At 40.3% G+C, this 57671-nt stretch carries 49 protein-coding genes, 1 tRNA gene and 1 riboswitch (2 of these 51 cut by a window edge); of the genes, 8 read left to right on the top strand and 42 right to left on the bottom strand.

Features of this window, described 5'->3' with window-relative positions; all coding sequences use genetic code 11:
• The 6 genes from KQI91_RS13565 to KQI91_RS13540 all read right to left on the bottom strand — a co-directional run.
• Nucleotides 1-452 carry the 5' portion of a radical SAM protein gene (locus KQI91_RS13565; protein ID WP_216393308.1) on the bottom strand. The gene continues 841 nt to the left of window position 1, outside the view, so only the first 452 of its 1293 coding nucleotides appear in the window; it begins with the start codon at nucleotides 450-452; its stop codon lies beyond the left edge, outside the window.
• Nucleotides 453-468: 16 nt separating this feature from the next.
• Entirely contained in the window at nucleotides 469-1656 is a 1188-nt protein-coding gene (metK, locus tag KQI91_RS13560) for a methionine adenosyltransferase (protein WP_216393307.1), read from the bottom strand.
• Between the two features lie 295 nt (nucleotides 1657-1951).
• Entirely contained in the window at nucleotides 1952-4150 is a 2199-nt protein-coding gene (locus KQI91_RS13555; protein ID WP_216393306.1) for an alpha-galactosidase, read from the bottom strand.
• Nucleotides 4151-4214: 64 nt separating this feature from the next.
• Nucleotides 4215-5078 (bottom strand): carbohydrate ABC transporter permease, encoded by an 864-nt coding sequence (locus KQI91_RS13550; protein ID WP_216393305.1) that lies wholly within the window; start codon nucleotides 5076-5078, stop codon nucleotides 4215-4217.
• Complete coding sequence (locus tag KQI91_RS13545) at nucleotides 5078-5962, bottom strand: carbohydrate ABC transporter permease (RefSeq protein ID WP_117593136.1); 885 nt, start codon at nucleotides 5960-5962, stop codon at nucleotides 5078-5080. The genes KQI91_RS13550 and KQI91_RS13545 overlap by 1 nt, the downstream gene beginning before the upstream one ends.
• Nucleotides 5955-7247, bottom strand: coding sequence for an ABC transporter substrate-binding protein (locus KQI91_RS13540; protein ID WP_216393304.1), 1293 nt, complete (start codon nucleotides 7245-7247; stop codon nucleotides 5955-5957). The genes KQI91_RS13545 and KQI91_RS13540 overlap by 8 nt, the downstream gene beginning before the upstream one ends.
• A gap of 283 nt (nucleotides 7248-7530) precedes the next feature.
• Here KQI91_RS13540 and KQI91_RS13535 point away from each other — a divergent pair, with 283 nt between their 5' ends.
• Nucleotides 7531-8382, top strand: a complete 852-nt coding sequence (locus tag KQI91_RS13535; RefSeq protein ID WP_216393303.1) for an AraC family transcriptional regulator — start codon at nucleotides 7531-7533, stop codon at nucleotides 8380-8382.
• 46 nt (nucleotides 8383-8428) lie between these two features.
• Here KQI91_RS13535 and KQI91_RS13530 read toward each other — a convergent pair whose 3' ends face one another.
• The 5 genes from KQI91_RS13530 to udp form a co-directional block, all read right to left on the bottom strand.
• The gene (locus KQI91_RS13530) at nucleotides 8429-10963 is read right to left on the bottom strand and encodes a response regulator (protein WP_216393302.1); all 2535 of its coding nucleotides are present in this window, start codon (nucleotides 10961-10963) and stop codon (nucleotides 8429-8431) included.
• Between the two features lie 201 nt (nucleotides 10964-11164).
• Nucleotides 11165-11240: riboswitch (cyclic di-GMP riboswitch) on the bottom strand.
• A gap of 154 nt (nucleotides 11241-11394) precedes the next feature.
• Nucleotides 11395-11517 (bottom strand): hypothetical protein, encoded by a 123-nt coding sequence (locus KQI91_RS16195; RefSeq protein ID WP_256444110.1) that lies wholly within the window; start codon nucleotides 11515-11517, stop codon nucleotides 11395-11397.
• A 67-nt stretch (nucleotides 11518-11584) separates the two neighbouring features.
• A complete protein-coding gene (locus KQI91_RS13525; protein ID WP_216393301.1) occupies nucleotides 11585-12775 on the bottom strand; it encodes a phosphopentomutase in 1191 nt (396 codons plus the stop codon).
• Between the two features lie 46 nt (nucleotides 12776-12821).
• Nucleotides 12822-13241 (bottom strand): cytidine deaminase, encoded by a 420-nt coding sequence (locus tag KQI91_RS13520; RefSeq protein WP_216393300.1) that lies wholly within the window; start codon nucleotides 13239-13241, stop codon nucleotides 12822-12824.
• Nucleotides 13242-13298: 57 nt separating this feature from the next.
• Nucleotides 13299-14078 (bottom strand): uridine phosphorylase, encoded by a 780-nt coding sequence (udp, locus tag KQI91_RS13515; protein WP_216393299.1) that lies wholly within the window; start codon nucleotides 14076-14078, stop codon nucleotides 13299-13301.
• A 208-nt stretch (nucleotides 14079-14286) separates the two neighbouring features.
• Here udp and KQI91_RS13510 point away from each other — a divergent pair.
• The 4 genes from KQI91_RS13510 (at nucleotide 14287) to KQI91_RS16320 (ending at nucleotide 16643) form a co-directional block, all read left to right on the top strand.
• Nucleotides 14287-14358: transfer RNA gene (locus tag KQI91_RS13510), tRNA-Arg, on the top strand.
• A gap of 176 nt (nucleotides 14359-14534) precedes the next feature.
• A complete protein-coding gene (locus KQI91_RS13505; RefSeq protein ID WP_216393298.1) occupies nucleotides 14535-15593 on the top strand; it encodes a Fic family protein in 1059 nt (352 codons plus the stop codon).
• A 161-nt stretch (nucleotides 15594-15754) separates the two neighbouring features.
• Nucleotides 15755-16288, top strand: coding sequence for a BRO-N domain-containing protein (locus tag KQI91_RS16325; RefSeq protein WP_330654577.1), 534 nt, complete (start codon nucleotides 15755-15757; stop codon nucleotides 16286-16288).
• A 22-nt stretch (nucleotides 16289-16310) separates the two neighbouring features.
• Entirely contained in the window at nucleotides 16311-16643 is a 333-nt protein-coding gene (locus KQI91_RS16320; RefSeq protein WP_330654576.1) for a hypothetical protein, read from the top strand.
• A gap of 65 nt (nucleotides 16644-16708) precedes the next feature.
• Here KQI91_RS16320 and KQI91_RS13495 read toward each other — a convergent pair whose 3' ends face one another.
• From KQI91_RS13495 to KQI91_RS13370, 26 genes are all read right to left on the bottom strand, one after another.
• Complete coding sequence (locus KQI91_RS13495) at nucleotides 16709-17872, bottom strand: phosphopentomutase (RefSeq protein WP_216393297.1); 1164 nt, start codon at nucleotides 17870-17872, stop codon at nucleotides 16709-16711.
• A 36-nt stretch (nucleotides 17873-17908) separates the two neighbouring features.
• Nucleotides 17909-18610, bottom strand: coding sequence for a purine-nucleoside phosphorylase (gene deoD, locus KQI91_RS13490; RefSeq protein WP_216393296.1), 702 nt, complete (start codon nucleotides 18608-18610; stop codon nucleotides 17909-17911).
• Between the two features lie 24 nt (nucleotides 18611-18634).
• Nucleotides 18635-19756 carry a nucleoside 2-deoxyribosyltransferase gene (locus KQI91_RS13485; protein WP_216393295.1) on the bottom strand — a complete coding sequence of 374 codons (1122 nt, stop codon included), beginning with the start codon at nucleotides 19754-19756 and terminating at the stop codon, nucleotides 18635-18637.
• Between the two features lie 16 nt (nucleotides 19757-19772).
• Entirely contained in the window at nucleotides 19773-20720 is a 948-nt protein-coding gene (locus tag KQI91_RS13480) for a nucleoside hydrolase (protein WP_216393294.1), read from the bottom strand.
• Nucleotides 20721-20748: 28 nt separating this feature from the next.
• A complete protein-coding gene (locus KQI91_RS13475) occupies nucleotides 20749-21162 on the bottom strand; it encodes a secondary thiamine-phosphate synthase enzyme YjbQ (protein WP_216393293.1) in 414 nt (137 codons plus the stop codon).
• Nucleotides 21163-21183: 21 nt separating this feature from the next.
• Entirely contained in the window at nucleotides 21184-22323 is a 1140-nt protein-coding gene (locus KQI91_RS13470) for an SIS domain-containing protein (protein WP_216393292.1), read from the bottom strand.
• 92 nt (nucleotides 22324-22415) lie between these two features.
• Nucleotides 22416-23303, bottom strand: coding sequence for a carbohydrate kinase family protein (locus tag KQI91_RS13465; protein ID WP_216393291.1), 888 nt, complete (start codon nucleotides 23301-23303; stop codon nucleotides 22416-22418).
• 1 nt (nucleotide 23304) lies between these two features.
• Nucleotides 23305-25398, bottom strand: a complete 2094-nt coding sequence (locus tag KQI91_RS13460) for an ADP-ribosylglycohydrolase family protein (RefSeq protein ID WP_216393290.1) — start codon at nucleotides 25396-25398, stop codon at nucleotides 23305-23307.
• 25 nt (nucleotides 25399-25423) lie between these two features.
• Nucleotides 25424-27541: an ADP-ribosylglycohydrolase family protein gene (locus tag KQI91_RS13455; protein WP_216393289.1), complete on the bottom strand. Its 2118-nt coding sequence runs from the start codon at nucleotides 27539-27541 to the stop codon at nucleotides 25424-25426.
• An 18-nt stretch (nucleotides 27542-27559) separates the two neighbouring features.
• Nucleotides 27560-28402: a carbohydrate ABC transporter permease gene (locus KQI91_RS13450; protein ID WP_216393288.1), complete on the bottom strand. Its 843-nt coding sequence runs from the start codon at nucleotides 28400-28402 to the stop codon at nucleotides 27560-27562.
• A 15-nt stretch (nucleotides 28403-28417) separates the two neighbouring features.
• Nucleotides 28418-29293 carry a carbohydrate ABC transporter permease gene (locus tag KQI91_RS13445; protein ID WP_216393287.1) on the bottom strand — a complete coding sequence of 292 codons (876 nt, stop codon included), beginning with the start codon at nucleotides 29291-29293 and terminating at the stop codon, nucleotides 28418-28420.
• A gap of 103 nt (nucleotides 29294-29396) precedes the next feature.
• On the bottom strand, nucleotides 29397-30881 hold the full coding sequence (locus KQI91_RS13440; RefSeq protein WP_216393286.1) for an ABC transporter substrate-binding protein: 1485 nt from the start codon (nucleotides 30879-30881) through the stop codon (nucleotides 29397-29399).
• Between the two features lie 398 nt (nucleotides 30882-31279).
• Complete coding sequence (locus KQI91_RS13435) at nucleotides 31280-32329, bottom strand: LacI family DNA-binding transcriptional regulator (protein WP_216393285.1); 1050 nt, start codon at nucleotides 32327-32329, stop codon at nucleotides 31280-31282.
• A 32-nt stretch (nucleotides 32330-32361) separates the two neighbouring features.
• A complete protein-coding gene (ade, locus tag KQI91_RS13430; protein ID WP_216393284.1) occupies nucleotides 32362-34065 on the bottom strand; it encodes an adenine deaminase in 1704 nt (567 codons plus the stop codon).
• 182 nt (nucleotides 34066-34247) lie between these two features.
• The gene (locus tag KQI91_RS13425) at nucleotides 34248-35135 is read right to left on the bottom strand and encodes a prolyl oligopeptidase family serine peptidase (RefSeq protein WP_216393283.1); all 888 of its coding nucleotides are present in this window, start codon (nucleotides 35133-35135) and stop codon (nucleotides 34248-34250) included.
• Between the two features lie 86 nt (nucleotides 35136-35221).
• On the bottom strand, nucleotides 35222-36070 hold the full coding sequence (locus KQI91_RS13420; protein WP_216393282.1) for a DegV family protein: 849 nt from the start codon (nucleotides 36068-36070) through the stop codon (nucleotides 35222-35224).
• 17 nt (nucleotides 36071-36087) lie between these two features.
• On the bottom strand, nucleotides 36088-36363 hold the full coding sequence (locus KQI91_RS13415; RefSeq protein WP_216393281.1) for a hypothetical protein: 276 nt from the start codon (nucleotides 36361-36363) through the stop codon (nucleotides 36088-36090).
• Nucleotides 36364-36405: 42 nt separating this feature from the next.
• Nucleotides 36406-36618: a hypothetical protein gene (locus KQI91_RS13410; protein ID WP_216393280.1), complete on the bottom strand. Its 213-nt coding sequence runs from the start codon at nucleotides 36616-36618 to the stop codon at nucleotides 36406-36408.
• Between the two features lie 137 nt (nucleotides 36619-36755).
• The gene (locus KQI91_RS13405; protein ID WP_253288598.1) at nucleotides 36756-38453 is read right to left on the bottom strand and encodes an LTA synthase family protein; all 1698 of its coding nucleotides are present in this window, start codon (nucleotides 38451-38453) and stop codon (nucleotides 36756-36758) included.
• Nucleotides 38454-38802: 349 nt separating this feature from the next.
• Entirely contained in the window at nucleotides 38803-39672 is an 870-nt protein-coding gene (locus KQI91_RS13400) for a DUF3881 family protein (RefSeq protein ID WP_216393279.1), read from the bottom strand.
• A gap of 18 nt (nucleotides 39673-39690) precedes the next feature.
• A complete protein-coding gene (serS, locus tag KQI91_RS13395; protein ID WP_118252480.1) occupies nucleotides 39691-40986 on the bottom strand; it encodes a serine--tRNA ligase in 1296 nt (431 codons plus the stop codon).
• 34 nt (nucleotides 40987-41020) lie between these two features.
• On the bottom strand, nucleotides 41021-41560 hold the full coding sequence (locus KQI91_RS13390; RefSeq protein ID WP_216393278.1) for a DUF4446 family protein: 540 nt from the start codon (nucleotides 41558-41560) through the stop codon (nucleotides 41021-41023).
• Nucleotides 41561-41572: 12 nt separating this feature from the next.
• On the bottom strand, nucleotides 41573-42511 hold the full coding sequence (locus KQI91_RS13385; RefSeq protein WP_216393277.1) for a ParB/RepB/Spo0J family partition protein: 939 nt from the start codon (nucleotides 42509-42511) through the stop codon (nucleotides 41573-41575).
• Nucleotides 42511-43278: a ParA family protein gene (locus KQI91_RS13380; protein WP_216393276.1), complete on the bottom strand. Its 768-nt coding sequence runs from the start codon at nucleotides 43276-43278 to the stop codon at nucleotides 42511-42513. The genes KQI91_RS13385 and KQI91_RS13380 overlap by 1 nt, the downstream gene beginning before the upstream one ends.
• A gap of 2654 nt (nucleotides 43279-45932) precedes the next feature.
• Complete coding sequence (locus KQI91_RS13375) at nucleotides 45933-46565, bottom strand: response regulator transcription factor (protein ID WP_216393275.1); 633 nt, start codon at nucleotides 46563-46565, stop codon at nucleotides 45933-45935.
• A gap of 3 nt (nucleotides 46566-46568) precedes the next feature.
• Entirely contained in the window at nucleotides 46569-47354 is a 786-nt protein-coding gene (locus tag KQI91_RS13370) for a sensor histidine kinase (protein ID WP_253288596.1), read from the bottom strand.
• 574 nt (nucleotides 47355-47928) lie between these two features.
• Between KQI91_RS13370 and KQI91_RS13365 the strand changes: the two genes are divergently transcribed.
• The 3 genes from KQI91_RS13365 to KQI91_RS13355 all read left to right on the top strand — a co-directional run bounded on the left by KQI91_RS13365 (nucleotide 47929) and on the right by KQI91_RS13355 (nucleotide 51209).
• Entirely contained in the window at nucleotides 47929-48858 is a 930-nt protein-coding gene (locus KQI91_RS13365; RefSeq protein ID WP_216393273.1) for an ABC transporter ATP-binding protein, read from the top strand.
• A gap of 91 nt (nucleotides 48859-48949) precedes the next feature.
• Nucleotides 48950-50074: an ABC transporter permease gene (locus KQI91_RS13360; RefSeq protein ID WP_216393272.1), complete on the top strand. Its 1125-nt coding sequence runs from the start codon at nucleotides 48950-48952 to the stop codon at nucleotides 50072-50074.
• Nucleotides 50061-51209, top strand: coding sequence for an ABC transporter permease (locus KQI91_RS13355; RefSeq protein WP_216393271.1), 1149 nt, complete (start codon nucleotides 50061-50063; stop codon nucleotides 51207-51209). The genes KQI91_RS13360 and KQI91_RS13355 overlap by 14 nt, the downstream gene beginning before the upstream one ends.
• A 129-nt stretch (nucleotides 51210-51338) precedes the next feature.
• Here the strand turns inward: KQI91_RS13355 and KQI91_RS13350 are convergent, their stop codons facing one another.
• The 5 genes from KQI91_RS13350 to KQI91_RS13330 all read right to left on the bottom strand — a co-directional run.
• Complete coding sequence (locus KQI91_RS13350; RefSeq protein ID WP_216393270.1) at nucleotides 51339-52292, bottom strand: alpha/beta fold hydrolase; 954 nt, start codon at nucleotides 52290-52292, stop codon at nucleotides 51339-51341.
• A gap of 66 nt (nucleotides 52293-52358) precedes the next feature.
• A complete protein-coding gene (locus tag KQI91_RS13345) occupies nucleotides 52359-53384 on the bottom strand; it encodes a threonine aldolase family protein (RefSeq protein WP_216393269.1) in 1026 nt (341 codons plus the stop codon).
• Nucleotides 53385-53592: 208 nt separating this feature from the next.
• Nucleotides 53593-55290 carry a DUF4340 domain-containing protein gene (locus KQI91_RS13340; RefSeq protein WP_216393268.1) on the bottom strand — a complete coding sequence of 566 codons (1698 nt, stop codon included), beginning with the start codon at nucleotides 55288-55290 and terminating at the stop codon, nucleotides 53593-53595.
• Nucleotides 55291-56805 (bottom strand): GldG family protein, encoded by a 1515-nt coding sequence (locus KQI91_RS13335; RefSeq protein WP_216393267.1) that lies wholly within the window; start codon nucleotides 56803-56805, stop codon nucleotides 55291-55293. It abuts the gene before it with no gap.
• Between the two features lie 14 nt (nucleotides 56806-56819).
• Nucleotides 56820-57671, bottom strand: the 3' portion of a protein-coding gene (locus KQI91_RS13330; protein WP_216393266.1) for an ABC transporter permease. Its footprint extends 12 nt past the window's final position; the window shows 852 of its 864 coding nt (coding positions 13-864); its start codon lies beyond the right edge, outside the window; the stop codon is at nucleotides 56820-56822.

The raw sequence follows: 57671 nt of genomic DNA, 5'->3' as shown, positions 1-57671 counted from the left end.
GGACGGCATGCAATATATTTACTTAACGGTTCTCCATTTGATGCTTTTTTGTTAAAAAAATCCGGTTTTTCCCAATAGCCTGCAATCTCATCCAGAACTTCATCCTGATCTGTGACCACCAGTTTACCATCCACTACATCAATAAGATAAGGTGTTCTTTCAGCCTGAGACGATGCATAATCAAAATTTCCAATGACCAGATAAGAGCCATCTCTCATGATCAGTCCATTTGGAACCTGATCTGTATTCTGTCTGAATCGGTTTGCTCCCTCGGAATTCAGCAAATGTATCTCTGGATCAGCCAGTGCACTTGCCGCCTGTGAAAAAGTGATTCCTCTTCTCTGCATATCTGCTTTCAGAATCCAGCTTTTTGGAACATCTGTATATTTTTTCTGTACCTCTTTCAGGCTCAGTTCTTCTTCTCTCCAATGAGGATTTCTTACACTTACCATATCCGCTGCTCCATTTCTAATGTTCCTGCAGGTATTTTTTAATCTCATCTGCTTTATCAAGACGCTCCCATGGAAGATCCAGTTCTGTTCTTCCAAAATGTCCGTAGGCCGCTGTCTGCTTGTAAATTGGTCTCAGAAGATCCAGTTCTCTGATGATTGCACGTGGTCTGAGATTGAAAATTGCTTTGACTGTTTCCTCAATCTTTTCTTCTGTATATTTTCCTGTTCCAAATGTATCTACGCTGATGGATACCGGTTCTGCCACGCCAATCGCATATCCCAGTTCAATTTCTACTTTATCTGCCACACCTGCTGCAACAAGGTTTTTTGCTACCCATCTGGCCGCATATGCTGCGGAACGGTCTACCTTTGTCGGATCTTTTCCTGAAAAAGCACCGCCGCCATGATGTCCGGCGCCACCATAGGTATCTACAATTATTTTTCTTCCGGTAAGTCCGGCATCCCCCTGCGGACCTCCGATTACAAATCTTCCCGTCGGATTGATCAGATATTTTGTTGCCTCATCCAGTAATTCTTCCGGTATAACCGGCTGGATCACATATCTGATAAGATCCGCACGAATCTGTTCCTGTGTGACCTCTTCACTGTGCTGTGTAGATATAACAATCGTATCAATTCGTCTGACTTTTCCATCTTCACCAAACTCTACCGTAACCTGTGATTTACCATCTGGTCTCAGATATTTTAATGTGCCGTCTTTTCTTACTTTTGTCAGCTGTTTTGTTAATCTGTGTGCAAAAGTGATTGCCGGAGGCAAATATTCCGGAGTCTCATTTGTTGCATATCCAAATATGATTCCCTGATCACCGGCTCCTGTTTCATCATCCCCCGTTTCTTTATTTTCTCTTACTTCAAGTGCCTGATCTACACCCTGTGCAATGTCCGGCGACTGTTCATCAATAGATGTCAGCACTGCGATATTGTCCGCATCAAATCCGCCTGCATCTCCGGTGTAACCAATTTCCCTGATCGTATCTCGTGCGATTTTAGAAATATCTACATATGCTTTTGTTGAAATCTCTCCAACGATAAGTGCAAGCCCTGTCGCTACCGTCGTTTCTGCTGCCACTCTTGCATTAGGATCTTCTTTGATCAGTGCATCCAGAATTGCATCTGAAATCTGATCTGCTATTTTGTCCGGATGTCCTTCTGTTACTGATTCTGATGTAAAAAATTTTCCCATAATATTCTGCTCCTTTATCTCATATCTTTTTATCTTCTACTTCGTAAGATGTGATCACTTTTCTTTGACCAGAACAATACCACGTGATTTTGTATTTTTATATCCTGTTCTCTGAAATCGTTGTCTGATGCTTCGATTTTTGCATTGTTTTTCCTTATTATACAGATAGTTTTTTCTCAATTTTTCAGTTTCCGCGAAAACGTTATCTTTTAGATATTTCCTGGATTTGCACCAAAAAAAGGATCCGAAAAACAGAACTTTCTCTGTCTTTTCGGACCCTTTGTCTTTAATTTTCTCATTCCGCTTTCAGATAAATCTGGAATGCATCATAATTTTGCTGTGGTAATGGAAGGAGAGTTCCTGCATGCATCAGTGCTGCACCGGAAAAGTTTCCAACATATTCTCCATCTATCTGCATCTGATAAACCTTCTTCAGATCCAGGCCTTTCCACTTCACGATATCAGATGCCGCATTGGCATACATATCTGTATAAACCACTGACATGCAGGCTTCGCTGCCATCCTGTGCTGCATATTCCCATACGGTATAATCTCTGTTCTCAAATGGAGAAGTCAGTCTGTAATAATCTCCAAACTGGAACAGTCTTCCATGTTCTTTGAAGAACGCAATCTGTTCTCCTGCCATCTTCTTTTCTTCATCTGTCATCTTACTGAGATCCAGTTCATACCCGAAGGTTCCCTGCATTGCACAGATTCCTCTTGTCTTGAACGGTGTCACACGATGATTCTGATGGTTCGGACACACAGATACATGTGCGGAAACAGAAGACATCGGGTAACCAAAGGAGGTGCCATACTGGATACGAAGTCTCTCGATCGCATCCGTATTATCACTGCACCAGATCTGCGGACAGTAATACAGCATGCCGGCATCAAAGCGTCCGCCGCCGCCGCTGCATCCTTCCATCAGAAGTTCCGGAAATCTCTGTGTTACAGCCTCCAGTACTTTATAAAGACCAAGCACATAGCGATGTCTCAGTTCACCCTGACGGTCACGTGGAAATTTTGCACTGTACGCAGCCATAAGGGAGCGGTTCATATCCCATTTGATGTACTGGATATCCGCTTTCTCCACGATATCACAGATTCTCTCTGTCAGATAATCAGTCACATCTTCTCTCGACATATCCAGGATCAGCTGTGAACGACTTCTGATCGGCTGTCTTCCCGGCACGACCAGAGCCCAGTCCGGATGTTCACGGTACAGGTCACTGTCCTCAGAAATCATCTCCGGCTCAAACCAAAGCCCGAAAGAAAGTCCCATATCATGCACTTCTTTCACCAGCTCAGAAAGGGTGCCACACAGTTTTTTCTCATTTACAAACCAGTCACCAAGGCCGGAGAAATCATCATCCCTTTTTCCAAACCATCCATCATCCAGTACCAGCATATCCAGATTCAGTTCTGCCGCTTCTTTTGCAATTGCGATCAGATTGTCTTTGTTAAAATCAAAATAGGTTGCTTCCCAGTTATTTACCAGAATCGGACGCACACGGTCTTTCCAGCAGCTGCGGATCAGATTCGACACGATCGCCTGATGCAATGTCTGTGAAAGCTTTGAAAATCCATCTGCACTGTATGTCAGACATACCTCAGGTGTGCTGAAGCTTTCACCCTTTTTAAGCTTCCAGGAAAAATCATAGTCATCAATTCCAATGACCAGTCTTGTCTGATTAAACTGATCTACTTCTGCCTGTGCATGAAAACCGCCACTGTACAGAAAAGATGCACTGTAGCACTCACCTGTGCTCTCTGTAGTATCTTTATCCGCAAGAATCACAAACGGATTATGCTGGTGGCTGGAGGTTCCACGGGTACTTCGAAGCTCCGTGATACCGTGTGGCAGACTGCTTCTTTCCATCTGACGCTCACCGGCATGTTTTCCGTAAAAATGAATCAGATCATATTTTCCCATTCCAAGATCCAGACACGCACTCATAATTCTGGAAATCTGAATATCACTCTCACCACGGTTTTCAACTACTGCTGCTCTTGTAATGATATCCAACTCTTCGAAGACTCCATAAAAAAGATGTACATAGACTTCTTCAACAGTATCTTTCAGAACAATCTCCAGCGTCTCCCCTTCTGATTTCTCAGAAGAAAAGAATGCCGGAAGCCCCGGAATGTTATATTTTCCTTCTCTTACCTGATAACTGTCAAAGAAAAACATTCCATCCTGTACACCACTCCCAAGATCTGCCTTCAGACAGTCTACACGATAATCTCCATCACCATATACCGGAAACTCCTGCGGCAGGAAATCCAGAGAATATACACGCTCTCTGTCGGTTCCCGGGATATTTCCGCTGAATCCACGGTCTGCCATACGAATCAGATAGGAACAGTCCGTATCATCTGTACGGTTTCCGTAATAAGTGTGGATGAGCATATTCTGCTCGTCCACTTTCATCTGATAAGTACTGTTTTTTGTATGAAGAGTAAAAATCTGATTCTTTATATTGATAGCCATTGTGATTTTCCCTTTCTGTCTTTATATAATTTTACAAATCATTTTATAATGCATGTTTTCACAATTATTTTACTGCTCCGTTTACAACGCCATTGATAATCTGTTTCTGGCAGATGATATAAAAAATTAAAATTGGAAGTAATGCCAGAAGGTATGATGCAAATGCCAGGTTATAATTCGTTCCGAACTGTGTCTGGAAATTCAGCTGTGCCAGCGGCAGTGTGTTCTGATCTGTACCGGACATGATAACCAGTGGAGTCATTACATCATTCCAGGTACTCATTGCTGTGAGAACTGCTACTGTTGCATGCATCGGTTTCATATTTGGAAAAATGATCTTCCAGTATGTCTGCCATACTCCGGCCCCATCCACACAGGCAGCTTCCTCCAGTGCCATCGGGATATTGTTCAGATAGCCGGAATAAAGCAGTACATTCATCGGCATAAAAAATACAACATACAATACGATAACACCAAAGCGGTTCGCAATTCCCAACTGTGCAGTTTCCTTTACCAGTGGCATCATCAGGACCGCAAATGGTACAAACATACCACTTACAATATAATAATAAGCAACTTTAAATGCCTTACGCTGTTTCATTTTTCTTCCGATCAGATAACCGGCAAGCGAATGTATTAATATACATAATACCACAGTTACCCCGGTAATAAGAAGACTGTTTCCGAGTGAATGCCAGAAATCTGTTACCCGCATTGCTTCTGCAAAATTTTCAAAGCTCCATTTCTGTGGAAATGCCAGTGCTCCTGCTACATCGTTTGTCATTTCCGACGGCTTCTTAAATGCAATGATCACCGTCATATACAGTGGAAATAAGACCGTCAGACAGCCAAGTACCAGTAAAATATTAATGATCCTGTTTGTAGTCTTACCACGAACAGTGCCTTCTTTTTTCTTTGTTCTGCTCATTATAACTGCTCCTCCTTACTTCCCAGGAATTTCATCTGAAACAGTGATATCGCAACGATCACAATAAAGAATACAAATGCATTCGCACTCTGGAATCCAAACTGTCCACCACTCATACCATTGTTATAGATCAGGTAGGAAATGGACTCTGTGCTCTGTGACGGGCCGCCCTTTGTCAGAGACATGATCTGGTCAAATACCATCAGTGCATTTTTCATGCAAAGAACAAGATTGATTGTTACAAATGGCATGATCAATGGAAGTGTAATGCTCTTAAATTTTTTCCATCCGGATGCCCCATCCAACATACATGCCTCATAAACTTCCTCCGGTACTGTCTGCAGCCCGGAAATATAGATAATCGTATTCATTGCAATTCCCTGCCATGCTCCGACGATCACAATTGCAAGCCATGCCCATTTGGTGCTTCCAAGGAGACTTGTTTTTAAAAAGCCAATTCCTGTTACTTCTCCGATGGTCGGCAGAATATAGGTAAAAATGAAGCTGAAAATATAACCGACAACCAGACCACCCAGAATATTCGGTACAAAATAGATTCCCCTGAGTGCATTTTTTCCCCTGATCTTACTGTTCAGGCCCAGTGCCAGGATCAGGCTGAGAAGATTGACCACGATTGTCATAACCAGTGCATATTTAAATGTAAACAGGTATGAGTGGCCTACACGGGAATCCTGGAAAATTTCTGCAAAGTTCCGAAGTCCTACAAAATCATAACTTCCATATCCACGGAAGTTTGTAAGTCCGTAATAGAAGCCTTTTATCAGCGGTAATGTATTAAAGCAGAAGAAAAGAACCAGAATCGGCGCCAGAAGGCCAAGAAATATCTTTTCATTTTTGCTCCACGCACCATGCTTTTTATTCATGATCACTGCCCTCCTCATATGCTTTTACTTTTGCCACGACATCTCTGTTATAGCGGATCCATTCTTTATCAAATCGCTTCATAAATGTGTCTGTCGCATCAGCACTGTCGTCTATCAGATATGTCTGGATCATTGCATCTACCGACATCTCACTCGGATAATGATGATCCTGATAATCTGCCACAATGCCGTTTTCGATATAATCACGCATCTCTTCCAACTCCGGAGTAATCTCAAAATTGCCCTTTTTACATGGAACCGCACTCTGTGAACCCAGATATTTTTTAATACTTTCATCTTTGAGCATATAACTGAGCACTTCATAAGCTGCTTCTTTATTTTCGCAGTCCTTCATTACACAGAACATCAGGTCATTTCCTGAATTCAGCACATTTTTATCTGCTTCATCATTTGCCGGAAATACAAAAGAGCCAATATTCATATCCGGATTTACTGATTTAATCTGAGAGATTGCATAACTTCCAATTGTAAACATTGCAGATTCCCCTCTTGCAAATGCGGTGCAGGCATCATTGTATCCCTGCGCTACCGGATCTTTCTGTCCGTATGCAAGAAGCGCCTTTTCCTTTTCCGCCACTTCTCTGTAGTTCTCTGCAAATGTTGTCTTTCCACTGTTTACCTGATAAGTCAGGTCAGAATCACACAGACTTACTGCAATTGCATTCCACGGTGCCAGTGTCGTCCATGTATCTTTAAAACCAAAATATAACGGTCGAATTCCTTCAGACTGAATCTGGTCGCACAGGTCAGTAAATTCTGTCCATGTAGTCGGAACCTGCCATCCATGTTCCTCAAACATATCTCTGTTAAAAAGAATTCCGGATGCGTTTGCCATATACGGAACAGCATACACACCATCCTTCGGTATATATTCGAGATCTTTATTCATCTCCAGATATTTTTCTTTAATATCATTCAGTCCTTCAAAATCCGAAATATCCATCAGCATATCTGCATCCAGAAAATTGGAATAATTGATATCTCCTCCAATTCCGATGATATCCGGATTATCCTCACGGATAAATCTTGTTTTCAGAATCGTCATTGCATCGTTCGGAGAGTCAATCTTTAAATAAATATCATCATGTGTTGCATTGAACTCATCCTGAAACTGTTCAAAAATATCTACTGCTTCCGGTTTATACTGTACCATTTCAATTACAGTTTTGCCCTCTGTTTCGTCCTTTCCGGAGCATCCTGTCATAACTGTTCCCATTGTCAGTACCCCTGCAATAAAAACAGCACCCACTTTATGCTTTCCCATTTGTTTCTCCCTTCTTTACAGCTATTCACTGCCATCCAGCAGTTCAGATTCAGACCGGTCATCTCTGTTTGATCTGATTTTAGCACTAAAATAAAAGCTTCGTACATAGATGTATAACATCAAAATATACCATAATGCGTTATTTCAAGAATAATGTTGATGTTACTACGCATTATGATATATAATAGTCTTAAATAGCCATATTTCGTTAAATTTGCACGATTTTCATATCTCGTTTTTATGCATATTTTACTATATTTTATGGAAAGGAATGATAAAAACCATGTCAGATTCTATTTTTCATATATTTTCAGATGAACGTTTTCTTGACCTGACCGTATACCAGTACGGTTACGAGAAATGTGAACCCCTGCATTCTTATGGTCCATTTGTACGTAATCATTATCTTTTTCATTATATCATTTCCGGTAAAGGAATGCTGAGTGTTACAGAAGAAGATGGCAGTGCTGTTTACCATATGGAGGCACATTCCGGTTTTCTCATTGAACCGGGACGTATCAACCTTTACAGTGCTGACCAGAAATTCCCCTGGGAATATGTCTGGGTAGAGTTCGATGGACTTCGTGCCAGGGAGCTTATGGAAGAGGCCGGGCTCTCCAACGATCATCCGGTCTTCCATCCAACTTCTGTTGCTGCCGCTGACCAGCTTCGTGACGCAATGCTGCGTCTGACACAGTATCCGGATAATTCCCGTCCACTTGGCATCATCGGGCAACTGTATCTCATTATGGATGCCCTTATCCAGGGTTCTGCCAATAAAAAAAGGCTTCAGGGCGGAAAACTTTCAAGGTTTTACGCACAGGAAGCACTTTCTTTTATTGAACAGAATTATACATTGCCGATTACTGTCGAAGATATGGCTAACCGCTGCAATCTTGATCGCAGTTATTTTGGTAAAGTTTTCAAAGATATGATCGGGCAGTCTCCACAGGATTTCCTGATCCGCTATCGAATGAGCAAAGCAACATCTCTGCTCGTCAGTACCAGTCTGTCTATCGGGGATATCAGCGTTCAGGTCGGTTATCCGAATCAGCTCCATTTCTCCAGAGCTTTCCGTAATATCTACGGAATGTCTCCAAGACAATATCGTCAGCAGAATAAACTGTTACCCTGAATCATAGCGACGGAGTTTTGCATCGGTGAACTCCGTCGCCCCACATTTATTCTACTCGCAGTGAAAGCATCTTTGCTTTTCCACCATCCACCAGCTCTGTGTCTGCTGAATATGTAGTTGCGAGAACTATATCTCCGTTCTTTCTCCTCATTCGATACTGACGTTTCTTTCCTTTGTCGTAGAATTCTTCTATAAATCTCTGACGGTCATCCTCATGGATAAGATCAATAAAAAATCCTTCCGATGCATCCATCAGTTCTTCAAAAGAATAGCCAAGTGCAGTAAGAGCAAATCCGGATACACAATAGATTGGAAAATCCTTCTGCTCCAACAGGCCAAAGATACCAACCGCACCGTTTTTGTCCAGAACATTAATGCAGACACGCTCGTTCTCTTCTGACATATTAACAGAGCCATTTGCAAAATACAACTCCTCATAATATCTTGCCGGAGTCACCTGCAGATTTGCATTATCATCTACAAGTCTGAGGACCGATCTCTTGACGCGGCTTCCCAGATAGTCCTCCATGATTCCAAGCAATTTTGCAATATTCACCGGCTTTGAAATATGGCTGTTCATACCTGCAAGACGTGAATTTTCCACATCTTCGACAAAGGCATTTGCACTCATTGCAATGATCGGAACCGATACTGCATCGGGACGATTCATCCGGCGGATTATTTTTGTTGCCTCATGTCCGTTCATAACCGGCATCTGGATATCCATCAAAATCATATCGTAGTGTTTTTCCTCACTCTTTTCAAACATCTCCACTGCCTGTTTGCCATCTTCTGCCTCTTCTACCATGACATGTGTCATTTCAAGAATTTCCCGGGCAATCTCACGATTCAGATCATTATCATCTACCAGAAGAATTCTCTTGTCTTCATAATTCTTTTCTGTATATTTTTCAAGAATATTTTCTTTTTGCTCTTCCGGAATAGAGTCTGTGACCTCTTTTAATTTTCCAATCAGTTTTGACCGAAACAACGGCTTTGTCATAAAACTGTCCGCACCTGCAGCTCTTGCATTCATTTCAATCTCCGACCAGTCATAAGCAGAAATAATCACGATCGACATTTCCGCCCCACCATATCGTCGCACCTGCCGAACGATTTCCATACAATCCATATCCGGCATTTTCCAGTCAATCAGGCATACACGAAATGGCTTACCGTTTTTCACTGTATTTTTAACCATTTCTATTGCTTCCATTCCTGTTGCAGCATATTTATTACGAATTCCAAGGCTTTCCAGTGTCAGTGAAGTACTTTCTCCTGTTGCCTCATCATCGTCAACGATCAGAACCGACATATTTTCTGGCAGCTTATCATTTTCAAGCAGTTTATTTTGATTCTTAATTCGGAAATGTGCCGTAAAACGAGTACCTTTTCCATACTCACTCTCAACATTGATATTTCCATCCATCATCTCCAGAATATTCTTGGTTATCACCATACCAAGTCCGGTTCCCTGAATCCCCTTTAAGCGCTCATCATCTGCTCTTTCAAATGGAATAAACATCTTATTTACAAAATCCGGATGCATTCCGTATCCATTATCTTCACAGGAAAAAACATATTCTGAATAGAATACTGTATCTGAAGGAATTTCCTGCAGCCCCACTGTAATCTTTCCTCCATCCGGGGTATACTTGATCGCATTTCCCACAATATTCATAAATACCTGCTGCAGACGCAGGGAATCTCCTACCACAGCTTCATGAACCACATCACAGATATTAATATAAAGTTCATGATTTTTATTCATAATCTGCGGTGAAATCATATTGATCATATTTTCAAAGATATCCGGAATGCTGAATGCTTCTTCTGCCAGAAGTATTCGTCCTGATTCAATCCGTGACACATCCAAAACATCATTGATCAGAGAAAGCAGATGACTGCTGGCTCCCATAATTTTTTCCAGACATTCACGTACTCTCTCCCTGTCATCAAGGTGCGCCTCTGCAATCGTTGTCATGCCAATGATTCCGTTCATTGGAGTGCGAATGTCGTGTGACATATTACTCAGGAACGTTGTTTTTGCTCTGTTTGCATTCTCGGCTGCCATATATGCCTGCTCTGCCACTGCAACCGCTTTTGCCAGTGATTTCTGATGTTCTTTTTCACTCGCAACGATATCATCTACCAGACGAAAACCCATGAGAATATGTTTCTCATCATCCAGGCGAAAATATTTCATCTGGCAGACATGTTTTTTCTTTCCTTCCAGCATTTCAAACGTAAAGCTGTATTCCTGCTTATAGGAAAGGATCTCCAACACTCGTTCAAAGCGGATTTTTTTCATTATTTTTTCCCGCTTCTCTGCCGGAACCTTGTCTAAAACAGAATGTCTGCACACATCATCGTATGAATAGCTCTGTAATGTCGACACTGCCGGTCTGTTTTTGAGATATGTCTTTTCTTTTAATATTTTTACTGTTCTGCCTGCTATATTGATCAGACAGATATTTACATAATCCCTTCCCAGTGCCCGAAAAATAGTTCTGAACAAACTTTGTTCAACTTCCGGTGCATTCAGATCAGAAGGATCCAAATAGATATTTTTTTCTTTCATGCTCCTGTTATCTCTCCTGTTTTGTTTCATAGGGACTGCATCTGTAAATTCTGTCTTAAGACGAAAAAAGGGAAGCACCATAGGATATAGATACCTCTGGTGTTTCCCTGTAACTTCAAGTTGTTCTAGTCTTTCTCAGTTCTACCTTCCTGCCTTTCGGACAAGAAGTTATCCCTCGCTGTCAGCTCGGTCAATTCCTGTTTCTGCAACTGGCTACCATCTTACAGGCCCTATAGCTTTGCGTCACAGCCTTTCGACTGCTTTGCCCAATATTTATTTAACGCCTCAAAATGCAACGCTTTGTTAAAAGTATATCATCAAACTGTATGCTTTTCAACAAAAACTCCTGCACACTGCTTCCAGCAGACTCACACACACTGTTCAACAAATGCATTTGCCGCCTCATCCGCATGCTTCCGGCTGAAGTGCACTCAAATCAATGTCTTCTTTCGACAGATCCATGCACGCTGCATATATTCTACTGGAATCAAACGCAAAAGCAGATACGGGCGATCGTTACCATCAGCCTCTCGAATCTGTACTCCGGTACTCACTCATTTCCATCATAAAGCATAAAAAGTCAGGGGCGTGGAAGAAAGTCACAGCCCCTGACTTTTTTACTTACATTAAATCTTTCAAAATTGATTTTCCAATTGTGTCTTCCGGCATCTCTACACCAAAATTTTCTGCAATTGATGCACCGATCACAGCAAATGTATCCTGATTCTCGATTGCTCCGGTCTCTTTCATTTTCTTTGAATATGCAATAAATGGCACATATTCTCTCGTATGATCCGTTCCAGTGTAAGTCGGGTCATTTCCGTGATCCGCTGTCAGAATCAGAAGATCATCCTCTCTCAGCTCATTCATAAGAGTCCCAAGACCTTTGTCAAATTTCTCAATCTCATGTCCATATCCTTCCGGATTTCTTCTGTGTCCCCACAGTGCATCAAAATCCACCAGATTGACAAAACAGAGGCCGTGAAAGTCTTCTTTACAGATTTCAATCGTTTGCTGCATACCATGCACAGAACTGTCGGAATGATAGGTCTGTGTAATTCCTTCCCCACAGAAAATATCATTGATCTTGCCAACGCCAATTACATCAAGTCCTGCGTCTTTTAACGCATTCAAGGCTGTTCTGCCGGTTGGTTTAAGTGCATAGTCATGACGGTTGCTGGTTCTCTTGAACTCGCCTTTTTTCTTTCCGACATAAGGTCTCGCAATGACTCGCCCAACTCTCCACTCGTCTTTCATTGTCAACTCTCTGGCAATCTCACAACAACGATACAGATTTGCAAGATCAAACGTCTCTTCATTTCCACAGATCTGCATAACTGAATCCGCAGAAGTGTAAACAATCATCGCACCTGTATTGATTTCTTCTTCGCCAAGTTCTTCGATGATTTCTGTACCACTGGCACTCTTATTACCAATGACACGCTTACCACATCTCTTCTCCAGTTCATCGATCAATTCTTTTGGAAATCCTGTTTCTGTAAATGTAATAAACGGTTTCTGTGTGTAGATTCCCATCATTTCCCAGTGTCCGGTCATTGTATCTTTACCATTGCTGGTTTCACCGATTCTCATATAACGGCCAATCGGATTCTCTACACCTTCCATATTGCCACCTTTGTGCAGATTCAGCATTCCAAGCTTCTGAAGATTGGGAATATCCAAAGTTCCCATCTTATCCAGGATATGTCCAAATGTGTCTACACCCTTGTCACCAAATTTCTCAGAATCCGGCATTGCACCGATTCCAAGGGAATCCAGAACGATCACAAATACTCTCTTATACGTTTCCATAAGCCTTCCTTTCTACCTGTTCACATCAGGCGGATATTCTATTAGATTATGCCAGATTTGCCGGTCCAAATCCAAGTGGAAGAAGTTCTTTTAAAGTAAAGACATCGTATTTATCTTTGCTGACTGCCAGAATGATCTGGAATGTTTCCGGATCACAGAACTCCATCATGACCTGTCTGCACACGCCGCACGGTGCCGCATACTCCGTCAGAACACCATCTTTACCACCTACGATACAGATTGCCTTAAATTCCTTCACACCTTCACTGACTGCCTTAAAAAAAGCAGTTCTCTCGGCACAGTTTGTCGGTGTATAAGCAGCATTTTCAATGTTGCATCCAGTATAATATTTACCATTTTTTGCCAGAAGTGCCGCCCCCACATGAAAATGAGAATACGGTACATAAGAATAATCCATCTGTTTGATTGCCAGATCAATCATTTCTTCAATCTGTTTCTTGTCCATGATTCTGCCTGCCTTTCCAAGTCATGTACTATTGTTCTTTCTACACACCGGTTATGGTTACTTATTCTGATCTTTCTGAATCAGCTCACGAATTGCCTGTATCGCCACTTGAACAGCTTTATCTGTATCATGCACGACAGGATTTTCCAGCCCAAGTTTTTCTCTTTCCTGATTTGCAAGTACCAGAAAGCATGCCCCTACACGCACTCTTAAATAGTTTCCCACAACAAACAGTGCTGCTGATTCCATCTCTGAAGCAAGGCATCCCATTCGTTTCCATGCTTCCCATTTATTCATCAACTCATAGCTGACCGGCTTCACTTCCGGCTCATGCTGTCCGTAAAAAGAATCCTTACTCTGTACAACACCTGTATGAAATGCACAGCCTTCTTTCTTTGCTCCTTCTACAAGAGCATTAATCACATCTAATGTTGCAACTGCCGGAAACTCGATCGGTGCATATTCCCTGCTTGTTCCCTCCATGCGGATAGCACCTGTTGCGACTACAATGTCACCACTTTTGACTTCTGGCTGCATGCCACCGCAGGTTCCGATGCGAACAAAGGTGTCTGCCCCGCAGCGGTAAAGTTCTTCCAATGCAATTGATGCAGACGGTCCGCCAATACCGGTTGAAGTGACACTTACTTTTACCCCATCCAATGTTCCGGTATATGTTACAAATTCTCTGTTATCTGCTATCAACACGGGATCATCAAAATACTGTGCGATTTTCTTGCAACGCTTTGGATCTCCCGGTAAGATCACATAACGTCCTACTTCTCCTTTGCCTACCTGAATATGGTACTGCTTATTTGCATCTTCTGAATAGTTCTTCATGTAAATCCCTCCATTTCCGCCTTGTAGCTTCCTGGAAATATCCCCATTTATTATAACTGAATCATACCATATTCATGCCATAAAGAGTACTTATGTTTATATAAATTCTATAGTTTTTATTCTGCCGTTAAGGTCTTGTTTTTTTTATAAAGATATAGTACAATTCTACGTGGACTGATGCTGATGCACTGGTTCATATATAAGTTATGTCCTGTTAGTTTAATGGATAGAACGGGCGCCTCCTAAGCGTCTGATGTGGGTTCGATTCCCGCACGGGACGGTACTACAAAAGCGGAATGTATTAGAAGTTTCTAATATGATTTCCGCTTTTTGTTTTTTCAAGATATTAACTATGAAATTAGAACAACAATAATATTATCCCTAGCGCTTGTTTTTCTCCCAAAGTAGCGTTATTATTGGGAGAATAAAAAAGATTCTGGGAGAAAGGAATCCTAAATGAGAACATTTGATTATTCTAAACTCAAAGAAAGAACTTGGGATAACGAAATTTTAGCATATGTTGCACAAATCCATGAATATAAAGGAAAACAAGATTTGTATTTAAGGCAAAAGCCTGTTGAGCTTAGTCGCTTAATTGAGATTGCAAAAATACAAAGTACGGAAAGTTCAAACCAGATAGAAGGCATTGTGACGACAAACGCAAGATTAAAACAACTGGTGGATAATAAAACGACACCTAAGAATAGAGCTGAAGAAGAAATACTTGGTTATCGTAATGTTCTGAATATCGTCCATGAAGCTTATGAATCAATTCCGGTGAGAAGTAATTACATTTTACAGCTTCATGGTGAAATGTTAAAACATACTGCATTTTCTTATGGAGGTAAATATAAGACCACTCCAAATGAGATTGATATGATGCTTGAAAATGGTGAAAAGATGGTTTTGTTTAAACCATTAGAACCGTATGAGACTCCAGACGCAGTAGAACGGCTTTGCAGTGAATATAATAAAGCGATAGGCGATGGTATTGTAGATCCACTCATCCTGATACCAAACTTTATATTAGATTTTCTATGCATTCATCCATTCAATGACGGAAATGGACGAATGAGCAGATTATTAACCTTGTTACTCTTATATCGAAGCGGATATATTGTTGGTCAGTACATCAGTATAGAAAAAGCTATCGCAGATACAAAGGAAACATATTATGAAGTTCTGCAGAAAGCTGATCAAAATTGGTATGAGGGAGAAAATAATTCTAAGCCATTTATTAAATATATGTTGGGAATTATCCTGGCATGCTATAGAGAGTTTGAATCAAGAATCATGCTGGCTGAAAAAATTGGAAAAAAGAGCAATGCATATGACATTGTAAAAACGTATACAGAAAATACACTTGGAAAGTTTTCAAAACGAGATGCACTGATTGCCTGCCCTAGTCTTGGAAGTTCCTCAGTAGAATCTGCACTAAAAAAACTGGTCGATGAAGGCGCTATAATACGAACTGGAGCAGGACGCAAAACAATGTATATGAAAAAGAAAGCGTAATTATAGCTTTTTAATAATTGAAAGGAATTGTATCCGTACTCAAACAGATGCAATTCCCTTAGAAATTTCTAATATGATTTCCGCTTTTGTTTTTTCAAGGTATTCATTCGGCCATTTATAACTTGTTGATTAAAATCCATACTCCAAGGAGGTTGAAACACATGAGCGAAAATAATTCCATCCAGCTTTTTGAAAATAGGAAAATACGCACCGCATGGAACGAAGAAGAGGAAGAATGGTATTTCTCTGTTGTGGATGTTATCGCTGTCCTGACGGATAGCTCCAATCCAACAGACTACCTCAAAAAAATGCGCAAACGTGATGAACAGTTTGCAAGCTACCTGGGGACAAATTGTCCCCAGGTAGCAATGATTGGTGCAACCGGAAAAAAACGTAAAGTATTGGCGGCCACGGCTGAACAGCTTTTACGTATCATTCAGTCCATTCCATCACCAAAGGCCGAACCATTCAAGCTGTGGTTGGCTCAGGTCGGCCGGGAGCGTATTGAAGAAACTATTGACCCGGAACAGACAATCGACCGAGCATTAGAAACTTATCAGAAAAAAGGCTATGATACCGACTGGATTCACCAGCGGCTCCTCTCCATCCGTGTCCGTAATGAACATGAACTTACCCACCGAATGGCAGGAACGGGGCGTACGGCAAGGCAAAGAGTACGCCATTCTCACCGATGAAATCACAAAAGCATGGTCCGGCATGACTACTCAACAATATAAAAATTTGAAAGGTCTGAAAAAAGAAAATCTCCGCGATAATATGAGCACGATGGAAATTGTGCTGAATATGTTAGCAGAGGCAACAACAACAGAACTGTCAAAAGCACATCAGCCGGAAGGCTTTTCTGAAAATCAGAAGATTGCCCGACGTGGCGGCAGCTATGCCGGGCAGGTTCGACAGGATATTGAAAAAGATACCGGCCGTCCAGTCATTACATCGCAGAATGCCACACAACTTAATACCGTAGTCGTTGACATGATAGAAAATGTAGCAGAAACACAAAATCCTGATAACAACGAAAACAAATCATAACTAGAAAAAGGAATTACATTTGTACATAGACAGATGTAATTCCTCTTCGTTATTCATATCTGTATTCACTTCTCTTGTTTTACTTCATTCCAAAAACTTTCCCCTTGAACATTTTCATCGATTCCAAATATATCAAGGATCGTCTGACCAATATCGCCAAAACATAATCTTGTTCCAAGATTTACACCTGATTTTACATCTTTGCCATACATCAGCATCGGTGTATACTCTCGCGTGTGATCTGTTCCTTTAAATCCCGGATCACATCCATGGTCTGCTGTAATAATCAAAATGTCTTCGCTCCGCATCTGGCTCATAAATTTGCCTAGAGCTTCATCAAATTCTGTAGCTGCTTTTGCATATCCGTCAACATTATTTCTGTGTCCATACAGCATATCAAAATCAACAAGATTCAAGAAACAAATTCCATTGAAATCTTCTTTCTGTTCTTCAAACCAACGCCCAATACCATCTGTATTGCCCTTGGTTGATATGCTCTTTTTAATTCCCCTGCCTGCAAAAATATCATAAATCTTACCGATACTGATTGTGTCAAAACCATTTTTGTCAAGCACATCAAGCATCGTATCTTTCGGCGGAGTGAGGGAGAAATCATGACGGTTTGCTGTTCTCACATAATTCGGATACTCTCCGATAAATGGTCTGGCAATGACTCTGCCAACACCATGTTCTCCAACAAGAATCTTTCTTGCAATCCTACAATAGTTATATAATTCTTCCAACGGCACCACATCTTCATGCGCAGCAATCTGAAATACACTGTCTGCTGACGTATAAACAATCAGAGCACCTGTCTCCACCTGTTCTTTTCCATAATCCTTGATGACTTCTGTACCAGAATAGGGTTTATTACACAAAATCTTTCGTCCTGTCTGTGCAGAAAATTTATCCAGTACTTCCTTCGGAAATCCGTCCGGATATGTTGGTAATGGTTTTTCCGACACAACTCCCGCTATTTCCCAGTGTCCTACAGTTGTATCTTTTCCTCTGGACTTTTCACGCATTCTGCCATAGGCCCCTGCCACATTCTTTTCTTTTTCCCCAACTTCTACACCATCAATATTAAAAAAACCAAGCTTCTTCATATTTGGTGTATGATAAAATTCAGATTTTATAACAGATGCCAGGGTATTACTCCCACCATCTCCAAAATCAGCAGCATCGGGCTCATATCCAATACCAAAGCTATCCAAAACAACTAGAAACACGGCGTTTCATAAGTCTCTCCCTCTACTTGCACTACATTAAATTTCCAACGCTACACGTATCATCTCATTAAAAGTTGTCTGACGTTCTTCTGCGGAGCATTTCTCTCCCGTCAAAAGATTGTCACTGACTGTTAGCATTGTCAACGCATCTGCACCATTCTTCGCAGCCAATGTATAAAGTTCACAGGTTTCCATATCAACAGCCGCAATTCCATAGGATGCCAGGAGACTGTTTTTCTCTTTTCCACGGTCATCATAAAATTTATCACTGGTAAAAATATTGCTTACAACTGCCTTTACATTTAATTCTTTGGCCTTGTCATAAGCAGCTTTTAAAAGTTCAAAACTTGCAGTAGGCGCAAAAGAGATATTTCCAAAACGGTCCTTATTCATACCGGAGTCTGTAGTAGAAGCCATTGCAATGATTACATCTTTCAGATTAATTCCTTCTTTAAAGCTTCCGCAGGTTCCAATACGAATCAGTTTCTTTGCACCATATACCTGCATGAGTTCATTTGCATAAATATGCATAGATGGCATTCCCATTCCGGTTCCCTGAACGGAAACTTTTTCGCCATGATAAATTCCTGTAAATCCATACATTCCACGTACTTCATTGTAGCAGACAGCATTTTCAAGAAAATTCTCTGCAATAAATTTTGCTCTCATCGGATCTCCTGGAAGTAATACTTTCTCAGCAATATCTCCTACGCTGGCATTATTATGTGGTGTGCCCATACAATCTTCTCCTTTTTGAAATCTCTATTTGTTTTTACTTTCAAAGTCACTGATAATTTTTTCAATGATACTTTCAAACTTGCCTTCAAATATTGTCATAGAGCTTCCGAACATAAGATTTGCAGGATAATCAAAATCTTCTACATTGCTTCCTGTCTGGTCACGGTATTCTCTGTCCTCGCCCAGGCTTGGAATTCGATTAATCAATTTATCTGTATTGTCCATATAACCGTACAGTTTCTTTCCCAGTTCATACCCCATGCCACATTCAAAGGCAACATCATTATTAATCTCATATCCTCGATAATCGTTCAGATTTGCTATAATAATGTCGCAGTTTCTGACATGCTGCTGAAATCTGTCAAATAAGTTCATTGCTTTCATATATGGATTATCAGAATCCGTATTCTCAACTCCCGGTGCCCGGTCCAGTGGGGAAATTGCTTCATATCCATGTTTGGCACAGATTTCTTTCATCTTTTCAAAAACTTCCATTCCATCTGCATCATATCTTTCAAATCCGGCAAGATAAATCAGTGGCCGTTTCTTTTCATTTTCTGTTACATGGCAGGAATAATCTACCTGAATTGCACGTCCTGCTTTAAATTTATATTCTTCTTCAATATCAGTCATGAGCATATGCAGACAATCATCAAAATCACCTTCTACGATCTTTGTAGATCCTATGATCGTGGGAGAAAAAGGCAGTTCCGCATACGGCATCACATTTCCACGTTCGTCATATACCTTCCCGGCTTTCAGATAGGACTTCTGATTCTTAGTGGCAAGGCTTCTCTTATCTCTTGTATATCCATAACATCTGGCGCCTTTTGCATATGCCATTCCCAGTTCATATACAGTTCCGCTGTCAGGTTCCGCTCCACGATATGCTTCCAGATCTGCAATAATAACCGTTGTTTCTTTCATTACTTTATCAAGATCTGCAAAAATACTGTCAGCTCTTTTCTGTTTATCAGGATTTTCCATATCCAGCGGGTGATCATTCGGCAGGGTAACACCGAATCCCAGTGCATGGGCACGTGCCTTCATTGCTCCGAGCGCATCATATCCGTAAGTATAAAAACATTCCGGTCCTGCAATATAAATTGCTTCTTTCTTAAATAAATCATGCTGATATCTGTACATTTATATTTCTCTCTCCTTATTTCAAAACCAGTCCCAGAAGTAATTTCAAGAACCGTCCATAATCTGCATTACAGCCAATTTCAATTAACGGCAGATTTTCCCATACAAAATGATGTCTTCTGTCTACAACCGTCATTCCAAGAGTCAGTCCATCCTTTGTCTCTACACCAACTCTGACTTTCATTGTCTCTACCAGCGTCGGATCAATTGCATATGCAACTGCCATACAGTCAATAACGGTACAGTATGCATCAAACCCTCTGTTTCCATTATAACGAATTGCCTGACGGAGGAATTTGGCTTCTTTTTTATCACTCTCATCCAGAAGTCTGATATCATCATCTGTAAAATTAACATCAAAATATGTTGCTACATCAAGCCCCAGTGCCACAAGCGGAATTCCGGATTCATAAACAAGCTTTGCCGCTTCCGGATCTACATAGACATTCCATTCACTCTGTGGTGTATCACCTGTTGCATTAAAAAATGCATACTTATTTAAGCCAAATGCCCCTGAAATGGCAACGATTTCTTTAATCATAGGTTTAATTTCCGGAGCTTTTGTAATCGCCATCGCAATATTACTCATGGGACCGGTGGAAACCAGTGTGATTTCACCCGGGTTTTCTTTTACCAGATCAATGATAAGATCAACCGCATGTTTTTCACTTAAAGGAAGTTTTGGATCTGGAAGAAAATTCTCTGCCTGTCCATCTGCTCCATGTGTGAACGGATCTTTCGGTGCTTCTCTTACTATTGGTTTTTCCATTCCTCTTGCTACCGGAATATTTGTTATATCAAGAAGCTCCATGATTTTTCTGGCATTCGTACTTGTCACATCAACCGGATAATTTCCGTTTACTGCTGTTACCGCAAGCAGATTAAGTTCCGGAGATTTTGCAGCCATAATGATCGCCATAGAGTCATCCATACCCGGATCACAGTCAAGAATTATTTTCTTCATATTAACAGCCTCCTTTTTATTCTCTTTATTATTTGTCTTCCACTACTTTTACATAGAATTCACGATTTCTTGGTCCGTCAAATTCCAGGAAATAAATCCCCTGTGAACCGCCCAGAAGTAACTTTCCATTATGTACGATAAATGTCTCTGTTACTCCCAGTAATGCACATTTAATATGGCCTGCTGCGTCCTGCGGTGTATCATGCTGATGTTTAAAATCAATTCTTGTAGGAACAAGCCTTCTGATTTCCTCATCCAGATCCACAAATCCATCCGGATCCCATGGTGAAAATACGGCCAGACCCGCAGTAGAATGCATGTTATGAACAATGCAGATTCCTTCCTGAATTCTACTTTCCTCTACTACTTTTTTTACATCTGCTGTAATATCATGTACTTCATTATAGGTTGTTGAAATTTTTATATTTTTTAAAACTGCCATTATGTAATATTCTCCTTTTTCTTATTTCACAATGATCTCACTGTTTTTTACACAGTATCCACCATCACAGAATGACCAGTCTCCTTCACATCCTCTTCCATATTTCTCTCCGATCAGCACGGAAATATAGCTGGCCAACAGGCATACAGGTGCAAAATGTGTCAACGGCATCGTGATCGGATATTTAGCTGCAGGAACTTTTATATACTCCGCTGGTTCATTGTTAAAGTCTTCTGCACTTCCATCTGTGATAACCGCAAGCGGTCTGTGAAGCTCATTTGCATATTTCAGCAATTCACGGTTTCTGCTCATCGCCGGGTTTGTAGTGTTTGCAACTATAACGGTTCCCATATGTTTTGCATCTCTTGCAAAAAAGTTCAGATGGAACCACTCTTCAGAGTTGATATGCATTGCAAATTTTCCGGTTGCCTCAAGAATTTTCGCCTGTCCAAACCATGCTGTTGCATAGTCAAATCCTGCTCCAATAAAATCATAGCAAGGAAAATCTTTCCATTCTTCTGCAAGTTTTTCGCATTTTGTTTCCATTTCCGGAAGAAGTTTCCTCAGAAGTTCTCCCTGATTTCTGATATCCATACGATAATCCATTGCCTGATCCTGTGTCAGTTTACCGCGCACTTCTGCCCAACGAATTGCCAGCAGAAGAAGAGACATGACACTTACAAGATAGCTTCTGGTTCCAGGTGCACTTTCAAATCCCGGAATATCAAGTTTCAGAACCTTATCCGAATACTCTGCCAATGGAGAGTCCAGATTTCCTGTTACTCCAAGTACATAACATCCATATTTTCTCGCCCTCTGCACCGCTTCAGAAACTCTTGCACCGGTTCCTGAATTACTTACAGAAATAACCAATGGATTACGGCAGTCAATTCCCATATGTTTTTCACAATAAAAACGACTCAGTTCAATGGCAGGTACAACTTCCGTCGGAATAGAAGTCAGCATTTCAAATGCATGTTTTGTCGCCATTGCCGCTGCGTAGGAATCTCCACATCCTGTAAGAACAATTCTCTGAATATTAAAAATTTCCTGAAAAGAAAGCACCGTCCTTGTTTTTGGTTCCAGATCCTCATACTGCTGCTCAATAAGATCCGGAAGACTTTCTACCTGACGACTCATAGCATTATCATATTTACTCATTATCATTTTCCTCATTTCTCTATTTCATAATTTTGTATCTCATGGACATTATTTTATGAATCTCTTTTATCGATTCCTTCTGTCTGATCCTGTTACTCAACACGTCGCATTGCCTCCCGCCGCATCTCTTCGGTTATTCTTTCCGGTACACCATACTGTCCCAGACACATTGCTGCAGAAATACTTCCCATAATACCGCAGGTTTCCGGTGAAAAACCTTCACAAAATCCATAAAGTACCGCTCCTGATGAACTGTTCCCACCTCCTGTAGGATCTACCACATTTACATTTTTCTGGGAAGGGACGTAAGTTACTTCATCCGGTGTGATCATCACCGCTCCTTCAGCTCCTCTTCTCAGAAAAACCAACGGAATGCCAAAACTCTGATACTCCTTTATGATTTCTTCAAGATCATCTTTCCCCATCATATTTTTAGACTCTGTAAGATTGATAGAAAAGATATCCATATACCTTGCAATTTCTTTAACCTTCTGATAATTCTCCGGGTAAGTTGCATCGCATCCTATTTCCCACATCACCTTTACACTGGAAGTCTTTTTATATTCAATAATCTTTTTCCAGTATTCAGGGCTACTGTTCTTAAATATATAAATTCCCTTTGCAGTCTCAAAATATGGCTCCAGATCTTCCGGCACTGTCTCAATCTTTTTGTAATGATCCGGACCATAAAGAGGTATTTCCTCGCGTTCACCGTCCTCGAAATAATTAATTACTGTATGCGGTGTTTTTTCATCCTTTATGAGCAGACCGTCCATCGATATGTTGTTTTCTTCATACCATTTTCCATAAATTTCCTGAAAATCTGCCCCGACGCCGGTCGCCAGCATTACATCATCGCACCAGAGCTTTATCCCACATAATGCATAGATTCCTGCCCCGCCTGCTACAGTTTCCACTCTTTTTCCATCTGCAAAATGAATCTCATCTGTTACTGCTGTTGAAGCAATTATGTATTTCATCTCATTCTCCCTGTACGATAAAGCTGTCACAAGTCATAGTTCCTCTGGAAATGGTAAAGCCTGCACCGCCACATGAATAAGTTTCATCATTTGCTGTTAAAATCTTTTCCCCATTTACCATGAAACTTAACTGATCTCCATATGCAGCAAACTCCAGTTTATAAGGCTTGTCTTCCTCATATTTAAATTCCTTTTCTGCGAGTATTCTGCGCTCTTTATCTTTCTGAACAAAGATCTGTGCTTTATTATAGCCGGTAAGTACAGCACCATAATATCTCTTATGTCCGACGCTTCTGATCACCATTCCACCCGCCTTATGCAGATTGTAATAAACCGTAGATCCTATCTTATAATCTTTCCAGTCTCTTGTTCCAATCGTTACCAGTCCGTCGTTCTCCTGATGAGACACACAGTAAGTCTGGTTAAAATCAGCTGCAAACTGCGCCGCCGAACTTGCAAAACTTGCCAGCCACAGAGGATTTGTATTCCAGATAGAAGTCATCAGCATACCTCTCTGTGCAAAGTCAGTCGGTGCCCCCTTCCAGTCAATACCGTAAATAAATACGTTTCCACAAAATCTCTTAACTGAAGAAACCTGGTAACCCAGCTTGTAAATGGCCATACCCTTTGTATCCGGCACTTTCCAGGAAAATTCCTGTACTTCCTGAGTAAGTTTCCACGGTTCTCCATAAATAACCTGACTGTTATTATCAAGATCATAATAAAGAATATATGGTGTCAGAAATACTTCCTGATCTTTTCCCACACTCGCCTTTGTCTTCACTGTCTGAGAAGAATAAAGTGTAGGCGAAGCTACCGTAGAGAAATTCAGTGCAACTTTCGAAAAATCTATAAATGTCTGTGTGGAGACATTTGCAGTCACACCGTCTGCAACACAGTCACAGTCAATTACCAGTGCATTCTCCCGGCTGTTTTCATTCTTATTATGTACAGATACCGCACTCATGCATCCATGATCAAACTCACAGGGGGTAAATCCCTGTACAGCCCCCGGATATTCAAAAGTATATCTTTCATCAGATATCTCAACTTTTTCTCCTGCAAGATGAGCTGCTGTATTTACAATCCTTTTTGTTTCCAGTACAGCATCTGTCACAACAGAACCGCCATCTGCAGTTACCACATACATAAGGTCTGCAACTGGTGTCCGAAAATCTGCTCCCGCATTGATTCCATCAATTCCAAGTCGGATTCCATTAAATGCCCCCACATTACCTGCATTACAGTCTGTATCCCATGCCGCTGAAGCAGCGATACTGATAGACTTCTGAAAATCATCTCCGCCAAGCAAAATAGATGCAATCACCATCGCATGGTTCGGAACCATATGACAGCATCCTGGCCATACGCCATAACCATATTTAGGATCAAGATAAGCTCTTACTTTTCTCCAGTCCTTTTCCTTACTGCAGATATCTCTTACGTCAGCAATAATCTCCGTAAGAAGCGGATCTGTCACATATTTTGCAGCTCTGTCCAGAAGTATATCTACATTCTTCTCTGTAAATGCCATCGCTTCCAGTGCTGCCAGATGGCAGGCTGCCTGAACTGCGATTCCGTCATGACTTACACTCGCCGCTTTTCTCACAAGGTCTACTGCCAGATCCGGATCATCCGGACACGCCATTGCAATCGCATCAATAAAAATCTGTGCACCAATCTGCTCGGAAAGAGTTTTTCCATTCACTTTCATGGATCCGCTCTCTGGTGCATCCATTCCATTTTTCAGATTCAGAAATGCCGTATGCTCCGTAGAACGGCCAAGACCGCCCCACCAGAGAATCGTTCTGTTCTCGATAATATAGTTTAACCAGGTGTCACCAAATGCTCTCGCCGGCAGATTTCTGTCATATCCATTATCTTCGATTGCTCTGAAAAAGCCAAAAGTCCCGGAAATATCATCATCTGCCACAATAAGCGGAACCCCCACTTTATCATGTACATAATATTTTACTTCATCAAAAGTATCCTGGATTTTCTGGTAACTCCATCCCTCTACCGGACGTCCCAGATACACTCCCAGTATCTTTCCAAGGACACCTGCATAAATTTTATCTTCAAACTGTTTTATCATCTGTCCTTCCCTCCGGATTCACTTCCTACAGTCTGCGAATTTCAAATCCATCTCCAAGTATTGCTCCACTGTCAACCACAAATCCTGCCTGCCCTCTGTCATAAGCAGCATCTTTTCCCTCTACAGCTGCCTCACCATCAATAAGCATTGTCAGGGTGTCACCTTTTACTTTGAATTCAACATCATACGTATGGTCGATTTTATAATCATAAGGTTTTCTGGCAATTTCAGTTCTTTTTTCATCCTGCTGGCGATAGATCAGTGCACATCCTTCTGTAAGTACAGCCCCATAATATCTTCTGTGTCCCTTTGCCCTTGCAACAAGTCCTGCTGCATCCTGCTGAGAAAAAGTAATCGTGCTTTTTACAGAATAATCTGCCCAGTCTGCAGTTCCGGTTGTTACAACTCCGTTCTTTACTGCATGGCAGACAGAGAATGTAACTGTATAATCCGGATTGAAGTGATCTGCCGATGAAACAAAAGTTTTCAACCAGGAAGTTGTTGTTGTCCACGGTGTCAGCGAAGGCGTCATCTCCATGGATTTTCCCATTCTGTAAAGTGCCGGTGCATTGGACCAGTCAAGAGATTTAAGGATAATGCTTCCATCCAGTCTCTCCTCACTTGTAAGCCGAATACCAAGTCTGAAAATCGGATGGCCTTCTGTATCAGGTACTCTCATAGTGATTGTATTCATTCCCTGCTTCAGTTGATTTTTTCCACAGTACAAATTCTGCAGTTCATCATTCCCATCAAAATATTCAAGAAATAATTCCAGTTCAGGATTCTTTTCTGCCGGTGCATGAACTACCATTTTAATATCCTGTCCACTGTAAAGAGTCGGGCAGCACAGAACATCAAAATAACTGGTTCCTTCTTTTCCCTTTGGCTTCAGATCGATAAACGTATCTACTGCTGCCGAAGCATGAACCCCACTTGCAAGACCTTCATAAGAAATTCTGCATCCGTATTCTCCTGTCGTTTCATATGAATTCTCAATTTTTGTAAGTACCTGTTCTTCTTTATCGCCTTCATAAGGAATGATTCCCTGAACAGAACCAGGGTACTCAAATGCAAATCTCTCTTCCGGAAGATCAATCGTTTCACCATTTAATGCTGCCGCAGCTCTGAGAATCTTACGAGTCTCTATGACTGCATCAGAAATACAGGACCCACCGTCACTTGTAACTACATAAAGCCTGTCTGCCACCGGTTTTCGCAAATCTGCTCCTCTGTTAAAACCATCAAGGCCAAGTCTGATTCCGTTCAGGCATCCTACATTTCCACTGTTGCAGTCTGTGTCCCAGCCGGCTGAGCATGCGATCATGCAGGATTTCTGGAAATCGTCTCCTCCCATGATAAACGCCATAAGAAGTGTCAGATGATTTGTGATCATCGGGCAGTTTCCAGGATATTTATCATATCCATGTTCCTCTGCGATCCACTGTCTTACTTCATACCAGTCTGCTGCTTTTGCACATCTCTCTCTCAGTTCAGCGATCAGTTTCTTAAAATCATCATTATCAATATATTTCAGCCCCTCATCCAGAAGCTTATTGATATCTTTTTCTTCAAAAGCCATTGCCTCCATAACTGCCAGATATACTGCAGCATCAACGGCTACTCCATCATGGCTTACACTGGCCGCTTCTCTTGCCATCTTTGCAGCCCTTTCCGGATTTACCGGATTTACCATTGCCCAGGTATCGATAAAAATCTCAGCACCGATCTGCTCTGCCATACTTTGTCCATTTAACTTTATGGAGCCGCTTTCCGGTGCTTTAATGCCATTTTTCAGTCTCAGATACGCCGTATGTTCTGTGCTTCTGCACAGTCCTCCCCACCAGAGAATCGTCTCGTTTTCAACAATATAATTCAGCCATGCATTGCCAATCTCCTCTGCTGTAATGTCAGCCTTATATCCGGAATCCTCCAACGCTCTGAAAAATGCAAATGTTCCTGATATATCATCATCCGGAACAATCAGCGGTGCTCCTGTTTTATGGTTTTTGTAATAAGCAACTTTTCCAAAAGTATCTTTAATCTTTTCAAATGTCCATCCCTCTACAGGACGTCCCAGATAAACACCAAGGATTTTTCCAAGAACGCCTGCATATACGTCATTTCTATATTTCTGTAATCCCATTTTTCTTATTTCCTTTCTTTAACCTTTGACAGCCCCGCTTACCATACCGTCAATAAAATGTTTCTGTGTCAGCAGGAAGAAAATGATGATCGGTCCGATCAATATCATGGCAGATGCCATCAATATCGACATGTTGGAGCCATAGCTTCCGCTCATGGAAAGGAATCCCAGTGTTGCTGTAAAGTTTTTCTCTCCCTGCAGGAAAGTAGACGTGATCAGATATTCATTCCATGACTGAAGTCCAATCAGGATCGCCACTGTGATCATTCCCGGAGAAACTACAGGTCTCATTACAGACCAGATGACCTGCCTTGTGTTTGCACCATCAATTCTTGCCGCTTCCTCCAGTTCTTTTGGAACATTCAGGAAAAAAGTTCTCATAAGAAAGATTGCAAGTGGCATATAAGTTGCCGCCAGAATTACACTTGTTGCAGGAATATTTCCGATCAGATTCATTTTGGCATAAGCATAGTACAATGGAAAAAGGAACAACTGGATTGGAACTGTCATGGCTACCATAAAATACATTAAGATTGCTCCACTTCCTTTAATTCTTTTACCGGAAAGTACATAGCCGGCCAGAGTTGAACAAAACAATACTATGATCACGGTACAACCGGTAAGCTTTATACTGTTCAGAAAACCTTTTGCAAATTTACCTGTTGTCCATGCCTGAATGTAATTTTCCAAATGGAGAATATCCGGCAGACTTAAAGGGTTTCTTACAATCTCCGAATTTTCTTTAAAACTGTTAATAAATACCAAAACTATAGGAAAGAGACAGATAACAGCCAGCAATATCAAAATCAGATGAATGATCGTATTTACTGTTATCTTCTTTCTTAATGATGAAGCTCCCATAACTGACCGTTCCTCCTATTCCATAGATTCCTTTTGCGTCATACGTGCATAAATGATTGATGCGATCAGACCAAAAATGCTGATAAACATTCCAACTGCTGCCGCTTTGCCGACTTTCATTGAGCCAAATGCAAAAGAATATGCATAGGTACCAAGCACTTCTGTTGAATGAGCCGGACCGCCACCTGTAAGTAATTTGACATAATCAAAGGACAGGAAGGAACCGATGGTAATCATAATAAACATAAGTTTTATTGTAGGCATGATATTCGGAAGATACACGTATCTGAATAACTGCCATCCATTGCATCCTTCTACTCTCGCAGCTTCCACCTGATCTGTAGGAACCTGTCTCAGTGCTGCCAGATAGATAACTGTCAGGTAACTCCAGTAATGCCAGATATCAACACCGGCACAGGCATAGATTGCTGTTTTCATATTTGCAAGCGGCGAACTGATGTCCCAGCCAAATGTATTTCTAAGAAACGCCACTACGCCAACTACCGGACTGAACATGATATTCAGCCAGAGCATTGCATTAACTGACGGTGCTAATACATAGGGAATCAGAAATGCAACCTGATAAATGCTTCTTGTTTTCTTTCTGCTGAGAAGCAGCATTGCTGATAACATTCCCAGAAAAACAGGAATAGTAAGGAACATAATTGCCCAGATAAAATTATTTTTGATTGCTGTAAAAAAAATATTGTCATGAAATAGTTCCTGATAGTTTTGCAATCCGATAAAGTTAATGTCTGGTGACAGACCATTCCAATCTGTAAAAGAATAGACTACTGTCATAATTCCAGGAACCAGAATAACGCACACACTTATAAGCAGTGCCGGAGCAATCAGCAGATAGTTCCAGTTGATTTTTTTCTTCTTGCTCATTGAGCAACCAGCCTCCCTTATTTACAAAAGTGGCAGATGGCATCTGGGAACACCCAAAACCATCTGCCGGTTTTCTGTTAGTATTTCTTTAAATCACCTTTTCTTATTCAATTCCTGCCGGTTTCGGAATCGGAGGAACAAGTCCCTTGTCAAACTCTGCCTTAAATGCATTTTCAAGAGAATCTACATACTCATCAACAGTCGATGTGCCAAACCATACTTCATCAATATTTACGATTCTCTGCTGTGTATCAGCCGGGAAGAATACATTGTCATAGTATCCAAAGTTGCCTTTTTCTACTGCTGCAGACACGTTCTGAACTACATCCATAAAAGATTTTGAAAGGTATCCCATATCAGATGTGTCAACTGAAGACAGATCTTTCAGTGGAGTTCCCCAATATCCTGGCCATGCAGTTGTCATCTCCTGCGTAAACTCAGGTGACATCATAATGTCAATGATCTTGGCTGCTTCATCTTTGTGTTCCTGGCTCACATTTGCATTAATAGATAACGTGCAGGCTGCACCAAGTGTATACGTCTCATCCGGAACTTCTTCTGTTGCCGGGAATGGGATAAATGCAATATTCTCGGTCTTATCATCTGTAAAGAAGGAAGCTGCCCACTGAAATGCGATAGATGGTCCAATAAAGAACGGGGCTTTTTCATCCGCCAGAAGTTGTAAGGACTCGCTGAAGTTCAGGTTCACGTAATCGTCGCCTGCAAGATATCCTTTGTCCCACCATTCTTTGGATTTTTCAATTGCAGCTTTTACGTCATCGTTATTCCAGCTTTCTTCACCGGTAAGACATTTATAAACCGTATCCGGTGTTGCCACATGAGTCAGGAAAAGTGAACCATAGTTCTCATTTACAGGCTGCCATCCTTTATTTCCTGTAACGGAAGCATATAAGCCTTTTTCCATAGCTTCGTCCATGATCTTTTCCATTTCTTCGATTGTTGTCGGAACTTCCCATCCATTATCTTCAAGTACTTTCTTATTATAGAAAACACCCATTGTACTGATTCCGTTTGTCAGACTGTAAAGTTTACCATCAACTGTTCCGGACTCATAATATGGCTGCAGGATTCTGTCTTCCCATCCATATTCTTCAGAATAATCATCCATTGGTTCAAGTTTTCCTGCTTCTACCAGTGGCATTACAAAAGCAGGACCTGAGCCATAGACAATATCCGGCCCCTGATTAGCAGCAAGTGCTGTCGTCATATCAGAATCTACAGACGGTCTGAATTCAACAACCAGCTGATATTTGTCCTGAGAATTGTTGTATGCATCAACCAGATATTCCTTCATGGCTTCCTGTGCATAAGGCTCTGCACCCCAGAACCAGAGGTTGATCTCTTCTCTGTCTTTCATGGAATCATCAGATGCTTTTGCAACTTCTTCTGTATCTTCCGCTGTGTCTTCTGTTGCCGCTGCATCCGTTGTCGTATCACTTGTCTCCTCTTTTGCTTCTTCCTTCGTTTCTTCCTTTGAGGTATCACTTCCTGTCGAAACCCCGCAACCTGCCAGTGAGCTTACGACAACTGCTGTTGCCATAATTGCTGCTAATGCTTTTCTTTTCATTTAGTTTCCTCCTTTTGGTAAAATTGTGATTAACATTTTTTGTAGTCTTTTGTTTGTTTCACACGTTTCCCTTTGTTAACCTAATTATAACCAATTTATCAGGTTTGTCAATCTAATTTGTTAATCACATTTTGTTTGTATGGCCTTTATTTTCTTTATATTTTTTATTCATATTTGCATATTTTATATATTGTCAGAATTTTATTCTATTATATCCCTAATTTTTACTGGTTAACATTGATTAATATTCTATATGTTTTTGTTTTTTATGCATTATATCTAAATTTAAAATACAAATATTAGGCAAAAAAATTACTCCGCTTTATCATTTTGCGGAGTAATTTTTATATTATATTAACTTTTCAAACATTACTGTTTTTTCATTCACAACGATCTGATCATTTTTCCATTTTAACAGAATTTCTTTCTACCAGAATCGGAGAAAAATATGTATTTCTTACAGCTTCCTTGTCTTTGCCCGTAATACGGTTAATGATTGTCTCGCAGGCCTTTTTTCCCATCTGCTCTCCCGGTTGTGCTATCGTAGTCAGTGGCGGAGTCAGAACAGCCGATACATAAACATCATCAAAACCTACAACTGAAATATCTTTTCCAATCGTGAGTCCATTTTCCCCTGCATACTGATAAACCCCCAGTGCAATTTCATCATCATAAGCAAAAACAGCCTTCACGCCAAGATCATACAGATATTTCATTCCTTCATAACCAGTCTGCCGCTTATACTGACCATAATAAATGTATTCCTCTTTAATGGAAATATTATAAAATGCCAGCGCTTCTTTATATCCTTCAATTCTTTTACGACAGGTATATACTTCTCTGTTTCCTACTATCATGCCAATCTTATCATAGCCATTATGGATCAGATATTCTGTCGCCATATAACCACCGCTTTTGTTGTCCGCAGTGATAAAATCACAATATACTCTGTCAATCGCCTGATTCAGAAGCAGAAACGGAATCCCAGCGTCTTTCAGTGCACGACCTAATTTTTCATTATTCTTTTCTATGTTCATATCCATAGGCGGAATAACGATGAGTCCTGCTACTTTTAAACTTTTCAGAAACTGTATACTGTCCAGAGTCTGTTTTGTAGTATCATTTCCCGCACAGATTACCGTATGATATCCGTACACCCGACTATACTGATCAATTCCCTTCTGACAGGCATCCAGAAATTCATTGTAATAACGCGGACGTATGACACCTATTACCGCAGAGCTTTTTATAATTTCTTCCCGGTTTTCTTTTATCTGTTTTTCTTTTTTCTTTTTCTCTTCAAAATTATAGCCAAGTTCCCTTGCTGCTTCCAGTATTCTCTCTCTGGTTGCTTCTGTTATTCTTGAAGGTTTATCATTCAATACCAGAGATACACTGGCAGTAGAAACATTCGCTTTTTCGGCAATATTTCTTACAGTTGGCTTCATTCATGCTTCTCCTTCTTTAACCTTCTGTGTTTTTAATTCTGGTAAAAATCACCACTCAAAACATCATAAATTCCTCTTGGAGTAATACGGATTTCCGGTATTACAGGAAGCGCCATAAAGGATAACGTTATGAAAGGGTCAATTCCCTTTCTAACACCCATTTTATGAGCTTTGTCTATCATAATTTTCAGTTTATGATTACTGTACCGGTACCCGGCATCGCTCATAAGCCCCATCACCGGCAGTTCAAGTGTATCAAAAACCTTATGGTCTGATATGATCGTATATCCTCCCTGCACGCGGATAAGTTCTTCTACAGCCAGTTTCATATCCTCATCATTATCTCCAATTACAATGATATTATGAGAATCATGAGATACACTGGAAGCAATTGCCCCTCCCTGGATACCAAATCCACTGACAATACCTACTCCTGTTTTTCCAGTCGCCCGATGTCTCTCGATCACAGCAATTTTCTGGAATTCTTTGTCAGCTTTAAAGGAACACGGTTTATCAGAAAAAATTTTTTTCTGCTTTTTCGTAGTGATTTGCCCATCTTGCATTTTTATTACTGTAAAACATCCATCTGGTGATTCCAGTTTCAGATCATCCTCAGAAAATCTGCCTACATGAACTGTATTTTTCAATTCTGACGGACAGCTTCTGAGGGCAATCTCTTTATCTTTTTTTATTACTTTTCCCTTATAATAAACATCATTTATGGATACCTTTTCCAGATCATCAAGCACAAGCAGGTCAGCCTGATATCCAGGCGCCACTGCACCCATATTATGCAGGCCATAGCACTCTGCTGAATGAATCGTTGCCATTTTGATAGCATCAATCGGATTCATTCCCAGTTCTATAGCTCTCCGCACATTATGGTCAATATGCCCCTCTCGTTCAATATCCTCAATATGCTTATCATCTGTGCAAAAGCAGAATCCTTCCCCATTCATATGGTTTTGGACCAGTCCGGAAACAATGGCATCTATATTTCTGGCCGCACTTCCTTCACGAATCAGTATTGTCATACCATTTCTCCGTTCACTCATAGCATATTCAAAATCAGAACATTCATGATCCGTCTTTATTCCAGCCATCGCATATGCCTGTAAATCCTGCTCTGCCAAAAACGGTGCATGTCCATCACGAACTCTGCTCTCAAACAATGTTAATTTCTGATGCATATCAATATCACCATTTACCACAGAAATATAGTCCATGACTTCTCCAAGCCCCAGCACCCGTTGCTTTTCCAGATATGGTGCCATATCTTCTGCAGTCAGCGTACAGCCATTGTCATCAATAGAAGTTGCCGGAACGCAGGAAGGCATCATGACAAACACATTTGCACTGACATTTTCTGTCTGATCTATAATATAATCAATTCCCGCAAGACCAGAAACATTTGCCGATTCATGAGGATCTACAATAAATGTAGTTGTACCATGCTGGGATGCAACAGTTATCAGCTCACCCGGTGTTACCAATGTTGATTCCAGATGAAGATGACTGTCTATAAATCCCGGACAAATATACTTTCCGGTCACATCCCGTTCTGTCTCCCCTTCATAAGAACCAATTCCTACGATCATTCCATCCTCGATTGCTATATCGCCATTTACAAGCTCTCCGGTAAAGACATTCACAATCTTTGCATTTTTTAAAACCAGTTCAGCTTTTTTCAATCCACGTGTAATCTCTGAATATCTCCGATATTTTTTTAACTCCATAGATTTTCTCCTTTTGTCATATTAAGGAAACGTTAAAACATACAACAAAAGTACACTGAAAAAAGATATTTACTATCTCTGATATTAGCATGTATAAAAGCAAATATCAACTTTTTATCTGATCTTTTTACCAATTTTAGCACTGTTAATCGCACAGTCTCTGCCCGTTATTTTGAAAGTTCCTAGATTTGAAATTTTTCTCTTATAAACTGATCTACTATCTGAAGAATTTTTTCATTGGAAAATCCACCATTTCCATGGCCTGCATTTTTTACACAAATAAATCTTACGTCTTTATTTTTCTCTTTCATTTTTTTATACAACTTAAGCGATTGCGTAAATGGTACAATCTGATCCTTATCCCCATGCATGATCAGCATTGGTGGAATTTTATATTCTTCGTGAATATATTTTAATATATTTGTTTTTTGTGCAGTCTCTGTATTTTCACTTATTTTTTTATGTCCGATAAAATCACCTAACGGACTGTTCGGTTCATCGTAATAAGGATTACCAGATTCTTTTACCATTTCAATGATATTTACAGGCCCAAACCAGTCAATAATGCAGTTAACTTCTGAACTGATTTCTTTATTCTCCTCACCCTGCAGTTCTCTTTCCCCGGTAATTCCGGCCATTACCGCCGTATGTCCGCCACTTGAGTCTCCCCACAATGCAATTCTGTCAACATCTACATCATACGTATGTGCATGTTTTTTCATAAAACGTATTGCGTCTTTTACATCCTTAATCTGTGCCGGAAAAGGTGCAATATCACTTGAACGGTATTCTACGATTGCTACCGTATATCCCTTCTGGCACATGCGAATCATTTTCGGCAAATTAAAATAAATGGGCTGTTTTCTCCAGCCCGATCCCTGCACGAATACGATCAGAGGTCTCCGAAACTGTTCTTCATCCTGTCCAAAAGGTTTTGGCACAATGATCTGCAAATATAAAGCCTGATCATTCTTTTTCACATATTCTACATTCGGATAAAATTTTATCTCATATCCAAATGTATTTTCCACATTGATAGTTTCTATCTCTTCCTCCCACATTTTCCCCATAATTCTTATTTCTCCTCAAAAGAATTTGTAAAAAGAGGAATTGCATTTATATTTAACATATGGCAATTCCTCTTTTCATTCGTACACTATTTCGCAATAAACAGCACTCCCAGCGTCCCCGGGCCGCAGTGACTGGAAATTACGCCACCGGCACGGGTCTCAAGGATCTCCTGAAAAATCCCCAGTCCCTGCAGATATGCACGTACCTCTTCGACAACTTCTCTGTCACATCCGGAATGTGTGATAAATACACGCTCCGGGCATGCATTTTTAAGGTCTGTCTCCATATCTTTAACATAGGAGATAATAACTGATTTCAATTTTCCACGATACTTCTTAGCCGCATTCATAGCTCCGTTTTCTACGACAATTTTCGGGTGCAATTTCAACACGCTTCCTGCCATTGCAGAGACAGCATTGCATCGTCCGCCGCGATACAGATATAATAGTGTATCTACAATAAAACTTGCACGTACCTTTGGTTTCAGATGTTCAATCACTGCTGTAATTTCTGCGACACTTTTGCCTTCCTGTGCCATTACTGCGGCTTCGATAACCAGAAGGCCAATACCCGTAGAAAGATTTGCAGAATCAATGACTGTTACGAAATCTGCTGCCTCCAGGTCTTCTGCAGCGAGACGCATAACATTCCCGGAAGTTGACATACTTGATGATATTGAAAAACAGATAACTTCTCTTTTTTCTTCAACATAAGGACGCATTATCTCCACTGCATCTGCCAGAGACGGTGCAGATGTTTTTGGCGTAGTCTTATGTTCATCTGACCATGCAAAAATTTCTTCAGGAGTTATATTTTTACCATCTTCGTATTCCTTTTCACCAAGAAGAATATGAAGCGGCAATATATCAATATCGTATCTTTTTACCAATTCCGGCGAAAGATCACATGTGCTGTCTGAAATTATCTTAACCATATCAATTCCCCCATTCTCTAAAGGCCGTTCCGATACACTTCACTGATCGTGGCCTGCGCATGCTCCGATTCTTTTTTCTTTATAAGCTGATCCCTGTCACTCAAAATTGCAATCATTTCATCAACAATCACTTCTACCTTTGGTATTTCTGTCATCCGATACAGATACCCCAACATACGCGTTGCTGTATAATCTGTGTTCAGATACTTGTATGCGATCTCTGAACACAACTCCTTAGGATAGCCTTTTTCTATTAAAGCTTTGTAAAGTTCATCTGCTCTCTCTGACGCCATAATTGCCCCTGTTTTCCATTTCAATATACTTCATGCAATAATTTATTCCGCTGCATCATTCAGTGCATCATACGCGTCTTCCAGCGCGTCCAGTGCCTCTGTCAGAAGATCCAGTTTATCACTGTTCTCATCCTCTGTTTCATACTGGTCAATCACCTCTGCGAGTGCATCCTTCAGTTCTTCCAGAGAAGCCGTCACACTTTCCAATTTATCTTCCTTTGTGGAAACGCCCATAATATCTACCACCTTACTCATGTCAATACCTCCTGCGATTTTATAAAGAATATTTTACCATAAATGTCCGCAGGATACACCTGTATATTTATTTCTTAAACAGCAGTAAAAAAGCAACCAGAACTTAACATCCTGATTGCTTTTTACTGTTTCATTTTCTACTTCTTCAGTTCAAAAAAATCTTCTGCACGATTTTTATAATCTGTAAGATCATTATACTGCAGAATCGCATAATCTTTGATCCATTCATAATATGGAGATGTTTTGTCATCGGCACTATAGAACTTACCATCCGCACCCCAGTAGCCATTACCTGTCAGTACCGGAATCTCTTTCTGAATATCCTGCTGGAACTTCTGGAAACCGGTCAGCTCACTTCCTATCGAATCCATAAGGATCGTCTGCAGGTAGTTCATGCTTGTTTTTTCAACCGTTTTCTTTTCCAGTCCATAATTGGACCAGATAACAAATGGCACCGCATAACGCTTCATCATTTCTTCATCGTTCCAGTTTTCATACTCCCCATTTGTGATTGCAGCCATTGAAGCATCTTTAATTCTGGGCTGGTGATCACCGGTAAGAAGAATGACCGTCGGCTCATCTACGTTCTCATAATACTCAACCAGATTTTTGAATGCATCATCCGAGTATTTGATCAGACTCAGATAATAACCAACATCTGGTGCTTCTACATTATCTACCGTAATTCTCTTATCATCAAAATTATCAAATGGCACATCATAAGAGCTGTGATTCTGTATCGTCATGGTATATCCAAAATACGGAGCATCTGAATTCTCTCTGAATTTTTCATAATCATGCGTCATATTATCGTACGTACACTGGTCCGTTCCGTTATTTCGCATCTTTACAAAAGGAACTTCAATATTCAGATAATCATAGAACTTATCAAATCCCAGCATTGGATACACCTTATCACGATTATAATTTCGTGGCTTCTGCAAATGAATTGCTGTGTTTCCCGTGTAACCTTCGCTTTTCAGTTCTGTAACAATTGATGGCATTTCATGTTTTACAAACAGCTGAAAAGCTACTGCACCTTTTGGAAGAAATGCCATAGAGTTTCCGGTCAGAAATTCATACTCGGTATTTGCAGTCTGACCGCCGGCAACCGAAGCATACGTAGTTCCACTTACTGTATTGCCACTCTCCATCAATCCATGAATAAATGGCATATAATCTTCATTCGTTTCAATTTTCCCAAGCACCTGCGGATCAGAAAAGGCCTCATTGATTACCACAATAATATTGGGGTTCTTTTTACTGCTGTCTACTGTATCGGAAGTATAGCGAGAAGTAATTTCTTCTACCTTCTCCAGGCTGTATCCCTCTGGTTTTTCCGGCACAGACAGCTTAATACTTCTTGAAAAGCATGCAATGCTTCCATATTTCTCATAACTGGTCAATGGCTGAAACAGGCTCAGATAAAGGCCAAGATTTGTTACATAGTCTGTCATAACAACCTTTGTTGTTCCCAGTACACAAACAACTGCCATTACTGCAATGCCACAAAGACGCTGAACTCCTTTTTTGAAAAAGCGCTCGCATTTCAGGGTTCGTCCGATCAACATAAAATCAAACATCAAAATAACTGCGAGTGTTGTGTAAAAATTAAATGATATCTGATAGCCATCAGCGACTTCCATTGCAGTTCCAACAGTTGCAATGTCTGAAGCCATAACCGGTGTTCCCCTGAACTCATATACAAAATGATTTACAACATCAAATCCAACACAGATAAATGCACAGATATCCGCACCAAGACGTACATGATTTGTAAGAACAATAAATACAAGTTCGATTACAAAAATCAGTACCAGGTTAAATAGCAGCAACGGGATCTCCAGGCCTCGAAAACTGCTCTCTTTACTGAAAATCGCAATCTCCATATTTATAAATATGTAGCATGGTGCCAAAAATATGTATAAAATATTTAAAATTCGATTCCATTTTTCACCGAAATCTAATCTGATAAAAATAAGCGCAATCCCAATCACCCAGAATGCTGCAATACTTGCTATTTTAAATTTCGCACTGAATTCTGTATCATTTTCCAAAATCGTTGTCCGATTGCAAAAAACAAATAAAAGAAGCAGTAACGAAATGAACAGGCAGAAATAATTTGTCCATCTCTGCCTGCCTTTACTATTATCCAGTTTTATAAACACTTTCCAATCCTCTATTCTAAAAATGCAGTCTGCCCTGAAGCCATATCGTTCCTTTGAACCGTCTTCCTATTGCCGGATCACCCAGAAGGTCTGCCCGGTTAATGCAAACATCAAACTGCATATTGTTGCTCTCCAACGTCATCTGGATGAGTTCTTCATCTGTAATATCATTCTGTACAAAATGAAGATCCACAATTTCTCCCAGGATACTATATTGATCGCATTGAATACCATATGGCATAAAATAGGAATCTACTATAGATAAAATGTCTTCATGTACAATTCTGTTTGACAACATAGAGTACGTATCCATTTCTTCCATAGTAAGGCTCTCCATTGCTTCCTCATCACCATTTCTGGCAGCTGCAATCAGCGAACTTCTGTTTTTGGTACTTTCTTTTTCAACCTTGACAGCCTCTTTATCCTTTAAAACAGGGAAAAGAATTTTTCCTTCCCCTGCTAATCCAGATAACGTCAATGCCTGATTTCCTATTTCCTGTTTTTTTCGTTCCTTCATATACTCAGCAGCATTTTGAAGGTAAAAAATCAAAGTAATTCCAATTCTCAGATCATCACAGGCGCCAGAAAAAGCATCTTTGTCTGCATGCCTCTCTACTGTCACCGGCTCCTGGGTCGTTACCCCGGATCCTCTGAAAAAAGGATAATAATATTCCACGTGAAACCTGTTGTCATCATCATACTGACCACAGACAGTAATTCCACAGTCGCTTCCATAACATCTGGAAAATTCAGCAAAGACACCATCTGGATGATCTTCTACGATTTTTTTCTCATCGTAGTTTTTGATAACATCCAGAATGATCTCTTTCATCTCTTCCCGTCTGTTCACTTTAGAAAAGCCAACTGCTTTTAAAAAGCTGTGCAAAAGTACACCTCCATGCCCTTATGCGCGGGTCTTTTTCTCAATCTTCTTCATGCCGCCCATGTATGGCTGCAGAGCTTCCGGAATATTTACGGATCCATCAGCATTCAGGTTATTTTCCAGGAATGCGATCAGCATTCTCGGAGGTGCTACTACAGTATTGTTTAAGGTATGAGCAAGGTATTTTTTACCGTCTTTTCCATTTACACGGATTCTCAGACGACGAGCCTGTGCATCTCCCAGATTAGAGCAGCTTCCTACTTCGAAGTATTTCTTCTGTCTTGGAGACCATGCTTCTACGTCCAGAGATTTTACTTTGAGGTCTGCCAGGTCACCGGAGCAGCATTCCAGTGTACGAACCGGAATATCCAGAGAGCGGAACAGATCTACAGTGTTCTGCCACAGTTTATCAAACCACATCGGGCTTTCTTCTGGTTTGCAGACAACGATCATTTCCTGTTTTTCGAACTGATGAATACGATAAACGCCTCTCTCCTCCAGTCCATGCGCTCCTTTTTCTTTACGGAAACATGGAGAGTAGCTTGTCAGAGTCTTCGGAAGTTCTTCTTCCGGAACGATCTGATCGATGAATTTACCAATCATAGAATGTTCACTTGTTCCGATCAGGTACAGATCTTCACCTTCGATTTTGTACATCATGGCATCCATTTCTGCAAAACTCATAACTCCTGTTACAACATTGCTTCTGATCATGAAAGGTGGTACACAGTAGGTAAATCCACGATTAATCATAAAGTCACGTGCATATGCGATAACTGCAGAGTGAAGTCTTGCAATGTCACCCATAAGATAATAGAATCCGTTACCAGCAACACGTCTTGCACTGTCCAGATCAATTCCATCAAAGCTTTCCATAATATCTGTATGATATGGGATTTCATAATCCGGAACAACCGGCTCACCAAATTTTTCGATTTCTACGTTTTCACTGTCATCTTTACCAATCGGTACAGAAGGATCGATGATATTCGGGATAACCATCATATTTTTAAGAAGTTCTTCCTCTACTTCTTTTTCTCTTGCAGAAAGCTCATCAATTCTTGCTCCGGATGCAGCAACCTGTTTTTTAACCTCTTCTGCTTCTTCGCGTTTTCCCTGTCCCATCAGAGCACCAATCTGTTTGGAGATTTTGTTTCTTTCTGCTCTGAGAGCTTCTACTTCCTGTTTGATCTCACGGTTCTCTTTGTCCAGCTCAATAACTTTGTCTACCAGTTCCAGTTTGCTGTCCTGGAATTTGTTTCTGATATTCTGTTTTACAACTTCTGGATTTTCTCTTACAAATTTAATGTCTAACATGATTCTCCTCCTGACAGATGTTTGTCTGTCTTCTTTATTTTTCTATATTTTTTTCTTCTTCACTTATATCTGCCAATCCGAAATTCACAGCCTTACGAAGTGCTTCCACTTCTTCCTGGCTGAGCATTACATAGGATTCACCTTTTACAATTTCCTTCAGATAAAGGAAACAGTTATCTCTGCTGTGAACGGCATTAAGAATGATACCTGTGTTTTCTTTGTCCAGTAATGCCAGAGTAAAACTCAGCTTTCCTCCAACATCATCAAATGCATCATATTTTTCCACACCATATTTGCTGAAGATCACATTAAAATGCTGTTCCAATGCTTTTATCGCATGCTCATGGTCTTCTTTTGCTTCGTATAGTTTGTCAATCTGCGCAAATTTACGAACAAAAGTCTTTTCCAGCGACTGGGCATCGCTTCCCTTCATAAACATTTTATATTTACGTTCCAGTCGTGTTAATCGCATTCCATTACTGATCAGCACTCCAATCAATATGACAACAACGACAAGTAATATGATAATGATTATTCCAGGATCAATACCAATACTATCAAAAATTGTACTCATATCATACCCCTTTTAACCAATGGAATCAAATAAATCAATAATTCTCTCCAAATCATCTCTGGAATAATATTCTATTTCAATCTTTCCCTTGTTGTTTTTCTTTCTGTGAATAAAGACTCTGGTTCCCGTAATACCTTTCATTTTTTCTTCCAGGCTTTCATAAATTGCATCTTCTGTTGGATCAGAAGTAACTTTTTTCTTCTTAGCCGGTGCAAGAATGTTTTTTACCAACTTTTCTGTCTCGCGTACACTCAGTTTCTCATCAAACACTTTCATAGCTGCATTAAACTGTTTTTCCGGATCTGAAATCGCAAGAATTGCACGCGCATGTCCTGCTGAAATCATTTCATCCACCATCATCTGCTGTACACGAGAATCAAGTTTCAAAAGTCTCATAGAATTTGTAACCGCCGTACGGCTCTTTGAAACTCTCTCTGCAATTTCATCCTGTTTTAAATGAAATTCATCAATCAGACGTTTATATGCCATCGCTTCTTCAACCGGATTCAGATCTTCTCTCTGAATATTTTCAATAAGAGAAATTTCCACTATTTCCTGTGATGAAAACTCTTTGACAACTACCGGCACTTCTTTGAGTCCTGCCATCTTGGCTGCACGCCAGCGTCTCTCTCCTGCAACTATTTCATAGTAGTCCTTCTTATCGGACACGAGAAGTGGTTGCAAAATTCCATACTGTTTAATGGACTCAGATAATTCCAAAAGTGCATCTTCATCAAATTTCTTGCGTGGCTGTTCACGGTTCGGTTCAATCATGGATATTTTCATCATTCTCTCACCCGTTCCGTTTTCCTGTTGACTGGATTTGCTTTCTTCACTTATAACTGGTTTGGTCGGCTTTACAGTTTTTACTGTTTTCGGTTTATTTTGCACTGTTTTTTCCGGAAACAATGCATCCAGGCCTCTACCAAGTCCTGATTTCTTTCCAGCCATTATTCGCCCTCCCTGTTGATTACTTCTTCTGCAAGCAGACGATATGCCTCTGCTCCTGATGATCTGCTGTCATACAAGGTAATTGGCTGACCATAACTTGGTGCCTCTGCCAGTCTGACATTTCTCGGAATGATTGTTTTGTAGATATTCTGCTGAAGATTATCTTTTACATTTTCTACAACCTGCAGAGAAAGATTAGTTCTTGCATCATACATAGTAAAGACAACGCCTTCCATGACAAGTTTCTTATTCAAACGTTCCTTTACCAGATCAATTGTATGTATCAGCTGGGACAGACCTTCCAGTGCATAGTACTCGCACTGAATCGGAACCAATACAGAATTGGCAGCTGTCAGAGCATTGATTGTAAGCATATTCAAAGACGGCGGGCAGTCCATGATAATATAATCATATTTTCTACGAACCTTGTCTATGATTCGTTTCATGATGTATTCCTTATCATCCACACCAATCAGTTCAATCTCTGCTCCAGATAAATTTACATTAGAAGGAATCAGATCCACATTTTCAACCACATCTTTGACAATGGTGTTTTTTGCTTCTGCTTCCCCAAGGAGTAACTCATATAATGTATTCTCAACATTATTTTTATCTACTCCCAGTCCACTTGTAGTATTCCCCTGCGGATCAATATCTATCGCAAGAACTTTTTTACCTTTTTCGGCAAGACAAGCAGAAAGATTAATTGCGGTAGTTGATTTACCAACTCCACCTTTCTGATTTGCTACTGCTATTACTCTTCCCAAGATTCATCCTCCCTTCGGGATATCAAAACTATACATAGATTGTTTGAAGTATAGCGTACTGTTGATATTATAACACTTTTAATATTATTGTTCCACAAAATGTTTCACGTGAAACATTAAAAAAGGAGAAAGTTTTCGGTGGATTATTGTTTATATTTGACAAAGAGTGAATAGAAGGACTCGGGTATTGTTCACGCAATGTATAAAGAACTGTCTCTGTAACGGCTTCGTCGTTCGAAAGTTCTATGAGATAACCTGTCTGCCAGGAGCATACATAATAATCACAAACTCGCTTCGCTCACACAGTGTGATTATTATGTATTACGCAGTCAGAACATCTCTAAGAACTTCCATGAACTCCTGCAGAATGTTGCAGCACAGTTCTTTTTTATTGCTGTTTATACCCGTATCTAAGGGGAATCGCGGTGGTCAGAAGGAATCGCTTTTTTCAGATAACGAGCCACCGCTGGTAAATGTTTCACGTGAAACATTGCAAAAATTAGTAGCCAAAAGTCATAACCAGGCAATCACAATATCCAGCTTTTGTGCATAGTAAAGTGCCCAATACCGTAAGATATTTCACTTAAAGCATTACAATGATCAGCACTTAACGAACCCATAGCTACGTAAATCATGAAAGATTTATCAGGCATAACAAACAAACTTCTAATAATATAGGGTATTTCACATTCAACATCGAACATTGCGGAAATCAGCAATCCGAAAAATGTATCTGTACAAACAAGCATTTTACTCATAGCAAATTGTAATAACTCAGGATATTTACGTGAAATACTATAGACTCAAAAACAAAAAATCAGACTTACTCGGGTATTATTCACGCAATGTATAAAGAACTGTGATTGCAACGGCTTCGTCGTTCGGAAGTTCTATGAGATAACCTGTCTGCCAGGAACATACATAATAATCACAAACTCGCTTCGCTCACACAGTGTAATTATTATGTATTACGCAGTCAGAACATCTCTAAGAACTCCCATGAACTCCTGCAGAATGTTGCAGCACAGTTCTTTTTCATTGCTGTTTATACCCGTATCTAAGGAGAATCGCGGTGGCCAGAAGGAATCGCTTTTTTCAGATAACGAGCCACCGCTGGTAAATGTTTTACGTGAAACATTGCAAAAATTAGTAGTCAAAAGCCATAACCAGGCAATCACAATATCCAGCTTTTGCGCATAATAAAGCGCCCAATATCGTAAGGCATTTCATTTAAAGTATTACAATGATTAGCACTTAACGAACCCTATAACTACGCAAATCATGAAAGCATTTATCAGGCATAACAAACAATCTTCTAATAATATGGGGTATTTCACATTCAACATCGAGCATTACGGAAGTCGGCAATTCGAAAGGTATGTCTATGCAAACAAGCACTTTACTCATGGCAAGTTCCAACAACTCAGGATATTTACGTGAAATATTATAGACTCAAAAACAAAAAATCAGACTTACTCGGGTATTATTCACGCAATGTATAAAGAACTGTGATTGCAACGGCTTCGTCGTTCGGAAGTTCTATGAGATAACCTGTCTGCCAGGAACATACATAATAATCACAAACTCGCTTCGCTCACACAGTGTAATTATTATGTATTACGCAGTCAGAACATCTCTAAGAACTCCCATGAACTCCTGCAGAATGTTGCAGCACAGTTCTTTTTCATTGCTGTTTATACCCGTATCTAAGGAGAATCGCGGTGGCCAGAAGGAATCGCTTTTTTCAGACAACGAGCCACCTCTGGTAAATGTTTCACGTGAAACATTGCAAAAATTAGTAGTCAAAAGCCATAACCAGGCAATCACAATATCCAGCTTTTGTGCATAGTAAAGTGCCCAATACCGTAAGATATTTCACTTAAAGCATTACAATAATCAGTACTTAACAGCTCCATAGCTACGCAAATCATGAAATCATCTATCAGGCATAGCAAACAACCTTTTAATGATATGGGATATATTACATCAAACATCGAGCATTACGGAAATCAACAATTCGAAAAGTATGTCTATACAAACAAGCATTTTACTCATGGCAAATTGTAACAACTCAGGATATTTGCGTAAACATCTCATAGATTATCTGTGTAAAAGTCATGGCTACGCACGCAGATCCACAACATTAGACATTTCAAGCACATTAAATTGCCAATGCCATAGAACAAGCAATAGTCGAAAAGTATAACCAATAATTCATAATATCTGGCATTTAATCATCGTAAATTGCCAATGCCAAAAAACATTTTGCATAAACATTTTAGGAATCAGCCAGCTATTCTAATATCACGCCCTCGTAATTTATACACTTTTTATAATGTTTTCTGAATATTCCATTGTTTCATTTGAATTTTCTGTTTTATTTATTTTCAAAAAGGCATAAGTCGGAGTGTCTTTCTTTCAAGTACAAATGTCTTTTTATCCTCTCATTTTTAATTCATTTATTTACTCAACTATAGTATATTGTCTTCAAAATATCTTCATATCATCCGTCTTTCTTGTGCATCTGTGCATATTCGCATCCATCATCGTTTGTTTTCGTACCCTTTTATCGTCTCTTTTTACTCTGTTTTCTTATTCTTGTCCTTCTTGAGAATGCATATTTCATTTATAAATATACATTCTCGAGTTGTATATTATTCGTGCATATCACCGTGCTTATAGTAAAAAATCGCCACCTGTGTTCTATCGCGGAGCTGCAATTTATCCAAAATCGCACTCAAATAGTTCCGAACTGTTCCTTCGCTCAAATACATTTTCGCTGCGATTTCTTTGTTGCTGTACCCATTTGCAATCAGGCAGATAATCTCTTTCTCTCTTTCATTAATTTCGCAGGAATTATAGTCAAATCCTGCTTTTTCTTGTATTAAGTCCGGTATTTTGGACATTATTTCCTGCCCAAATACTGTCTGTCCCGAATATACCGCACGAATAGCCGGTAGAATATTTGCATAATCCTGCTTAAGTAAATAACCTTTTGCTCCAAGCCGAAGCGCTTTTACAATATACTCGTCATCCAGAAATGTAGTAAGAAGTAATATATTTGCCTCTGGATTTTCTTTTAATATTTTCCCGGAAGCTTCCAGGCCATTCATATTTTTCATTCGAATATCCATCAACAACACATCTGGTTTATGTATTTCAAACAGCTCTACCGCTTCCCTGCCATCTGTTCCAGTTGCAACCACCTGTATATCTTCATTAATACCCAGGATTGTTTTCAAAGCCTCTGTAACCAGGCAATCATCATCCACTATTACAATTTTCATGTTTTATAAACCCTCATTTTCCCTGAGATTCCATTTAGTCTGTTTAGGGATTATAATAAAAATCTGAAATCCTTTTTCTCCATCGATCTGTAACGTTCCATTTAATGCTGTAACACGTTCCTGCATATTTTTCAGTCCTATTCCCGTTGAATTTTCAGCATAATCCCGGCACCCTTTTCCGTTATCTTTAATGCAAAGCTGATACATCGCCGGATGCTCTCTCATTGTAATTTTTATTCGTGTCGCATTGCTATATTTATCAGCATTCGACAGTGCTTCCTTTGTAATGCTAATAAAGCAGTATTTTATATTACTGGGTATTATTTCGGACATATCATATTCCATTTCTACATTTTCTCTTTTAAAGTCCGAAATAATGTTCTTTATTGTTTCTTCAAGATTAATCGCATCATCATGAAGATCGTGTACACTGGAACGAATACTGTTCATCGCAGAATTAAGTGAACCGTCCAATCCTGTCAACAGATTATCCAGATTTGGATCCTTATTTATGGCCCTTATAGCACCTGTCAAAAGAATTGTTCTCGATAATACATGGCCTACATTATCATGTATTTCTCTTGCAATTCGGTTTCTTTCGCGAAGTGTTGCCGCATAAATTTCAGAATTTTGCTTCTCTGCCAATGCCCTGTTTTTTTCCGACAGAAGAATCGTTTTTTCTTCTCCCGTGTCCATAATTCGGCGTATTTCATTGTCCTTTTTATTGTACTTACGCGTTTTTTTCTCTAATATCGCCGCTGTCAGACTTCCGAGTAAAAAATCTGCCATTAAACCTTTCTGCGGACTTTTATAATTCAATAAAAAATATATACCAGCCATGATTCCCGTAAAAGCGATCTGCCAGTTTCCTTCTTTCAGCAATATATAGATCAGCACAGGATAAAAAAGGCTCACCTCCGGCACAAATGCTGCTGATACCAAAAACATTGCACAGGTAATGATCTTTATCTCTTTTCTTTGTAGAAAATAGATTTCGCATATCAGAATCAAAGTCCAGAGAAATGCAAAAATAAACGCTCTGTCCAGATCAATCCATAGCAATGCCGCCAGGCCATACAGAAATACTACACCTGTGTCTTGAAAATATCCCATATCTCTCCTATCTCATAACTTTTTATAAAGTTTTTTAATATCCATGCAAAAAGCTTTTATACTTCGTCCTGTTTTTCACTATAATATAATAATATAACACATTCCGAGCGCCTCAAAGTGACAAATGTCATATCTTTTCCATGACATCATGCACTTGGTATTTTGTACAATTTATTTTATAGTATAATCATGCAAACGCATACAAATGTCTGCATGTCAATCAAATCACTTACTACCGGGAGGAATTATTATGATTCATATAGAAAATCTGGTAAAACGATATGGCGATCTGGTTGCCTTAAATCATCTGAACCTGGATATCCACGAAGGTGAGATTTTTGGATTGCTCGGTCCTAACGGCTCCGGAAAGACCACCGCGATCAATTGCCTGCTCTCTCTTTTAAAATATGATAAAGGCACGATTGAAGTCTTCGGACAGTCCATGAGCCCTGATAATTACGAAGCCAAGAAACAGATTGGTATCGTTCTGCAAAATGTCGCTGTTTTTGACGAACTGACTGTATATGAAAACATTGATTATTTTTGCGGATTATACATATCGGATAAGAAAAAAAGGAAAGAACTGGTAGATGAGGCCATTCAGTTTGTCGGACTTGAAGATTACTGCAAAATGCGTCCAAAAAAACTTTCCGGTGGCCTTTTACGAAGACTGAATATCGCCTGTGGAATCGCCCACAAGCCACGCCTCATCATTCTGGACGAACCTACTGTAGCAGTTGACCCGCAAAGCCGCAATAAGATTCTTGAGGGTATCCAGAAACTGAACGAGCAGGGTTCCACGATTATTTATACTTCCCATTACATGGAAGAAGTCGAACAGATCTGTACACGCATTGCTATTATGGACCATGGACGCGTGATTGCTTCCGGAACCACCGAAGAATTGAAAAAAATGATCAAAACCGGTGAAACTATCACTGTGGAGGCAATTCCTCTGGAAGAAAAACATTTGCAGAATATCCGCAACCTTCCACATGTATTTGATATTCATTATGAAAACCAGATTCTCACGCTCCGCTGTACCGGTGCTCAACATAATCTGATACGACTCCTGAATTATCTCCAGAGTCAGGACATTACTTTCGGAAGAGTTTTTTCTGAGCTTCCGACTTTGAATGATGTTTTTCTGGAGATTACAGGAAAACAGCTTCGCGATTAATACTTTTTGACATTTTCATACAATATACTCCAGAAAGCATTTTGTATAATTATGCAAAAACGTGTATAAAAACTAGCAGAAAGGATTTTTTATGTTCCATTTAATAAAATATAATATTCTGGTCAAATTCCGGAATTTTAACATGACCTTCTGGCCGCTTGTCTTTCCTCTGATTCTCGGAACATTCTTCTTTTTCGCCTTTGGAAATCTGAATGACGCAGATTTCGAAACTGTTCAGGTCGCTATGGTACAGGAAACTGACAGCAATCCCCTGTTCAGTTTCTACATTGAACAGATTGAAAAAAGTGATCCCGATCTGTTAAATATCCGGGAAATGGACGAAGATACAGCTCTTGCTGCCTTAAAAGCTAAGAAAATATCCGGTATTTATTACAATAAAATGACACCGTCCCTGATGGTTAATGCACACGGCATACCGGAAAGTATCCTGCAGTCTGTTCTGGAAAGCTACAGCAACAGCCTGCACACCATCCAAAGTATCATGAAAAACCACCCTTCCGGAATTCTGGATGGTCTTTCACAGATGGCAGATACCCGTGAACTGGTACAGGAGATTTCTCTGGGTGGAAAAACAATTGATGGTAATTCGCAGTTTTTCTACGCTCTAATCGCCATGGCATGTCTGTATGGATGCTTTATCGGCTTTGGATCTGCAATCACGTTACAGGCCAATTTAACGGCTCTGGCGGCAAGGCGTTGTGTTACTCCTACCCATAAGCTCAAACTGATCCTGTCGGAACAGATTGCATCTTTCCTGCTTGGTTACATTGATGTAATCATCCTGCTTATCTATCTCCGCAATATTTTAAAGCTTGATTTCCAGGGGCAGATGGGAAAAATGCTTATCATCTCCCTGTTTGGAAGTCTGATCGGTGTTTCAATGGGAATTTTTGTCGGCAGTCTCGGAAAAATAAGCGAAGGCATTAAAGTTGCCATTATCCTTGCGCTTTCCATGGTATGCAGTTTCCTTTCCGGGCTTATGAACAGCTCCATGAAAGATCTTGTGGAAAAACATGCCCCGATCATCAACCGGATCAATCCCGCAGCTCTGATCTCAGATGCTTTTTACTGTATCAATGTTTACGATGATCCCGCTCGCTATTACCGGAATCTCATTACACTGGCTGGCATGAGCATCATTTTTGTACTTGCTTCATTTTTACTGATCAGGAGGAATCGCTATGACAGTATTTAAAGGCTATATGAAAATATTAAAAAAGAATCTTGGCCTGGTAAGCATCTATCTGGTTATCTTTTTCTCCGTTGCCATGGCTCTTCAGGCTGCCGCCCGTAAAGACCGTCTCGAAGACTTCCAGAAAACCAGCGTAAACGTTGCAGTTGCTGATCAGGATGACAGCATCCTTTCTCATGCACTCACCGATTATCTCGGAACCATACATAACGTATCCGAAATTTCCAGCGATCCTGCTGTGATGCAGGAAGAACTTTACTACCGAAACACAGAATATATTGTACAAATTCCGAAAAATTTTTATGAAACCTGCATTGTACAAGGCACCCCAATCTCTGTCACAAAGGTTCCAGGTTCTTACACTTCCTTCTATGTAGACCAGCAGATTAACGCATGGCTGAACAATATACGCACTTACATCTCAGCCGGCTTTTCTCAGGAAGAAGCATCAAAGGCGGCTCTTGTCCAGCCCACAGCCGAAGTTTCCATGTATCAGGATGCGACGACCATAACCGAAACTCCGGGATATACCTATTATTTCCGCTATGTCCCTTATCTGTTTCTGGCTGTACTTTGTTACTCCATGGGATATCTTCTGCTTGCCTTCCAGAAAGAAGACATCCAAAAACGTATGCAGGCTTCTGCCATATCCATACGCCGTCAGAATCTGGAAGGACTCCTCGCCATGTTTACACTCGGTTTCGGATTATGGCTGATTGCTATCATCGGTGCAGTTATCATGTATCAGAAAGATTTTCTGGCTTCCCGTGTTCTGCTCTACTATCTTCTGAACACATTCCTGATGATGACAGTCGCACTGTCGCTGTCCTACCTGCTCGGCCTTTTCATAAAAAACAGCAACATGCTCAGCGGAATTTCCAATATTGTTTCTCTTGGCATGTGCTTTTTATCCGGTGTTTTCGTGCCCATGAGTATTATGGACAAAAAAGTTCTGAAGATTGCACAGTTCCTGCCGGTTTACTGGTATGAAAGCATCAATGAAACACTTTCCCAATATCGCACAGTTTCCGTTGATATCGCTGTTGATATCTGGAAGTCTATGGGAATTGAAGTTATGTTCACACTGGCATTCCTTACCATAATCCTGGCCGTCTCAAAATATAAGCGTCAGCGCTGATTTTGAAAATATTTTCATAAAAAAGAACTCATATCCGTAACTATACTGCCTCAAAATCAATTTTCAAGAGGCTGCCGCTCGGATATGAGTTCTCTTTATTTGTGTTTATTTAATTAGCTTTTTCATTCTTTAAAAGAAGATTCCAACCTGCTCCAGAAACTGTTCCGGAACTTCCACATGTGGAAAATGCTTAGTTTCCTTAAGTATTACTGCTTCTACAGAAGGATTTACATTCTGGTACGCTTCTATAATAGCCTCACCGTTGTTCTCAGCTTCACCTTCTACAATATAAAGGCTGTTATCAATCTCTTTGAGTGCACGGGTAATGTCAATATTCATGTACTTAGAAGCCTTGTTTGCATAAACATTCTTCGCATAGCATCCACCTCTGTGTGCTGCTTCATAATAAGCATCCTGCAGATCTCTGTCCGGATGGAATGGATCGAATGCATAATTCTCGATGAATTCGTTATTGATTGCATCTCTTGATACGACCATATGGTAAACCAACGTTCCAAATACAGGAATTTCCAGGCATTTGCGAAGCAGTTTTTCTTTCTTTCCAGGCATTTGTTTCAGGCTGGAAAGACTTACCGGATTCACCATCATGATCTTATTAAAAAGCTGTTTTTCATTATGGCATGCCATTACAACAAATGAACCTGCATAGCCATTCACGATCACGTCTGTTTTCTCTCCGATCACATTCTTGATGAAATCACAGATTGCCTGTACATAAACAAAGTTTGTATAGGTCATACCTGGCTTCTCAGAACGTCCACATCCAGGAAGATCAATGTTATACACGGTATGTTCCAGTGCAAGATCATCCTCAATACGGCTCCATTCAAATCCGGATCCACCCGGAAGCATGTCATGGATCAGAAGGATCGGGCTGCCTTTGCCTTTTTTTGTATAATAGATATCACCAAATCGCCAGTGATAATAATTTCTCACATCAGTATCCAGCATTTCCTTCAGACAGGCGGATGCTGCGATCACTTTATTTATAATATGGATAGTGGCAGTTGTTGTCGTAACCAGTGCTGCTATAGTCAGCAGACGTTTGCTGTGTTTCTTCATGTTCTACCTCCCTTTTTTCATCACCTGAATAGTTTTATTATACGATAAAAAAAGTGTTTTTACAATCTATAACAGTGAAAGAAGTTTCTCCACATCTTCCATTCTGGTTGCCCAGCTTGTTGCAAATCTGACTACGGTATGTGTATCATCCGCTTTTTCCCAGAAGCTGAACTGAACCTCTTTTTTCAGCTCTTCCATACGGCTGTTCTCCAGGACTACAAACTGCTGATTAGTAGGGGAATCGATGTAAAACTGATAGTCTTTTTCCTTAAGTCCCTCCTTGAGAACTGCTGCCGTCTCAATCGCATTTCGTCCAACTTCCAGATAAAGATCATCTGTAAAAAGAGCATCAAACTGCACGCCTACAAGTCTGCCTTTTGCCAGGAGCGCGCCATGTTGTTTGACTCTTGTAAGAAAATGTTTCGGCATACTGTCTCCTGTAAATACAACAGCTTCACCGCACAGTGCCCCAGCCTTGGTTCCTCCGATATAAAACACATCACAAAGTTTTGCAATATCCTGCAATGTTACATCTGTCTCTTTGCTGACAAGGCCATAGATCAGTCTTGCTCCGTCCATGAAAAGAGGAAGTTTATATTCTCTGCATACGACTGAGAGAGCTGTCAGTTCTTCTTTTGTATACAGAGTTCCATACTCTGTCGGATGAGAGATATATACCATTCCCGGAAATACCATATGTTCATGATTCTCATCCCCATAGAATGTCTCAACCAGATTCTTCAGGTCTGCCGCACAGATTTTTCCATTCTTTTCCGGAAGTGTCAGCACTTTATGTCCGGTAAATTCAATCGCACCGGCCTCATGCGTACTCACATGCCCTGTCTGAGCCGCTACAACACCCTCATATGGCTGTAACATTGTGTCAATGACAATCTGATTGGTCTGCGTGCCACCGATCAGCAAAAAGACTTCTGCGTCCTCACAGCCACATGCCTTCTTAATCTTTTCTTTTGCTTCTTCACAGTAATGGTCGGTTCCATAGCCCGGAAGCTGCTCCATATTGGTATCGATCAGGTGCTGAAGCACTTTTTCATGTGCACCTTCGGAATAATCATTTAAAAAATATAACATCTCTGGTTCCTCGCTTATTTTTATTGTGCATTAGTCCATTTTGTAGTAATATATATTTGTTGCCACTCCTAGATCGGCACGGAATAAAAATCCCCACGAGGTTCCAGCTCGTGGGGATTTTGCTGTCCATACGGACACTTTACAACTTTTTGCCTACTGGCATTATAGCATATGCATTTTTACTTTGCAATATACACTCCTAAGATTTTCAACTTGCCTCATCTTCCGTATCCGGATTTACCATCTTCTGATAAGCTTCATCCAGATCTTTCACATTCATCTTATTTACAAGATAAACTTTATCCTCAACAACTGCTGCATAGAAGTTCGTATCATATTCATAATACTTCACAGTTGTTTCGGTTCCGTTTGTATCCTTGAAGATGAAGGTATATGCCGTATCACCTTCCGGTGTATATTCTTCAGTGAGGCGTTCCTGTGCAGTCATGTTGACAAGTTTATTGTAAAAGGTCGTGAATGTAGATTCATCAAGATCATTACCATCTAATTTGTAAGAAGTTGTTGTAGTCTCTTCCTCGTCATCAGAAGAACTTTCGTCAGCGGAATCTGTATCTGTGGAGTTTTCATCAGATGCATCTTCACTACTTTCATCTGTGCTGTCTGTATCTGTGTCTTCTGTTGACTCTTCATCCTCAGCTTTCACTGTTTCCGTTACAACACTTACAGTATGGTCTCCGTCTGCTGTCTGAATTTCCAGGGAGTCCAGATCATTGACAGAAACATAGCTTACTGTCATGCTGTAGAAATCAGACATTGTGCTGTCAAGGATTTCTGTCAGAGAATCGTTAGTAATCGTATACACTTCTTTACTGTCATCTACTTTGACATAACGGTCACCATCTGTTTCATCTCCCACATAGATCGTAAGAGTTTTCTCCACAGTCTGTGTTTCCTGTTCATCCTCAGAGTCGTCTTCATCTGATGCATCTGCAGCTTCTGAAGTATCTGCAGCCTCTTCATCTGCAGTTTCACTGTCGTTCTCATCTGCCTCTGCATTTTCCTCAGAAGCATCTGTCGTGCTTTCTTCTGTGTCAGCATCTGTGGACTGCTCTGACTCCTCATCGCTCTCCACCGCTTCTTCTTCGGTATAGTTCACAGTAATCACTGCATACGGATCATCGAATCCATATTTAGAATCATCGGTACAATTATAATCCACAAATTTATCATATGCCAGAGAACCAATCGCAGAAGTCACATTTCCTGCCGCTGTCGTATCTGCTTTCTCTGTAGTCCTGCCGTCAGACACATTCCAGAACAGATTCTCTGCATCCTGTGTAAGTTCATATCCATCTTCTTTTTCTACATTCACATCTGTGATCGTAGCAGTCGTCACAGCCGGAAAAGTACCACTTTCCGCAAAATCATATAAAGTTCCCATAAATGGCTCTATAGATGTACTGGATACCAGATAAACATTTTTATCATCATCTGCCGTTTTCACATAATACTGACTGTTTGAAGATTCCATCCCAACTTCAAGAGTCGTATCTCCATCTGCTGTTGTCAGCGTGATGGTATTCTGCGGAGTATCCAGATCATATTCGCTCAAGTCCTCCACATCAGAAATCTCCTGATCCGCAGTCAGGGAAGCAACTCCCCTGACTGCACTGTCAACTGTATCCTGATTCACCGGAAAATCAGCATCCAATTTTTCCGTCCAGGTATCATCTTTTTTATCAAATTCCACGTTGTCCTGGTCTGCGGTAAAAGAAACGGCTGTTATATCATCGGCTTCCAGACTGACCAGATCTACACTCGTATCACTCTCTTCCGTTTCTTTTTCTTCCTGCGAGGTGACATAAAAGTTGACACCTTCATAAGCAGCACATAACACACCCAGCACAGCGACTGCTGAAACCAGTTTGACTGTTTTTTTCTTCATTTATGCCTTTCTCCTTTTCAGCCATACCATAAATCCGATTACAAGAAATACTACCGGAACGATTCCCATTACCATGATCTTCCAGAAACTTACATCATAAGCAGTCAGGGTCAGATAAGAAATCTGCAGGTTCTTGGATGGAACAGAAATCGTAGAAGTCTCATCATTACTGCACATCCAGTTCAGAGAGCTCATGATCATCTGTTCATTTCCGCCGGATACCATCTGGTTGATCTGGCTGTCCATCAGATTGGAAGTTGAATAGTAAACAATCTGCGTTTCTTTGTCATCATCCAGGGTTTCTGTGATGCTCACCCCAAGGTCAAATGGTCCCTCAATATCATCAGAAGTCTTTTCAATACTTCCACTGTTGACGTCTACCTTGGAATATGCACTGTCAGAAGTTGTCAGAAGGCTGTTGATCGTAACAGTATCTCTCACACTGTCTGACTGTTTGATTCCCTGGGCATATGGCATCAGCACATAATAGCCTTTGGATGCAAAATCAGAAATTGCATCTGTGCTGTTAACAGTCGGTACCAGATAATATGGCATCTGTGCATAATGCTGTGTATCGCCTTCGATCACGATGCCATCGGTTCTTTCCACGCCATAGTTTGCAAGAACTGCATCAAAATTATCCATAGATTCTTCTGTATAATCAGAGAAAATCAGGGCTTTACCACCATTTTCAAGGTAATCAATAATTGCATCTCTTTCTGATTCAGAAATATCAGAAGTCGGTGCATTGATAAGCAGGCACGCTGCATCATCCGGTACGCTCTCTTCTGTAATCAGATTCAGTGACTGGATATCAATATTGGCCTTCTGGATATCCTCCTGGATTGTGGAATCCAGATCTTTCTCTCCATGTCCGTCCAGTGTATAAAGAACAGGAAGATCTTCCGATGTCACATAAGAGATTGCACTGTCAATCTGACCTTCTCCATCAAATCCTGTGGTAGTGTAACTGTAAGTATTATAATCCATAGAAGATTCATAAATGCTGTTATAATCTACAACTTTACTTCTGTCACCACATACAACGATCAGACTGTTTGCAGAAACATCATCACTCGTATATTCAGAAGTAAATTTCGGATTTACGACCGGGTCCTTCTGCTCTACGGTGATATGATCCGATTCCTCATCGTATTTTTCCAGAAGTTTTTTGATAGTCTCATCTTCAGATCCACTCTGTACAACCTGATAGATCGTTACATCTTTGTCCAGATCTTTCAGGAATTTCTTTGTATCATCCCCGATACTGTACAACTTCTGATCGCTGACATCCACTTCTGTATATTTTGATGGAAGGGAACCAACGATCATATTGATCACAAGAACGATGACTACAAAAACAGCACTGATGACAACACTGTAGGAACCATTTTTAAGATATTTCTTATTCATGGAATCCTTTATTTTCTGTTTCAGTGGTTTCTTTTCTGTCTCTTTTGACGGATTTTCTATCTTATCTGCCTTTTTTGTTTTCAGTTTTTCCGTAAATTTCATTGTTTCCCACCTCCTTAATTCCAACGTCTCTTGGCAATCGACTGTACAGTCAGGAACAGGCAGACTGCAATCACAGACACAAAATAAATGATCCCTTTGACATCAAAGATTGCATTTGCAAAATTGTCAAAGTGACTGCTCAGATTAAAGATATCCAGTACTTTCTGGATCCCACCTGAAAAGAAGCTGGAATTTACAACGTAAACAATTGCCAGGGCAATCTCTCCGACTATGCAGATCACTGCAGAGATAAAAAAGTTCTTGATCATCGTATAGATCACGATTGCTGCTGCCAGGATCAGAAGCCCAAATGTAATGCAGGTGGAAAGCGCTCCTTCTGAGAAGAAAGAGGAAATTCCATTCATCATATAAAAAGCAAACAGAATGACAAAAGTCAGCACTGCTGCAATTACCTGGCTTTCAGTCAGGGATGAAATAAACACACCAATTGCAAGGTTTGCACAGCCAAGAAGGAAAAATCCAAGTACTGCGGTATATGCTGCTCCCAGAGACACTGTTCCGAATTTTGTCATAAGCAGCGGATACAGACACATGATCAGCATCGGGATTGCAAAAATAGTAACCAGTGCAAAATATTTTCCAAGTACAATTTTTTCTACAGATACCGGTGCTGTGAGAAGCAGCTGGTCTGTTTTCTGTTTCCGTTCCTCGGCAAGAACTCTCATAGTAAGAATCGGTACACTGATCAGAAATACAAAAGTCAGCGCACTCAAAGTATACTCAAAACGCGGATATGCCGCTCCAAGCTGATATGCTGAAAAATAAATACCTGTCAGTAACAGAATAAAAAATATAAATAAATAGCCGATCATGGAAGTAAGATAACTTCTCAGCTCTCTTTTATA

The sequence above is a fragment of the Blautia sp. MSJ-19 genome, assembly GCF_018918125.1.
In the GTDB taxonomy this organism is placed as follows: domain Bacteria; phylum Bacillota; class Clostridia; order Lachnospirales; family Lachnospiraceae; genus Blautia_A.
This window is presented reverse-complemented; position numbering and strand designations above follow the sequence as displayed.

Excerpts from the sequence above, each read along its gene's own strand:
- KQI91_RS13555 (WP_216393306.1), bottom strand. The coding sequence starts at position 4,150 with ATGGCTATCAATATAAAGAATCAGATTTTTACTCTTCATACAAAAAAC.
- KQI91_RS13450 (WP_216393288.1), bottom strand. The coding sequence starts at position 28,402 with ATGGGAGCTTCATCATTAAGAAAGAAGATAACAGTAAATACGATCATT.
- KQI91_RS13385 (WP_216393277.1), bottom strand. The coding sequence starts at position 42,511 with ATGGCTGGAAAGAAATCAGGACTTGGTAGAGGCCTGGATGCATTGTTT.
- KQI91_RS13505 (WP_216393298.1), top strand. The coding sequence starts at position 14,535 with ATGAGAACATTTGATTATTCTAAACTCAAAGAAAGAACTTGGGATAAC.
- KQI91_RS13485 (WP_216393295.1), bottom strand. The coding sequence starts at position 19,756 with ATGTACAGATATCAGCATGATTTATTTAAGAAAGAAGCAATTTATATT.
- KQI91_RS13455 (WP_216393289.1), bottom strand. The coding sequence starts at position 27,541 with ATGGGATTACAGAAATATAGAAATGACGTATATGCAGGCGTTCTTGGA.
- KQI91_RS13460 (WP_216393290.1), bottom strand. The coding sequence starts at position 25,398 with ATGATAAAACAGTTTGAAGATAAAATTTATGCAGGTGTCCTTGGAAAG.
- KQI91_RS13550 (WP_216393305.1), bottom strand. The coding sequence starts at position 5,078 with ATGAGCAGAACAAAGAAAAAAGAAGGCACTGTTCGTGGTAAGACTACA.
- KQI91_RS16325 (WP_330654577.1), top strand. The coding sequence starts at position 15,755 with ATGAGCGAAAATAATTCCATCCAGCTTTTTGAAAATAGGAAAATACGC.
- KQI91_RS13425 (WP_216393283.1), bottom strand. The coding sequence starts at position 35,135 with ATGGGGAAAATGTGGGAGGAAGAGATAGAAACTATCAATGTGGAAAAT.
- KQI91_RS13370 (WP_253288596.1), bottom strand. The coding sequence starts at position 47,354 with ATGGCAGATTTTTTACTCGGAAGTCTGACAGCGGCGATATTAGAGAAA.
- ade (WP_216393284.1), bottom strand. The coding sequence starts at position 34,065 with ATGGAGTTAAAAAAATATCGGAGATATTCAGAGATTACACGTGGATTG.
- deoD (WP_216393296.1), bottom strand. The coding sequence starts at position 18,610 with ATGGGCACACCACATAATAATGCCAGCGTAGGAGATATTGCTGAGAAA.
- KQI91_RS13445 (WP_216393287.1), bottom strand. The coding sequence starts at position 29,293 with ATGAGCAAGAAGAAAAAAATCAACTGGAACTATCTGCTGATTGCTCCG.
- KQI91_RS13390 (WP_216393278.1), bottom strand. The coding sequence starts at position 41,560 with ATGAGTACAATTTTTGATAGTATTGGTATTGATCCTGGAATAATCATT.
- udp (WP_216393299.1), bottom strand. The coding sequence starts at position 14,078 with ATGAAGAACTATTCAGAAGATGCAAATAAGCAGTACCATATTCAGGTA.
- KQI91_RS13420 (WP_216393282.1), bottom strand. The coding sequence starts at position 36,070 with ATGGTTAAGATAATTTCAGACAGCACATGTGATCTTTCGCCGGAATTG.
- KQI91_RS13415 (WP_216393281.1), bottom strand. The coding sequence starts at position 36,363 with ATGGCGTCAGAGAGAGCAGATGAACTTTACAAAGCTTTAATAGAAAAA.
- metK (WP_216393307.1), bottom strand. The coding sequence starts at position 1,656 with ATGGGAAAATTTTTTACATCAGAATCAGTAACAGAAGGACATCCGGAC.
- KQI91_RS13440 (WP_216393286.1), bottom strand. The coding sequence starts at position 30,881 with ATGAAAAGAAAAGCATTAGCAGCAATTATGGCAACAGCAGTTGTCGTA.
- KQI91_RS13365 (WP_216393273.1), top strand. The coding sequence starts at position 47,929 with ATGATTCATATAGAAAATCTGGTAAAACGATATGGCGATCTGGTTGCC.
- KQI91_RS13340 (WP_216393268.1), bottom strand. The coding sequence starts at position 55,290 with ATGAAGAAAAAAACAGTCAAACTGGTTTCAGCAGTCGCTGTGCTGGGT.
- KQI91_RS13475 (WP_216393293.1), bottom strand. The coding sequence starts at position 21,162 with ATGGCAGTTTTAAAAAATATAAAAATTTCAACAACCTATAATGAAGTA.
- KQI91_RS13545 (WP_117593136.1), bottom strand. The coding sequence starts at position 5,962 with ATGAATAAAAAGCATGGTGCGTGGAGCAAAAATGAAAAGATATTTCTT.
- KQI91_RS13410 (WP_216393280.1), bottom strand. The coding sequence starts at position 36,618 with ATGAGTAAGGTGGTAGATATTATGGGCGTTTCCACAAAGGAAGATAAA.
- KQI91_RS13335 (WP_216393267.1), bottom strand. The coding sequence starts at position 56,805 with ATGAAATTTACGGAAAAACTGAAAACAAAAAAGGCAGATAAGATAGAA.
- serS (WP_118252480.1), bottom strand. The coding sequence starts at position 40,986 with ATGTTAGACATTAAATTTGTAAGAGAAAATCCAGAAGTTGTAAAACAG.
- KQI91_RS13525 (WP_216393301.1), bottom strand. The coding sequence starts at position 12,775 with ATGGAAACGTATAAGAGAGTATTTGTGATCGTTCTGGATTCCCTTGGA.
- KQI91_RS13350 (WP_216393270.1), bottom strand. The coding sequence starts at position 52,292 with ATGAAGAAACACAGCAAACGTCTGCTGACTATAGCAGCACTGGTTACG.
- KQI91_RS13465 (WP_216393291.1), bottom strand. The coding sequence starts at position 23,303 with ATGAAATACATAATTGCTTCAACAGCAGTAACAGATGAGATTCATTTT.
- KQI91_RS13520 (WP_216393300.1), bottom strand. The coding sequence starts at position 13,241 with ATGGACAAGAAACAGATTGAAGAAATGATTGATCTGGCAATCAAACAG.
- KQI91_RS16320 (WP_330654576.1), top strand. The coding sequence starts at position 16,311 with ATGACTACTCAACAATATAAAAATTTGAAAGGTCTGAAAAAAGAAAAT.
- KQI91_RS13345 (WP_216393269.1), bottom strand. The coding sequence starts at position 53,384 with ATGTTATATTTTTTAAATGATTATTCCGAAGGTGCACATGAAAAAGTG.
- KQI91_RS13540 (WP_216393304.1), bottom strand. The coding sequence starts at position 7,247 with ATGGGAAAGCATAAAGTGGGTGCTGTTTTTATTGCAGGGGTACTGACA.
- KQI91_RS13360 (WP_216393272.1), top strand. The coding sequence starts at position 48,950 with ATGTTCCATTTAATAAAATATAATATTCTGGTCAAATTCCGGAATTTT.
- KQI91_RS13435 (WP_216393285.1), bottom strand. The coding sequence starts at position 32,329 with ATGAAGCCAACTGTAAGAAATATTGCCGAAAAAGCGAATGTTTCTACT.
- KQI91_RS13480 (WP_216393294.1), bottom strand. The coding sequence starts at position 20,720 with ATGAAGAAAATAATTCTTGACTGTGATCCGGGTATGGATGACTCTATG.
- KQI91_RS13470 (WP_216393292.1), bottom strand. The coding sequence starts at position 22,323 with ATGAGTAAATATGATAATGCTATGAGTCGTCAGGTAGAAAGTCTTCCG.
- KQI91_RS13530 (WP_216393302.1), bottom strand. The coding sequence starts at position 10,963 with ATGAAAGAAAAAAATATCTATTTGGATCCTTCTGATCTGAATGCACCG.
- KQI91_RS13355 (WP_216393271.1), top strand. The coding sequence starts at position 50,061 with ATGACAGTATTTAAAGGCTATATGAAAATATTAAAAAAGAATCTTGGC.
- KQI91_RS13535 (WP_216393303.1), top strand. The coding sequence starts at position 7,531 with ATGTCAGATTCTATTTTTCATATATTTTCAGATGAACGTTTTCTTGAC.
- KQI91_RS13375 (WP_216393275.1), bottom strand. The coding sequence starts at position 46,565 with ATGAAAATTGTAATAGTGGATGATGATTGCCTGGTTACAGAGGCTTTG.